We start from the raw sequence: 57,671 nt of genomic DNA, 5'->3' as shown, positions 1-57,671 counted from the left end.
TATGCCGCGTCGTACATGAGGATGTCGGCCGCCATGAGCATCGGGTACGCGAACAGGCCGACGTTCGCGTTCTGACCCTTGGCGGTCTTGTCCTTGAACTGGGTCATCCGGCTCGCCTCGCCGAAGCCGGTGAGGCAGTTCATGACCCACCCCAGCTCGGCGTGCTCGGTGATGTGGCTCTGGCAGAACACGGCCGAGCGCTTGGGGTCGACCCCACCAGCAATGAACTGCGCGGCGGTGACCCGGGTGCGACGCCGTAGCACCTCGGGGTCGGTGGGGACCGTGAGCGCGTGGAGGTCGGCGACGAAGTAGTAGGCGTCGAAGTCCTGCTGCAGCCCCACCCAGTTGACCAGCGCGCCGATGTAGTTGCCGAGGTGGAGCGAGTCGCTGGTGGGCTGCATCCCGGACAGGATCCGGGGCAGCGCAGCGGGAGCAGGGGGCGTCGACATGGGCGCCATTGTGTCAGGTGGGGTCGACGAGCGAGCCTGGGTGTCGGCCGTTCGATCCTGTCTCAAAATGTAGGTTCGTGTTGACTAATGTCAGGACTGGTCCGAGACTGCACCGCATGCTTGCCACCCAGCGCCGCGCGCGGATCGTCGAGGTCGTGACCCGCGCGGGAGCCGCGCGGGTGGCCGACCTGGTCGGCGAGCTGGGCGTGTCCGACATGACCATCCGTCGCGACATCGACCAGCTGGCTGCGCGCGGGGTGCTCGAACGGGTCCACGGGGGCGCCGTCGCGGTCGGCGCGCCAAGCGGCGTCGAGCCAAGCAGCGACGAGCCCGGGTTCAGGGTCAAGTCCGCGCTCATGACCCGCCAGAAGCAGGCCATCGCCGCGGCTGCGGCCGCCTTCGTGGAACCAGGCATGTCCATCGGCATCTCGGCCGGCACGACCACCTACGAGCTCGCGCGGGCGATCCGGGCCGTGCGGGACCTCACCGTGGTCACCAACTCCGTACCCGTCGCCCAGCTCCTGCACGAGGCCGCGACGCCCGGCCAGGTGGTCGTCCTCACCGGCGGGGTGCGCACACCCTCTGACGCCCTCGTCGGCCCCGTGGCCGACGCCGCACTTCGGACGCTGCACGTGGACCTGCTGCTCCTCGGCGCGCACGGGGTCGACCCCCGAGCCGGCCTGACCACGCCCAACCTCGTGGAGTCGCAGACCAACCGGGCCCTCGTCGGGTGCGGCCGACGCACCTGCGTCCTGGCCGACCACACGAAGTTCGGAGTGGTCGGCCTGAGCAGCTTCCTCGACCTCGCCGGGGTCGACGTGCTCGTCACCGATGACGAGCTCCCGGCTGCGGTGCGCGCCCCGGTGGCGGACGTGGTCGGCGAGCTCCTCCTCGCGGACACCCGACGCCCGGAGGCAACGCGATGAGCGTCCGTCGCACCAGCCGGCTCCTCGCCGACGGCCGCGAGATCATCTACTTCGACGACACCCCTGGCGCTCCCCCGCGCCAGGCCGTCGACACCAGGCCCCTGGGCGAACGCGCCGTCGCCGGCCAGGTTCGCTACGACGCGCTGGTCGGCGACTGGGTCGCGATCGCGGGACACCGCCTCAACCGCACCTTCCTGCCCCCCAAGGACGAGTGCCCGCTGTGTCCCACCGGGACTGGGAGCGTCCCCCTCCGAGGTGCCCGAGACCGCATACGACGTCGTGGTGTTCGAGAACCGCTTCCCGTCGTACGCGCCGGTGACCGACGGTGTGGTCCCACCCGCGGGGACGCCCGAGCTCTTCCGGACCGCCCCGGCCCGAGGGCGCTGCGAGGTCGTGTGCTTCACGAGCAACCACGACGCCGCCTTCGCCGACCTGACCGCAGAACGTGCACGCACCGTCATCGACGCCTGGGCCGATCGCGCCGCCGAGCTCGGAGCACTCCCCGAGGTGGAGCACGTGTTCTGCTTCGAGAACCGCGGTCAGGAGATCGGCGTGACCCTGAACCACCCGCACGGCCAGATCTACGCCTACCCCACCGTGCCCCAGCGCACCCACGACCTGCTGGTCCGCGCCCAGAAGCACCACGACCGCACCGGGCGCCTGCTCGGCGCCGACCTCCTCGCCGCCGAGCGTGAGAGCGGCGAGCGGATCGTCCTCGCGTCCGAGCACTGGACTGCCTACGTCCCCTTCGCGGCCCGTTGGCCGGTCGAGGTGCACCTGGCGCCGAACCGCGATGTCGCCGACCTGCCCGAGCTGTCCGACGCCGAGCGCGACGACCTCGCCCACGTCTACCTCGACCTGATGCGCCGGCTGGACCGGTACTACGTCGGCGCGGACGGTACGCCGATCCGGTTGCCCTACATCGCCGGGTGGCACCAGGCCCCCGCCCGCCGGGGTCGTGACGTCTCGCGCCTGCACCTGCAGGTGATGTCGGTCCTGCGCGCTCCGGGCAAGCTCAAGTACCTCGCCGGCTCCGAGTCGGGCGTCGGTGGCTGGGTCAACGACGTGCCCCCCGAGACCATCGCCGCGAGGCTGCGCGAGGTCGCACCGTGAGCGCGGACTCGGCTGCCGCCCTGTTCGAGGCCACCTTCGGCCGCGCCCCCGATGGCGTGTGGTCCGCGCCCGGTCGGGTCAACCTGATCGGCGAGCACACGGACTACAACGCCGGCCTGTGCCTGCCGATCGCGCTGCCCCACCGCACGTATGCCGCGGCGTCACCGCGCGACGACCGCCTCCTTCGGCTCGTGTCGGCGCAGGGCGACCACGTGGTCGAGCTGTCCCTCGACGACGTGGCGCCCGGGCGCCCGGGCGGGTGGGCGGCATACGTCGCAGGTGTTCCGTGGGCGCTGGAACGCGCCGGTCACCGGGTGCGCGGACTCGAGGTCGCCATCGACGGACGCGTGCCGCTCGGGGCCGGACTGTCGAGCTCGGCCGCGCTCGAGTGCGCCGTGGGCGCGGCAGCCTCAGACCTCTTCGGGCTGGGCCTGCTCGACGCACCGAGCACACGACGCGCGTTGGCAGCAGCGTGTATCGACGCCGAGAACACCATCGCCCGGGCCCCCACTGGCGGCATGGACCAGTCGGCGGCCCTGCTGGGGACCTCACTGCACGCCCTGCTCCTGGACTGCCGCGACCAGCACACCGAGCAGGTGCCGTTCGACCTCGCCGCCCACGACCTGGCGCTCCTGGTCATCGACACCCGGGCCGAGCACGCCCTCGTCGACGGCCAGTACGCCGAACGTCGACGATCCTGCGAACAGGCCGCCCAGGAGCTCGGCGTGCCCACCCTGCGCGAGGTGCCGCCAGCGCGCCTCGAGGAGAGACTGGCGACCCTCTCGTCAGACCTGTTGCGGCGGCGGGCGAGGCACATCGTCACCGAGATCCGGCGCGTCGAGCAGGCGGTCGAGGCCCTGCGGCACGACGACTTCGGCCGCCTCGGGACCTTGTTCCTCGAGTCGCACGCGTCGATGCGCGACGACTTCGAGATCTCGGTGGCCGAGCTCGACACCGCCGTCGAGGCGTCGGTCGCGGCAGGAGCCCTCGGAGCGCGCATGACCGGTGGTGGGTTCGGCGGCTCAGCCATCGCGCTGGTCCCCGCCGCACGGGCAGACCGCGCGCAGCGGCGCGTCGCACAAGCCTTCAGCGACAGGGGCTTTCGAGCACCCGACTCATTCGTGGTCGCAGCATCCGGAGCGGCCCAGCGCGAGCGCTGAGACGCGCTGTCGAGACGCACTATGGTTGCGCCCATGCCCGACGAACTGACGAGCGCGCCGCCCGACACCGCCCGCGCCACTTCATCGGGCACGGGCCCGACCACGACCACCACATCGGACGCCGTGACCGTGACGACCACTCCGGCCCCGCCCAAGGACGACGTCGTCAGCACCCGCCACAGCCTCAAGGTCGGGCGCCGCACCCTGCGCTACACCGCGACGACCGGTCGCGTCGTCCTGCGCGAGGAAGTCCTCGAGGACGGCGTTTTCAAAGGGCACCAGGCCAAGGCCGAGATGAACCTGACGTCCTACGTCCTCGATGCCCCCGCCGGCACGAACCGTCCGGTGACGTTCGCGTTCAACGGCGGCCCCGGCTCGAGCTCGGTGTGGTTGCACCTGGGCCTGCTCGGCCCCCGTCGCGTGGACTCCGGCGACGTGGGCGCACTCACGCCCCCGCCGTATGGCCTGCTCGACAACGCCGAGACGCTCCTGGCCGTCTCCGACCTCGTCTTCATCGACCCCGTGTCGACCGGGTACTCCCGGGCGGTCGAGGGCGGCAAGCCGAAGGACTACCACGGTTTCAAGGCCGACCTCGAGAGCGTCGGTGAGCTGATCCGGCTCTGGACCAAGCGCAACAACCGTTGGCTGTCACCGAAGTTCGTCGCCGGCGAGTCCTACGGCACGACACGCGCGGCCGCCCTGGCCGACCATCTGCAGAGCCAGCACGGCCTCTACCTCAACGGGCTCATGCTGATCAGCTCGGTGCTCGACTTCGCGACGGTCGACTTCGAGTTCAGCAACGACCGTGCCCATGTCGACTACCTGCCGACGTATGCCGCGGTCGCGCACTACCACGGCAAGCACGGCCGCAAGGCGCTCAAGACGGTGCTCGCCGAGGCCGAGGAGTATGCCGCGCGCGACTACCCCTGGGCCCTGTCCAGGGGCTCGCGGCTCACCCCGGCCGAACGCGCCGAGCACGTGCGACGGCTCGCGGCGCTGACCGGGCTGTCGCAGGAGTACGTCGACCGTGCCAACCTGCGGATCGAGCACGTCCGCTTCTTCACCGAGCTGCGACGCGAGGAGCGCCTTGCGGTGGGGCGGCTCGATGCCCGGTTCACCGGACCGTTGGCTCACGGCAACGCCGAGATGTGGGACGCCGACCCGTCCTACGACGCGATCAGCGGCCCCTACGCGGCGGCCTGGAACCACTACGTCCGCCACGAGCTCGAGTACGCGAACGACCTGCCGTACACGCAGATCTCGTCCGTGGCCCATCAGGAGTGGTCCTACAAGGAGTTCGAGGCGAAGCCGGTCGACGTCAGCGGCCAGCTCGCCCGCGCGATGCGGGCCAACCCCCACCTCAAGGTGCACATCGCGTACGGCTACCACGATGGAGCGACGCCGTACTACGGCGCCCAGGACGTCGTGGCGCACCTCGACATCCCGGCAGCACTGCACGACAACATCGAGCACGCGTACTACGAGGCCGGGCACATGATGTACGTCCACGAACCCAGCCGACTCCAGCAGAGCAGGGACCTCGCCGACTTCGTCACCCGCGCCGCGGCTCGGTAGTCACCGCCCGGGCCGCGGCTCCTCAGCCGGCGGCCCGTGCCGCGGTTCGCGAGTCCTCCCCCTCGAAGGTCACGACGCGGCGACGCGGGGCCGGATGGGCCGCCGGCGCGGGAGTGTCGTGCACTGCGTAGTACCCGCCGCCGTAGTACCCGCTGTCCGCGCTCTTCGGGGACACCCGGTTGAGCACGACGCCGAGGGTGTGTCCTTGGACCGCGTTCAGGGTGCCCAGGGCTGCAGCCAGCTGGGTGTCGAGCGTGCGGCCCGCGCTCACGGCCACGAGCGCGCCGTCCGCCGAGGCGGTCAGCACCGCCGCATCGGTCACCGGGAGCAGGGGCGGGGCGTCGATGATCACGGTGTAGCCGCGGTCCGCGAGCGAGTCGAGCAGCCGGCGCATCGCCTTGGAGCCGAGCATCTCGCTCGGGTTGGGCGGGGTACCGCCGGCGGCCAGGACGAGCAGGTTGGGCAGCGCCGCCACCGACTGCGCCACATCGGCGAAGTCCACCCGACCGATGAGGACGTCGGTGAGCCCGGCGCCTTCCACGAGTCCGAACGACTCCGCAACGACCGGCCGCCGGAGGTCGCCGTCGATGAGGACGACGCGGCGGTCCGACATCGACAGTGCTGCAGCGAGGTTCGCGGCGATGGTCGACTTGCCGTCGCCGGGCAGGGGGCTGGTCACGACGATGACGCGGGGCGGGTTGTCGATGTCCATGAACTGCAGGTTCGTGCGCAGCTTGAGGAAGGCCTCTGACGCGTGCACCGGGTCGTGGATCTTGCCCTTTCCCTGGAGCACCACGAGCGGCACCCGGCCGCCCTTGCGGCGAACCATCGCGGGGCTGGCGGGGATCGTCGCGGCAACGGTGACCCCGAACTGGCGCTCCACGTCCTCGGCCCGGCGGACCTTGCGATCCAGCTGGCTGCGCACCACGGCATACCCGAAGCCGAGCAGCAGGCCGACCACGAAGCCCAGGGCGACGTTCCGCTTGGTGTTGGGCGAGACCGGCGCGCCCGGCAGCATCGCCGACTCGATCGGCACGATGTGCAGCGCCTGGGACGACACCCCGGTGGGGTTCTCGACCTGGTCCACTTGGGCCTTGAGAGCCTGGACCCAGGCATCAGCGAGCTGCTGGGCGGCCAGCGGGGTCGAGGCCCGGGCGCTGATCTTGATGAGCACCGTGTCGAGCGGTTGGCTGACCGTCACGCTGCCGATCAGGGCGGCCGGGTTCGCCTGAAGACCGAGGCGGTCGATGACCGTCTGCGCGGTCGCCCGCGACGTGGCCAGGTCGACGTACGACGCCGCCCGTGACTTGGCCAGCGAGTCGCTGACCGAGGCCTCACCCGGCGACGTGCTCGTTCCCGAGCTGACGAAACCGCTGGCATCGGCCTGGTAGATCTTCGGCTGGACCATGCTGAGCCCAGCGGCGACGGCAACCCCGAAGAGCACGAACACGGTGACCCCGCGCCAGTACGTGCGGGCCACGGCCAGGTAGTCCTTCAGCTCCATGACAACTCCCCCTGTGCTCTACTCTGCGGGCTGTGACCGGCACTCAGGCAGTCCCTGCGCCGAACCGTGTGGTGGTGAGTGCCTTCGACGTACCCGTCGAGGTCCACATCGACGGCGACCGAGCCGGCGAGGTGGCTGCGTCGCTGCGTCCCTTGTGGGAGTTCTGCCGGCCTGCGGACGAGGCAACGGCCGAGGCCACGGTCGAGGCCACGGTCCACGTCGTCTTCGACAGCGACCCTGCGCTGCGTGCCGAGGCACGGTCCCGTGGCCACCTGTCGGGCGACCGGCTGGACGACCTGCTGCAGGTCCTCACCCAGCGCATCACCCTGGCGGCGATCGACGCGCGGGCCGGGCACCACCTCATGCTGCACGCCGCCTGCCTCGCCGATCCCGAGACGGGGGCGGCGGCGGCCTTCGTCGCACCGGGCGGCACCGGGAAGACGACGTTCGTCAGCGTGCTCGGGCCCGGCCGCTGGTACGTGACGGACGAGACCACCGTCGTGCGCGACGACGACACCGTCGTGCCCTACCCCAAGCCGCTGTCCGTACGCCGCGCCCCGGCGAGCCTGCTCAAGGACGAGACCGCACCGAGCGCTCTGGGTCTGCAGCCACCCCGTGGCCCCGTTCGCCTGGTGGCGCTCTGCCTGCTCGAGCGCGATGAGCAGCATCGGGGTTCGCCGCAGGTCGAGACCCTGGGCACCCTCGACGCGCTTGTCGCGCTGGTGCCCCAGACCTCGCACCTGTCCGAGATGGCGCGCCCGCTCCAGCGCCTGACGACGCTGTGCGAGGCTGTCGGTGGTGTGCATCGAGTGACCTATCGGGAGGCGGCCGACGTGGCCGACGTGGTGGACGAGTTGTTGGGGCGCTCCGGGTGAGGGCGCGCTGTCGTACCGTGCTCGATCGCGTCGACCGGGAGGGCGAGGCGGTGGTGCTGGTGGATCGTCAGGTGGTGCACCTGTCTGCCCTGGCCGTGGTCCTGCTCGATGCCTGCGCCGACTGGACCGAGGTGTCCCAGCTGGTGGAGGTTGCGGTGGCCAGGTGCGGCCCGACCCCCGAAGGCGTCGATCCGCGCGAAGCCACTGCGGCGGCCTTGTCGGAGCTGCATGACCAGGGCCTGGTGGACCTTGCCTGAGCCCCGTGTCGACGAGCCGGTGTGGCACCGTTCCCCCGATGTCGCGGTGGTCGACCACGGCGAGCGGGTCGTCGTGCTCGACCTCCAGGACCCGCAGACTGCCCGTCCGCTGGTCATGGAGGGCTCGGCCGCCGCGATCTGGCACGCTTTGGCCGAGCCCCGCACGACCGACCAGGTGGTCGCTGCGGTGGCCCTCGACTTCGGTCTCCCGGCCACCGAAGTCGCCGCCGATGTCCGCAGCTTCCTCACCACCTTGAGCGAGCGAGGTCTCGCAGCCACCGTGACCACCGCCGCCCCCATGCGAGGCCCTACATCACGACCGGGACAGTCGCCGTCTGGGCCGCCCCGCCGTTGACGATGTACGTCACCGTCGCCGTCAACGCCGAGTTGTTGCCCTGTCGCTCGAACGCGTAGGTCGCCGAGTTCACGCCGACCGGCACGTTCACGGTTTGCGGGACGACCGTGAACTCGACCGGCCCGGGCACCGTGGTGGTGCTGACGTTGGTGACGGTGATCGGCACCGTCGCCCCGACCGGGCCCGTGACCGTGAAGAACAGGGTCAGCAGGTAGGTCTGGTTCTTCGTGTGCTTGAGCGAGCCCTGCCCGGCGTCCTCCACCGCGGCGACGAGCGAAGCGGCTGCCGCCGGCGTCGCGGTGACGGCCAAGATGACCGGCACGGACCACGCCGCGCCGATGGCGACCGTGCGTCGGCTGACCAGCGGTTTGGCCGGGGTTTCGCTGTCGAGACTTCCCTGCGTGTCCATCGGATCCCCATCCTGATGAGGTCTCGGCGGACCTCCTTGGTATGTAGGTGAAACGTAAAGGGCAGGGATGACTTTCGTCAGGAAATGGTAAAGATTCGTCGGCCAAATGCCCGATTTCCGCAGATTTGGGCTCCGTCAACTGCCGTATCCGACGATCCGTGCCTCATCCATTCGGCTGAGGCGGCGCGGCTTCGTACCGCCTGGTGAGCGGGCATCGCCCGCGGCCGCGTCGACCGCGTTCGATAGCCTGAGCACCGCCTTCGCACCGTCGCGTTCCGCACCAACTCCAGGGAGAGCCGCTTCATGGCCAAGATCATCTACACCCTCACCGACGAAGCGCCCATGCTGGCGACGTACTCGTTCCTGCCGGTGATCGAGGCGTTTGCCGGGGCGGCCGGCGTCGACGTCGAGACCCGCGACATCTCCCTGGCCGGCCGCATCATCGCGGCGTTCGACGACCTGCTCCCCGAGGACCAGCGGATCGGTGACGCCCTCGCCGAGCTCGGCGCCCTGGCGACCACGCCCGAGGCCAACATCATCAAGCTCCCCAACGTCTCGGCCTCGGTCCCCCAGCTCAAGGCCGCTGTCGCCGAGCTCCAGAGCAAGGGCTACGCGCTGCCCGACTACCCCGACGAGGTCCTCACCGACGAGCAGCGCGACATCCGCGCCCGCTACGACAGCGTGAAGGGCAGCGCGGTGAACCCGGTGCTGCGCGAGGGCAACTCAGACCGGCGGGCACCCGCCGCGGTCAAGAACTACGCGCGCCGGCACCCGCACTCGATGGGCGCCTGGTCAGCCGACTCCAAGACCACCGTCGCCACCATGGGCCAGGACGACTTCCGGTCCAACGAGCAGTCCGTGGTGATGCCGGCCGCCGACACGCTCACCATCCAGCTCGTGGGCCCCGACGGCACCACGGTCCTCAAGGACGGCCTCGCGGTCCTCGAGGGCGAGGTCGTCGACGCCACGGTGATGCGCGCCGCAGCGCTCGACACCTTCCTGACCGAGCAGATCGCCCGGGCCAAGGCCGACGGCGTGCTGTTCTCGGTCCACCTCAAGGCCACCATGATGAAGGTCTCCGACCCGATCATCTTCGGCCACGTCGTGCGCGCGTTCCTCCCCGAGGTCTTCGCGGCATACGGCACGCAGCTCGCCGCGGCGGGGCTGTCGCCCACCAACGGACTCGGGTCGATCCTCGACGGCCTCGGCGCCCTCGACAACGGCGCCGAGATCAGGGCGGCCATCGAGGCCGGGCTCGCGGCCGGGCCGCGCCTGGCCATGGTCAACTCCGACAAGGGGATCACCAACCTGCACGTGCCGAGCGACGTGATCGTCGACGCCTCGATGCCCGCGATGATCCGCACCTCGGGTCACATGTGGGGTCCAGACGGTGCCGAGCACGACACCCTCGCGGTGATCCCCGACAGCTCGTATGCCGGGGTCTACCAGGCCGTCATCGAGGACTGCCGCGCGCACGGCGCGTACGACCCCACCACCATGGGCTCCGTGCCCAACGTGGGCCTGATGGCGCAGAAGGCCGAGGAGTACGGCAGCCACGACAAGACGTTCGAGATCGCCGAGTCCGGCACCGTCCAGGTGGTCAGCAGCGCTGGTGAGGTCCTGATGGCCCACGACGTCGAGCCGGGCGACATCTGGCGTGCCTGCCAGACCAAGGACGCCCCGATCCGCGACTGGGTCAAGCTTGCCGTGACCCGGGCGCGGGCGTCCCACACCCCGGCCGTGTTCTGGCTCGACCGCGAGCGCGCCCACGACGCCAACCTCATCGCCAAGGTCGAGGCCTATCTCCCCGAGCACGACACCGATGGCCTCGACCTGCAGATCCTCTCGCCGGTGGACGCGGCGACCTTCTCGGTGGAGCGCATCCGCAAGGGCGAGGACACCATCTCGGTGACGGGCAACGTCCTGCGCGACTACAACACCGACCTCTTCCCGATCCTCGAGCTCGGGACCAGCGCGAAGATGCTCTCCGTGGTGCCGCTGATGAACGGCGGCGGCCTGTTCGAGACCGGGGCGGGCGGCTCGGCGCCCAAGCACGTGCAGCAGCTGGTCCAGGAGAACTACCTGCGCTGGGACAGCCTCGGCGAGTTCCTCGCCCTCGCCGAGAGCCTGCGCCACATGTCGACGACGACCGACAACCCGCGCGCCGAGATCCTCGCCGACACCCTCGACCGCGCCACCGAGCGGCTCCTCAACGAGAACAAGTCACCGGCACGCAAGGTGGGCCAGATCGACAACCGGGGCAGCCACTTCTACCTCGCGATGTTCTGGGCCGACGAGCTGGCCACCCAGACCCAGGATGCCGAGCTGGCCGCGGCCTTCGCATCCGTCGCGCAGACGCTGACCGCCGAGGAGCAGACGATCACCGCCGAGCTGCTCGGGGTGCAGGGCCACCCCGCCGACATCGGCGGGTACTACCGGCCCGACGAGGCCAAGGCGATCGCCGTCATGCGTCCGTCGGCGACCTTCAACCGGGCACTCGCGTCGCTCCGCTAGACGGTGCACCGGACATGAGCGACTGGAACAAGCGGGGTCATCGAGGAGTTCCGCACCAACGAGGGCCGGGTCGGCGGCTACTTCGCCGGGGCCCCGATGATCCTCATCCACCACATCGGCGCCAAGACCGGCACCGTCCGGGTCAACCCGCTGGTCTACTTCCCCCAGCCGGACTCCTCGATGCTCATCGTGGCATCGAAGGGGGGCGCGCCGACCAATCCGGACTGGTACCACAATGTGCTGGCCCACCCGCGGTTCGACGTCGAGGTCGGCACCGAGACGTTCACCGTCGAGGCGCAGGTGCTCACCGAGGAGGAGCGAGCCGAGGCCTGGCCGACCATCGTCGCGCAGCGCCCCGGCTTCGGCGAGTACGAGAAGAAGACGTCGCGCGTCATCCCGGTCGTGCGTCTGCGCCGGGTCACCTGACGAACCACGCGGCGCCGTCGTAGGCGAGGGCGCGCTCCAGCCGCACCCGCGAGCGTTCGACGAGGTCGGGCGGGAGCGCGTAGCGCAAACCAGCCCACCTCCGTGGACTCGTCGTCGTTCACCCTGGCCTCGCCCGCGACGTAGCGCGCCAGGAAGCACAGGTCGAGGTACTGGGCACGGTCGCCGTTGGGGTACGTCACCTCCGGCAGGGTCCACACCGCCGTCAACGCCTCGACCTGCGCGATGACGCCGGTCTCCTCCTCGATCTCGCGGAGCAGGCCGACCGCGGGCTGCTCGCCCGGCTCGAGGATGCCGCTGACCAACCCCCAGTGGCCGAAGTCCGCGCGACGGACGAGCAGCACCTCACCCCGGTCGTTGCGGACGACGGCGGTGACGCCGGGCATCCACAAGGGGTCGTGACCCACCCGCTCGCGCAGGGCCAGGACGAAGTCGGGGGTGGGCATGTCCCCGACCCTAGCCACCCGCCAACCACCTCGGACCTGGACCTCGCACCCCTGCTAACGTCGCCAAGTAGTCCAGCCAGCACTGCCAGACCCCGAGTGAAGGGCCCATCGTGAGCACTACCCCCGTCAAGGTCGCCGTCACCGGCGCGGCCGGTCAGATCGGTTACAGCCTCCTCTTCCGGATCGCGAGCGGCTCGCTCTTCGGGCCGGACACCCCGGTCGAGCTGCGGCTCCTGGAGATCACCCCCGCGCTCAAGGCGCTCGAGGGTGTCGTCATGGAGCTCGACGACTGCGCGTTCCCGACCCTGGCCGGCGTCGAGATCGGCGACGACGCCAACACCATCTTCGACGGCGTCAACCACGCCCTGCTCGTCGGCGCCCGACCCCGGGGCCCGGGCATGGAGCGCGGCGACCTGCTCGAGGCCAACGGCGGCATCTTCGCCCCCCAGGGCAAGGCGCTCAACGCCGTCGCGGCCGACGACGTCCACGTCACCGTGACCGGCAACCCGGCCAACACCAACGCGCTCATCGCGATGAGCAACGCCCCCGACATCCCCCGCGAGCGCTTCGCCGCGTTGACCCGCTTGGACCACAACCGCGCCATCAGCCAGCTCGCGGCCAAGCTCGGCGTCCCGGTGACCGAGATCCGCAAGATGACGATCTGGGGCAACCACTCCGCCACCCAGTACCCCGACCTGTTCCACGCCGAGGTGTCGGGCAAGAACGCCGCCGAGGCAGTGAACGACCAGGCCTGGCTCGAAGGCACCTTCATCCCGACTGTGGCCAAGCGCGGCGCGGCGATCATCGAGGCGCGCGGCGCCTCGTCGGCCGCATCCGCGGCGAGCGCCACCGTCGACCACGCCCGTGACTGGGCCATCGGCACGGCCGAGGGTGACTGGGTGTCGATGTCGGTGTGCTCCGACGGCTCCTACGGCGTGCCCGAGGGCCTCATCTCGTCCTTCCCCGTCACGGTGAAGGACGGCGCCTGGTCGATCGTCCAGGGCCTCGAGATCGACGACTTCTCCCGCGCCCGGATCGATGCCTCCGTCGCCGAGCTCGCCGAGGAGCGCGACGCCGTGCGCGGTCTGGGCCTGATTTCCTGACCGTCTGACGACCTGACCGGCCCGGCCGACCGCCTCGCGGTCGGGCCGGGCCGGATCCGTCAGGGCCGGACCCGTCAGGGCCGGACCCGTCAGGGCCGGACCCGTCAGGGCCGGACCCGTCAGGGCCGGACCGTCAGGTCCAGCGAGGACGTGATCACGACCAACGCCAGGCCGAGCACGGCCATGGTGACGGCGTCCACGCCGCGCGAGCGCACCGCGAGCCCACCGCTGCGCGAGGTCGGCAGCACCAGCCGTAGCAGGGCCGCGAACCACACGCCGGCGGCCACGAGGTAGCCGCCGAGTCGCACGTCGCCCTGGGCGAAGGCCAACAGCCCCGACACGAGGACGGGTGCGATGGCCCACCACCACCCCAGGCGCGGCGTGGTCACGAAGTCAGGCCGAGGTCTCGGCGAGCTGTCGCTCCGCTGCGGCCACGATGTTCGACAGCAGCATGGCGCGGGTCATCGGGCCCACACCCCCGGGGTTGGGGCTGACCCAGCCCGCGACCTCGGCCACGTCGGCAGCGACGTCGCCGGCCACCTTGGACCGACCGTCCTCGGCGAGGATGCGGCTCACGCCCACATCGAGCACGGCTGCGCCGGGCTTGACCATGTCGGCGGTGATCAGGCCCGGCACACCGGCGGCCGCCACGACGATGTCGGCCTGGCGCACCTCCGCCGCCAGGTCACGGGTTCCGGTGTGGCACAACGTGACCGTGGCGTTCTCGCTGCGCCGGGTCAGCATGAGGCCCAGCGGGCGGCCCACAGTGATGCCACGGCCGACCAAGACCACCCGAGCCCCCGCCAACGGCACGTCGAACCGCCGGAGCAGCTCGATGCAGCCGGCCGGCGTGCAGGGCAGCGGCGCTTCCTTGCCCAGTACGAGCCAGCCCAGGTTCGTCGGGTGCAGCCCGTCGACGTCCTTGACCGGGTCGACCCGCGACAGCAGCGCGAACTCGTCGAGCCCCGTCGGTTGCTGCACGAGGAAGCCGGTGCACCCAGGATCGGCGTTGAGCTCGTCGATGACGGCCTCGACCTCTGCCTGCGTCGCGCTGGCAGCCAGGTCTCGGCGAATGCTCGTGATGCCGACCTCGGCACAGTCCTTGTGTTTGGCGGCGACGTACCACTGGCTGCCCGGGTCGTCTCCCACCAGCACGGTGCCCAGGCCGGGCACCACGCCCTGCTCGCGCAGCGCGTCCACCCGCCCACGCAGCTCGTCCTTGATGGCCGCGAGGACCGCCTTGCCGTCGAGGATGCGTGCCGTCACGGTCCCGTATCCTGCCACGCCGCCCTCGGCGGTTCCTGAGCGCCCACGCGGTCAGGGGGTGGCAGTCGCCGCGAGCGCCTCGAGGGCCTGCGTGAAGCACTCCACCGGTGGGTTCACCAGACCGGCGCCCACCTGCCCGGTCCCGGCGACCCGTCCGGCCATGCCGGTGTTGATCTGGGGCAGGATCCCGGTGCGCGCGACCGCGACCACGTCGATGCCGGTGGGCGTACCGCGGAACTCCAGGATGGGCACCTGGTATGCCGTGTGCTCGCCCACGGTGATCTCGTACATCGTGCGCGTCGCCCGCAGCGCGAACGGCACGTCCCCGCCGACGAAGCGCACGATCGCGGGAGCCGCTGCCATCGCGAAGCCACCGATGCCGGCCGTCTCGGTGATGGCGGAGTCACCGATGTCGGGGTTGGCGTCGTCAGGCCCGTAGGACCCGAGGAACAGTCCCTGCGGCGTGTTGGCCGGGCCGGTGAACCACTGGTCGCCGGTACCGGCGGTGCGGATGCCGAAGTCGGTGCCGTTGCGGGCCATCGTCGTCACGACGGACGAGCCGGGGATGCCCTCGGCGGCGAGCGTCGAGAGCTTGCACGCCGGCATACCGAGGTTGAGGAAGAAGTGCTCGTTGGCGCCGGAGAAGCGGACGGCCTCGGCGATGTCACTGGACGAGCCATCGGCCGTGATGAGGGACGGCAGCAGCTCACGGAGGAGCATCAGCGAGCCGGCCCGGTTGCGGTTGTGGCCCTCGTCGCCCATCTGCAGCATCTGGGCGATGATCGACTTGACGTCGATCGGACCGGCGGCGCGAATCGCCTGTTGCAGCAAGGGGCCGAGCACCGAGTTCATCCAGTGCAGCCGGTCGATGACCTCGGGCCCGTAGGCGCCGTAGCGGAGCACCTTGCCGAGGCCCTCGTTCAGCGAGCACCAGGAGGTGTGGTCGTGGACCTCGTCGCGCAGCTCGTAGACCCACATCGACGGCGAGACCACGCCCGCCATCGGCCCGACGGCAGCGCGGTGGTGGCAGGGCTCCAGGGTGACCTGCCCGGCCGCCAGCGCCGCCTCCGCCTCCTCGGGGGTCTGTGCCATCCCCTCGAACAGCATGGCTCCGATGAGGGCGCCTCGCATGGGACCGGAGGCACGCTCCCACTCCAGCGGCGGCCCGGCGTGCAGGAAGGTTCCACGCTCGAGGCCCAATGCCTCGCTGGCCGGCCGGACGTCGACGAAGTCCGCGCCCGCGGCGGTCATCCGCTGCAAGGCCAGGGCGTTGGCCTCGGTGCGTCGCGGGTCGGCCATCACCGCCGCGAGCGCGGGCCCGGCGCCCTCGAGAGGCGGCTGCCAGTCCGTCTCGGTGACCGGAACCGCCTGGGCGCGCAGCGCTTCCGCGAAGAGGCTGACCCCGGACGTCGCGACCACGGGGTCCTCGGACAGCAGGCCGTGCAGGGGCAGGGTCATCGGGAGGGCTCCTGGTGGTCGGTGCCGGTCACCAGGGACACGGCGTGGCGGGTGGCCTGGGCGTTCGACAGGTACACGGTGGCGCCCGCCTGGTGCAGGATCGCGGCGCTGCGCTCCAGGCCCTGGGGGTCGCCGGTGGTGCCGGTCAGCGACACCACCACCGGCAGGGGACGTCCGGCCGACTCCCGGGCCGCCTCGATGGCGGCGGCCAGCTCGGGGGCGGGGTCGGCGTGGGCGCCGTGTCCGAGCACGAGGTCGAGGAGCAGGACGCCGCACGTGGGGTCGGCGGCCTCCGCCCGGAGCCGTTCGAGGCGCAGCGTGGGGTCGATCATCGGGTGGGCGCGGCCGCGGGTGAGCGTGTCGTCGCCGAAGTCGATGACGGCGTGCCCGTCGGTGCGAAGGTCGGCGCCCAGCGCCAGCTCGGGCGACAACGGGATGTTGGAGCGTATGCCGCCGAGCTCGGCACTGGCGATGAGCATCGCCTCGTCGGCGAGGGTGCCACCGCAGAACAGCCCGCGCAGGTGCCCGCCGACAGCACCTGTGGCGGCGCCCTCCCAGCTGGGCCACTGCGGCACGTCCACGCCCGTCGCGGCCAGCGCGGCCTCGGTGGCAGCGGTCAGGTCGGGTCGTCCGGCCCCGAGGATGGCCCAGTGCACGGGGACACCCAGCCCCGCGGCATACGCCTCGAGGTCGGCGAGCACCTCGGGGGCGGGGGGCTTGGACACGACGACGACGGCTTCGGTGCCCTCGTCCAAGGCCAGGGCCGCGAGCGCCTGGCGCGTCGACCGCCCGGCGACAGCCGCAGACAGGTCGCGTCCGCCCACGCCCAGGCAGTGGCTCACGCCGACCCCGGCCGCATCCAGGAGCGCCATGACCTGCTGGGCTCCCGTGCCGGAGGCGGCGACGATCCCGACCGGGCCCCGGCGCACGACGTTGGCGAAGCCGAGGGCGACGCCACCGACCACCGCGGTCCCGCAGTCCGGCCCCATGACGAGCAGGTCCGCACGCGCCGCCGCCTCCTTGAGCCGGACCTCGTCCGCGACCGGCACGTTGTCGGAGAAGAGCATCACCGAGACGCCTCGACCCAGCGCGTCCAGGGCCTCGAGGGTGGCGTACTCGCCGGGAACCGAGACGAGCGCGAGGGTGGCCCCGGCCCGGGAGACGGCCGCGCCCAGCGTGCGGGGAGGCGGCGCGTCACCGAAACCGCCGGACTGGATGCCAGCCGACTTCAGGGCGCCGAGGGCCTGCTCCAGGGCGGCCAGGCCTGCGGCCACGCCGTCCTCGTCCTCGGCGCGGATCGCCACCACCAGCTCGTTGGGCTGCACCGCCTCGGGGACGCTGAAGCCCATCCCGCCGATGACCTCGAGGTTGAGCTCGGTGGCCATCGCCACCTGGGCAGCGCTCACGCCGGCAGCGCCCGCGACCTGCCGCGAGACCTGCATCAGGCTGACGGAGTCGTAGTACGCGCCCTTGCGGACCTCGAGGTGGTCGGTCACGGCAGGCTCCCTGGGGTGGCGGCACGGGGTGTGCGATCGGTCGTGGGGTGGATGCTGGAGGTCGGGCACGTCAGGGCTTCGAGCGAGCCCACCAGGCCGCCCAACAGGTCGGAGCCGGAGCTGTGGCCGATGGCGTGCACGGCCGCTGCGGCAGCGGCCACCCCGGCCTCGTCCCCGTCCACGATGGCCTCGGCGAGGCGTGCCACTGGGGGCACGCCATAGCCCTCGGCCGCTTCGGTGAGCAGCGCGGCCGAGAGGCTCGTCGTCGCGGTGAGCCGCGGCAGCACGTGCGCCCACAGAGCGGGGACGAGAGCTGCCGACGCCGAGCCGTGCACACGCAGCCCCAGCAGCACCCCGCACAGCACGTCGTCGCCACTGGGTGTCAGGCCGGGCCCTGCGCCGACCAGCGCCGCCACGGCCGATGCGACAGATCTCCCGGAGCGCAGCCGCTGGGTGAGCAGGCGTGCCGGCTCGCTCCACGCCAGCGGCGCGACCGCTGCGCTGGACCAGGCCAGGCGGCCCCCGACCGCGGTCGGGACGCGGGCCGGGCGCCAGGTCCGGACCGCGCGCACGCAGACTCCGGGCAGGTGGACCGCGCCGCCCCCGACGAGGACCTCGTCCCCCGGCTGGACGCCCCAGCCAACCGCCTCGGTGGCGACGGTCAGCGCAGTCGGCAGGCGCAGCCCCGACGGCGCGACGAGCGGCAGGACGTCAGCGTGGCCGCCCAGCCCGAGGTACAGCGCGCGGGGAAAGGCGCCCAGGACCACGGCGGGTCGAGGTGGCTGCGCGAGCCGGACCGCCGACCGCTCGGAGACGGCGGCCGGCCAGAGCGTCACGGCTGGTGCCACAGGGGCCTCCGGGGGACTGGTGGGGAGCGACTCGTGATCGGACAGCATCGGAAACGTCAGGACCGACGCAGCGACGCTATCGAGTGCGGTTACAGTCACCTCATGGTGAATGTTGCCAAGGATCAGGCTCCCGTTGGCGCGGATTTGCCATCGGCGGCGCCCTCAGCCAGCCCAGCCCGCGAGCCCGTCGGCGGAGTCACCCTGGCGGACCTGCTCAGCCTGCCCTCGCTCGCGGATGCCGAGCCCGCCCAGGCCGGCGACCTGCATCGCGCCGTGGTGCGCGCTTCGCTGCTCGGCGCGACGGCCGAGCCCCGCCACCACCTCGTCTGCGCCGAGGCCGGGACCGTCCAGGCGTGGGAGGACGCGGGGCGCGAGCCGGTGACGCAGGTCGCGCTCGGCGGCGCGACCGCCCTGGTCGTCGTCGGCGGCCACCCAGACCAGCTGGACCGCTGGCGTGGGGCGGCGGCCAGCCAGGCGCTGCCGCTGGTGGTCGCGGCGACCCGGGTGCGCGCCGAGCAGGTCGTCACCGAGGTCCTCGACGCCGTGCTCGACCAGCAGTCCGGGATCCTCGAGCGCGTCGAGGAGACCCACCGGATCCTCGTCGAGGTGGTGCTCGCCGGTGGCGGGCTGGAGGACCTCTGCCGCCGGCTCGCGGAGTTCCTCGGGGGCGCCGCGATGGTGACCAGCAGCGACGGACGGGTGCTCGCCCAGGCCGGGTCCGACCACGAGGTCGCGGCGGCGCTCGCCCTCGACTGCTTCGATCGGACCGGTCGGCTCGTCACCGAGCGCGAGCCGGTCGGCATCCGGCCCCCTGACGCGCCCAACGCCCGTCGCGCGATGGTGCGCATCGCCGCGGGCCAGACCAACCACGGCCTGCTGGCCCTCTTTGTCGAGGACCGCCCGCTCACCGCCGACGACGTCCACCTGCTCGAACGCGCGGCGACCGTGGCGGCGCTGGCCATCACCAAGGAGCAGGCCGTCTCCGCCGTCGAGAGCAAGTACCGCGCCGAGTTCCTGCGCGACGCCCTCTCCGGCCGAGCCGGACCAGCCACGGAGGCAGTCGCCCACGCCGCCGCGCTCGGGTGGGACATCGACCGGCGGCTCGTCGTCGTGGTCGCCGAGACCGACGAGGACGACACCCACACGAGCCGGCCGCCCGAGGAGGTCAGCTCGCTGCAGCACCGCTTCGCCAGGGCCTGGAGCCAGACCATGGCGGTCCGCGACGTCAAGGCACCCGTCGTCGGGTTCAGCCAGGAGGTCGTCGCGCTCTTCGCCGTGCCCGACCAGGCCGACACCGACGCGATCATGCGCACCGTCGCCGAGGTGGTCCGCGTGGTCCGGGGCATCGGCGGGGGCGGGCGACGGACGTTCTCGACCGGCGTCTCGCGCCCGATCGAGTCGGTGGCGGACCTGCCCCAGGCCTACGACGAGGCGCTCAGCGCGGTCAGCGTGGGCCGCCAGCTCCATGGCGACTCGGCCGTGACCCACTTCGACCAGCTGGGTATCTTCCGCCTGTTGGCGCTGATCCCCGACAGCGCCGACCTGCGCCGTTTCGTCGACGAGGCGCTGGGCGACCTGGCCAGGGACGACAGCCCCGAGAACGCCGACCTGCGCCGGACCCTGTCGATCCTCATCGACACCAACATGAACGTCGCCGAGACCGCCCGGCTCATGTTCTTCCACTACAACACCCTCCGGTACCGCATCGCGAAGCTCGAGAAGCTGCTCGGCCCGTTCACCTCCGACCCGCAGCTGCGCCTCAAGCTGGCGCTGGCCCTGAAGGTGCACCAGATGCGGGGTATCTGAGCCGCACCACAGACTCTGCCGAAACCCCACCCGGGGCGGATAGCAACAATTGCCCAACGCAGAGGACTTCCGGCCCGCTAGTTTTCGCCTATCCCGCAAGGGAACGTGGGCCACGTCATACCGGTTGACGCGGCGGTGAACAAGGAGTCCGCATGGCTGTGGGATTGGGATGGAAACTGCACGGCGACGGCCGCACGATGGGGCCGAATGACGTCGTTGCACCCGATGAGCGCCTCTCCTGGGGCAAGACCATCGGCCTAGGGGCCCAGCACGTCGTCGCGATGTTCGGAGCGACCTTCGTCTTCCCCCTGATCATGGGCCTGAACGCCCAGCTCGCGATCATGATGAGCGGGATCGCGACGATCTGCTTCCTGCTGATCGTCCAGGGCAGGGTTCCGAGCTACCTCGGCACCTCCGCGTCGTTCGTCGGCGGGGTGGCCGCCATCCGCGCCCAGCCGGGCGCCGACTCGGCCCGGGTCACCGGCGCGATCCTGGTCGCCGGGCTCGTGCTGGCCGCGGTCGGCATACTGATCCACTTCCTCGGCTCGGGTGTGCTCCACAAGGTGCTGCCCCCGGTGGTGACCGGCGCCGTGGTCATGCTCATCGGGTTCAACCTCGCCCCGGTCGTCGCCAACATCTACTGGCCCCAGGACCAGTGGGTCGCGCTGCTCGTCATGGTCTTCGTCATCATCTGCGCCGTGGCGTTCAAGGGCTTCATCGGCCGCATCGCCGTCTTCCTCGCGCTGGTGTTCGGCTACGTCCTGTCGTGGATCTTCGACAAGGCCTTCGGCCAGATCACCTCGTTCAACCCCGGGGCGGGCAAGATCACGACCCACTTCCGCACGAGCTTCGACAGCATCAAGGCGGCCGACTGGATCGGCTTCCCGCCGCACACCCAGATGGTGGCTGGCAAGGAGGTCGTCGGCTGGCACGCACCGAGCTTCTCCGTCGCCGCGATCCTGCTGGTGCTTCCCGCAGTGATCGCCCTGATTGCGGAGAACACCGGTCACGTCAAAGCCGTCGCCGAGATGACCAAGCACGACCTCGACCCGGTCATGGGCCGGGCCATCGCTGCGGACGGTATCGGCACCGTGCTCGCCACGGCGGTCGGCGGCTCCCCCACCACCACGTATGCCGAGAACATCGGCGTCATGGCGGCGACTCGTGTCTACTCCACGGCCGCCTACTACGTCGCGGCCATCGTCGCCATCGTGTTCGGCCTCTCGCCCAAGTTCGGCGCGCTCGTGGCGTCGACGCCCGGCGGGGTGCTCGGTGGGATCACCGTGGTCCTCTACGGCATGATCGGCCTGCTCGGCGCCAAGATCTGGAAGGAGAACGGCGTCGACTTCGGCAACCCGATCAACCTGGTTCCCGTGGCCGCGGGCATCGTCATCGGCATCGGCAACGTCTCGCTGAAGTTCAATGACAGCTTCTCGCTCACGGGTATCGCGCTCGGCACCATCGTGGCGGTCGCGGCATACCACCTCGCGAAGGCGCTCGCGCCGGCCGACCTTCGGGCTCGCGCCGACGGCACCGTCATCACCGTCGGTGGGCATGAGACCTACGGAGACAGCGACGGGGTGGACGACCTCTACCAGGACGACACCAGGCGCTGACCCCCCCGTGTGGGCCCCCGATGAGCAGTCGGGGGCCCACACCCGTTTCCCCCGTCCCTTCGAGAAGGCAGGATCAGTCTGTGAAGCCCGCACCGTTCGTGCACCACGCACCGCGCTCCGTCGAGGAGGCCGCCGCGACGCTCGCGCAGGTCGGACACGACGGCAAGGTGCTCGCGGGCGGCCAGAGCCTGATCCCCATCCTCAACATGCGCCTGGCCTCCCCCGCCCACCTCGTCGACATCAACCAGGTGGCCGGTCTGGCGGAGGTGACCCTCACCCCTGAGGCGGTGCGCGTCGGGGCCTTGGTTCGCCACGCAAGGCTCGAGCACCACCCCGAGGCGTATGCCGCCCTGCCGCTGCTGCGCCAGGCGCTCACCCACGTGGCCCATCCGGTCATCCGGAACCGCGGCACCACGGTGGGGTCGATCGCGCACGCCGACGCCGCCGGCGAGATGCCCGCGGTGCTGGCCCTCACCGGCGGTGTCGTCGAGGCGGTCTCGACGGCCGGCACCCGCGACATCGACGCCACCGACTTCTTCCTCGGCGCGCTCGAGACCTCACTCGCGGAGGACGAGCTCGTCGTCGCCGTCCGTTTCCCGCGCTTTGCCACGGGGACCGGCACCGCCTTCCTCGAGCGGGCCCGCCGGCACGGTGACTACGCGATGGCCGGCGTCGCCGCGGCGGTCCAGGTGGTCGACGGGGCAGTCCGCGACGCACGGCTGTCGTTCGTCTCGGTGACCGACGTCCCCCGCGTGGTCGACGTGACCGACCAGGTCCGCGGCCACGAGGCCGACGGGCTCGACTGGAGGGCCGTCGCGCCGACCGTGCGTGACCAGATCGAACCCGAGGGCGACATCCACGCCACGGCGGAGTACCGCGCGATGCTCGCGATCGAGCTGGCCCGTCTTGCCCTTGACGAGGCCACCGCGAAATCCGTTGCCGCACAATACGACTCAGCCGCAGAGAGGGGCATCGCCCGATGAGCGAGCCGACCACGGAGGAACTGCTGGACATCACCCTCACCGTCAACGGGGTGCGGCGCCAGGCCCAGGCCCCGGCCCGGCGGCTGCTGTCCGACTTCCTCCGGCACGACCTGCAGCTCACCGGCACCCACGTCGGGTGCGAGCACGGCGTCTGCGGTGCCTGCACGGTGCTCGTCGACGGCGCGCCCATGCGCTCCTGCCTGATGTTCGCCGTGACCGCGCAGGCGCACGCCATCACCACGGTCGAGGGGCTGGGCACCATCGAGGCCATGGGACCGGTCCAGCAGGCGTTCACCGAGTGCCACGGGCTGCAGTGCGGCTTCTGCACGCCCGGCTTCCTCACGACCATCACGGCATACCTCGAGGAGAACCCCGAGCCGACCGAGCACGAGGCCCGCGAGGCCATCTCGGGCAACCTGTGCCGCTGCACGGGCTACCAGAACATCGTCAAGTCCGTGCTGCGGGCGGCCGAGATCCGCCGCGAGCGGGCAGCGGGGACCCGACCGTGACGACGAAGATGTTCGGCGCGCCGATCCGCCGCAAGGAGGACCCGCGCCTGGTCACCGGCGGGGGACGCTACCTCGACGATCTCGGTCACGGCGCCCTGGCCGCTGCCTTCGTGCGCAGCCCGCACGCCCACGCGCGCATCGTCGACATCGACGTGAGCGGAGCGCTCGAGGTCGACGGCCTCGTGGCGATCTACACCCACGAGGACCTCCCGGGCCGGGTGGGCGAGCCGCTGCCGCTGCTCATCCCGCACCCGGCGCTCACCCACGGGCGCACCCCCTACGCGCTGGCCAAGGACGAGGTCAACCACGTCGGCGAGCCGGTCGTGATGGTGGTCGCCCGCGACCGCTACCTGGCCGAGGACGTGTGCCAGCGGATCAGGGTCGACTACGAGCCGCTGGCCCCGGTCGTGGGCATCGAGCGGGCACGGGACGGAGCCGAGCTCGTGCACCCGGACGTGCCGGGCAACGTGGCGGCGCACCTCGTCCAGCAGAACGGTGACGTCGAGGAGGCCCTCGCCGGCGCACCACACGTGCTCGACCTCGACCTGTCCATCGAACGCAGTGCCTGCATGCCGATGGAGGGCAAGGGTGTCCTCGCCCGCTGGGACCCCGAGAAGGCCGAGCTGCGCATCTTCTCCTCCACCCAGACCTCGACCGGCGTGCGCGCGGCCGTCGCGGCCAAGCTCGACCTGCCTCTGGCCAAGGTCGAGTGCATCGCGCCCGACGTGGGGGGCGGCTTCGGAGTGAAGATCATGCACCCGTGGCCCGAGGAGATCCTCGTTCCGTGGGCCGCGAAAACCCTTGGGCAGCAGGTGAAGTGGACCGAGGACCGGCGCGAGCACTTCATCTCCTCGGCGCACGAGCGCGGCCAGCTCCACCAGGTGCGGGTGGGCTTCGACGACGACGGGCGGCTGCTCGGTCTCGACGTGAAGTTCTGGCACGACAACGGCGCCTACACCCCCTACGGAATCATCGTCCCGATCATCACCTCGACCCAGCTGCTCGGCCCCTACAAGCCGGGTGCCTACCGCTGCGAGTTCTGGTCGCTCTACACGAACACCGTCCTCGTCACGCCGTACCGCGGCGCCGGGCGACCGCAGGGCTGTTTCGCGATGGAGCGCACGATGGACGCCATCGCGGACTACCTGGGCCTGGACCGCGCCGAGGTCCGGTCGCGCAACTTCATCCTGCCCGAGGAGATGCCGTGGGACCACGGCCTGCTCTTCCAGGACGGGCGGCCGCTGCGCTACGACTCGGGCGACTTCCCGGCATCCCTGGCCAAGCTCAAGGCGCTGGTGGGCTGGGACGACTTCGCGGCATACCGCGCGGAGGCGCAGGCGCAAGGCCGCAAGGTCGGCCTGGGCATCGGGTGCTACGTCGAGGGCACCGGCGTGGGCCCCTACGAGGGCGGCCACATCCAGATCGAGACCAGCGGTCGGGTCAACGTCTCGACCGGTCTCACCTCCCAGGGCCAGGGCCACGAGACGTCCTTCGCCCAGATCGTGGCGGAGGAGCTCGGCGTGCCGATCGAGGACGTGTTCGTCACCACCGGCGACACCCGCCGGATGCCGTATGCCGTGGGCACGTTCGCCTCCCGCGCGGCGGTGATGAGTGGCAACGCGATCGCGCTCGCCACCCGCAACGTCAAGGCCAAGGCCCTGCGCATCGCCGCCGACGCCCTCGAGGTGGCGGTGGAGGACCTCGAGATCGTCGACGGCGTGGTCCAGGTGAAGGGCGCTCCCGGCACCCAGATGTCCCTCGGCACCGTCTCGGTGCTCTCCAACCCGCTGCGCTACGCGTTCGACGAGGCGGCCAAGGCAGCCACCCAGTTCGCGGGCACGACCGACCTGTCCAAGCCGCCGGTCGCCGACGACGACGAGCCCGGCCTCGAGGGCAAGGACTTCTACTCACCGACCCAGGCGACCTTCGCCAACGGGATGCACGCCGCCATCGTCGAGACGGACCCGGTGACCGCCGAGATCCGGATCCTGCGCTACTGCGTGGTCCACGACTGCGGGACGATGATCAACCCGATGATCGTCGAGGGCCAGGTGCACGGCGGCGTGGCCCAGGGTGTGGGCGGCGCCCTCTACGAGCGGATGGTCTACGACGAGTCGGGGCAGCTGCTCAACGCGTCGTTCATGGACTTCCTCATGCCCTACGCCTCCGAGGTCCCGTTCATCGAGACCGACCACCTCGAGACGCCGTCGCCACTGAACCCCTTGGGCATCAAGGGCGCTGGCGAGGCGGGGTGCATCCCGGTGACGGCCGTCATCGCCTCGGCCATCGAGGACGCCGAGGGCTTCCCGATCACGTCGATGCCGATATCCCCTGTCGAGCTCTGGGAGCTCCGCGCGCGCCACGCGCGCGGCGAGCTGCCCTCGCTCGCCCACCACGCGGCATACCGCACCAGCGAGGAGAACCAATGAAGATCTCTGGCTCCGCCACCCTGACGTCGAACCCCCAGCAGGTGTGGGACGCGTTCCACGACCCCGCCGTCCTGGGCCGCTGCCTGCCGGGCTGCGAGTCGCTCACCGAGCTCGGGCCGGACCGCTACGCGATGACCGTCACGGCCGGTGTCGCCGCGATCAAGGGCACCTACGACGGCACGGTGGCGCTGCTCAACCCCGAGCACCCGACCCAGTTCACGATGAAGGCCACCGGCGCCGGCGGCCCCGGCACCGTCGACGCCGACGTGGTCGTGCGGTTGAGCCCCTCAGCGGCCGGTGGCACCGACCTCACGTACGACGCCGACGCAGCCGTGGGCGGCATGATCGGCGGCGTCGGGCAGCGCATGCTGGCCGGTGTCACCAAGAAGATGGCCGGCCAGTTCTTCGAGGCCGTGGACAACGACATCGCAGGGGTTCGCAAGGAGAAGAAGCCCAAGACGCCAGTCACCGGGGAAGTCCCCACCGGCTCCAAGCCGATCGAAGGTGTGGGGACGTCGGTCGCGGCCTTCACCGGCCGTCAGTTCGGCTGGGGTGTGCTGACGGGCGGGGCGATCGCCCTGGCCGGGGTTATCGTGGGTTGGGCGATCGGAGGACGTTGATGCGCGCTTTCACCGCTGCCGCCGTGCAGCTCGCTCCAGCACCCGGGCCGTTGTCTGCCGAGACGGTGCGCAAGAACCTCGACAAGTGCGTCGACTTCACCCGGCGCTGCGTGGACGCCACGGGCGCCGAGCTGGTGGTTCTCCCGGAGTCGGCGACGACCGGCTTCACCCCCGACTGCTCCACCGACGAGCTGTGGGACCTGGTGTCCGAGATCCCCGGCCCCGTGACCGAGCCGGTCCAGGCCGTCGCCCGCGACCTGGGGGTGTACGTCGTCCTCGGCACCTACGAGCGCGGACCTGAGCGGGGCACCGTCTACAACTCCTCGGTGCTCATCGACCGGTCCGGCGACGTGATGGGCGTCTACCGCAAGACCCACCCGTTCTGCACCGAGCACGTCGACGGCGGCGGCTGGGTGACCCCGGGCGCCACGGTCACGGTCTGCGACACCGACCTGGGCCGGATCGGCATGATCATCTGCTTCGACGGCGACTACCCCGAGCTCTCCCGGATCCAGGCCGTGCAAGGCGCCGAGGTGATCTGCCGCCCGTCGGCCCTGCTGCGGTCCGCCGACATCTGGGAGCTCACCTCGCGGGCCCGGGCCTACGACAACCACGTGTTCGTCATCGGCGCGAACGCCACCGGGGTCGATGCGGCCGGCGTGCTCTACTTCGGCAACTCGCACATCGTCACGCCCACGGCGCACATCGTCGCCAAGGCCGCGTCGCACGAGGGCTGGGTCTCGGCGCGACTCGACCCCGACACCGCGCTCGCCTCGCTGACGCCGGGCTCGAATGTCAGCCAGGGATTCGACCACCTGCGCGACCGCAACCTCGACCTCATCCGCGGCTACCGCGACGACCTCGAGCGCCCCGCGCAGACCTCCTTCCCCCACTGACCGACGCCTCCCGACCGTCCGGGAGCCATCGCTCGGGAAGCTGTCCAGGAGCGACGTCATTACCGGAGCGTGCGCGGCGGGGCTCATCGAGCTCCCACTCACGGCACGACACGGTGCCGCCATCGCCCACTTCGACACCCTCGTTCGGCACGATCCGTTCGACCGGATCCTCTTGACCACCGAGCCCGACCTCACCCTCGACGCACGCTGCTAGGGCCGGAGCCCGCAGGCGAGCGCAGGCGAGGTATGCCGGGTGGGCAGCAGGCGGCATACCTGAGCGGGATGGTTGGCACATTGTGCCAACGCCGCAGGACCGCCCCGTCGGTTTGAATCGCACCCATGGAGCAGCGACGGATCAGGATCGGGATCGACACCGGGGGAACCTTCACCGACGTGGTGGCCCTGGACGAGGGCACCGGCGAGCTGGTCACCACCAAGACGCCGTCGACGCCGAGCAACCCGGCGGACGGGTTCATCAACGGGGTCACCAAGGTGCTCGACCTCATGGGCGCCCCCGGTGCGGACATCAGTGCGGTCAGCCACGGCACCACCGTCGCCACCAACAAGCTGCTCGAGGGCAAGGTGGAGCGGCTCGGGTTCATCACGACCGAGGGTTATGAGTTCATGCTCGAGATCGCCCGGCAGGCGGTCCCCGACGGCTACGGCAACTCCTACTTCTGGGTCAAGCCGCCCCGCATCGTGCCTGCAGACGCCGTCCGCACCGTCGGTGGCCGGATGGACTTCCAGGGCAACGAGATCCGGCCCTTCGACGAGGAGACCGCCGTGGCAGCGGCCCGGTGGTTCAAGAACCGCGGCATCACCACCCTCGGCGTCTGCTTCCTGCACTCGTACGCCAACGACGCCCACGAGCGGGCGATGCGCGAGGTTCTTCGCCGCGAGCACCCCGAGGCCATCGTGTCGATCTCCAGCGAGGTGCTGCGCGAGTACCGCGAGTACGAGCGGTCGATGACGACCCTGGTCGACGCTGCGGTGAAGCCCAACGTCAGCCGCTACGTCGCGAACATCCACACGCGCCTCGAGGACTTCGCGCCCGGCATCCCGTTCTACATCATGAAGTCCAACGGCGGCGTTCTGTCGGCCGACGAGGTCGTCCACCAGCCCATCACGACGGTCCTGTCGGGCCCGGCCGCCGGAGCCCTGGGCGCGGGCCTGATCGCGAAGCGCGCCGGCTTCTCCAAGGTGCTGACGTGTGATGGTGGTGGCACCTCGACAGACGTGTCGGTCGTGCTCGACGGCGAGCCCACGCTGACCACCGAGGGCACGGTCGGGGCGTACCCCAGCAAGATCCCCATGATCGACGTCGTCACCGTGGGCGCGGGCGGTGGTTCGATCGCGTGGATCTCGCCCGAGGGCATGCTCAAGGTCGGTCCTCAGTCCGCCGGCGCCGACCCGGGACCGCTCTGCTACGCCAAGGGGGGCACGGAGCCGACGATCACGGACGCCCACGTGGTCCTGGGCCGGATCCCCCCACACCTGCTCGGCGGCGAGATCCCCCTCGACGTCGACGCCGCGCGCGCCGGCATCGATGCCCTCGCCGACCGACTCGGCATCGACCCCGTCCACTGCGCGACCGGCATCCTCGAGATCTCGGCGTGGAACCAGGCCAACGCCTTGCGGCAGGTCTCGGTCAAGCGGGGCCTCGACGTGCGCGACTTCATGCTCACGACCTTCGGTGGGTCCGGGTCGCTGCTCGCTTGTCGCCTCGTCGACATCCTGGACCTCGCCGGCGTGGTCGTCCCGCAGAACCCCGGCAACGTGTCGGCGTTCGGGCTGCTCACCGTCGACGTCAAGAACGACTACGTCCAGACCATGGTCGCCAAGCACCAGTCACTCGACTACGCAGCCGTGCAGAAGACGTTCGACGAGCTGGCCGACAAGGCGGCGAACGCCCTTGATGGTGAAGGCTTCCCGCGTGACGAGCACCGCTACTCACGCACCGTCGACCTGCGCTACTTCGGCCAGGCCTTCGAGGTGCGCGTCGCCGCCCCCGACGGCCAGACGATCGACGCGGCGTATGCCGACCAGGTCGCCGAAGCGTTCCACGCGGAGCACCGCGCGTTGTACGGCTACGACTTCCGTGACGACCCGACGCAACAGGTCGAGTGGGTGAACCTCCGGGTGACCGGCGTCGGGCCGATCACCCGCCCCGAGCTGCGCGAGGTCGCCCGGGCCGAGGGGGGCGCACTGCTCGCCGACCGGGCCCTGAAGCTCACCCGCCCGGTGTGCTTCGACGCCGAGCTGGCCTACGCCGACACGCCCGTCTACTGGCGCCCAGATCTGCGGTCCGGCGACACCCTCCAGGGCCCGGCCGTCATCGAGGAGTTCGGCTCCACCGTCCCCGTCCACCCCGGCTTCACCGTCCGCGTCGACGCGCTGGGCAACCTCGTCATCACCAAGGAGGCCTGACGTGACCACCCACGCAGACGCGCCCGTGAACCCCGCCGGCCTGCCCACGGCATACGAGCACGGCGGCCGGCTCACCGCCGAGGGGACGACGGTCGACCCGATCCTCGTGGAGATCGTCCAGGGCACCCTCGCGAGTGTGGAGATGGAGGTGGAGACCGCCATCGCGCGCACGAGCCGCTCCCCCATGATCCGCGACGCGCACGACTTCCGCGCCGGCATCCACGACCGCCAGCTGCGCAAGCTCACGGGACGGTCGTACTCGGCGCTGGTCCACCCCATCGTGCGCGACTTCCCGCTCGACGAGATGGCCGAGGGTGATGTCTTCTTCCACAACGACGTCTACGAGTCCGAGGGCGGGATCGGCCACCTGCCCGACCTGTGCGTGACCGTTCCGGTGTTCTGCGACGGCGAGGTGGTGGCGTTCGTCCAGGCGTTCGGACACCACGACGACATCGGCGGGGCGTGCCCGGGATCGATGCCGAGCGGCGCCACGAGCGTCTTCGAGGAGGGTCTGTCCGTCCCCCCGATCAAGCTGTGGGACAAGGGCGTTCCCAACAAGGCGGCCTTGCGCATCATGACCCGCAACTCGCGCATGCCCGACTCGCTGGCGGCCGATCTCGACGCCGAGTGCTCGGCCTGCCTGATGGGCGCGCGCCGCCTCTCGGAGCTGTTCGCCCGCTACGGCCGCGACACGATCGAGGCGGCCTTCGACACCATCCTCGACCAGACCACCCAGACCTACCGCCGCGAGATCCTCTCGAAGATCCCCGACGGCACCTACGTCTGGGAGGACTACGCCGAGCACGACGGCGTCGACGACCCCCGGCTGCACACCCAGCGCATCACGCTGACCAAGACCAGCGACGACGGTGGCCGGCTCATCATCGACTTCACCGGGACGGCGCCGCAGGCCAAGGGCCCGATCAACCACTGCGGCGACTACGTCGGCGGCAACTTCCTCAAGAAGTGGCTCGCGCCCATCCTGCGCAACCTCGCCGACACCCCGGAGCGGATGGCCGAGCTCGACGTCAACGAGGGCATCGTCCCCCTCATCGAGATGCGCTTCCCCGAGAAGGGGACGCTGCTCACGCCGATCTTCCCGGCGCCGACGAACGCCCGGACCTTCGTCATCCTGAGGCTGCTCGGGGTGCTGGCCGGCGTCGTCGCCAAGGCCGTCGACGGCAAGATGCCCGCCGACCAGGAGACCATCCGGTACACCGGCGTCTACGGCAAGGACCGCGACGGCCAGGACTACCTGATGCGCGAGGTGCTCGGCGGCGGCTCGGGTGGGCGGTACTACGCCGACGGCGAGGACACCATCCACGTCGTGCCGGACTCGCGCAACCTGCCGACCGAGTTCACCGAGAGCCGCTTCCCGTTCGTCGTCGAGCGCCTCGGGCTCGCCGTCGACTCCGGCGGCGCGGGGCGCTACCGCGGCGGGCTGGGCTACGAGAAGCAGATCCGCATGCTCAAGGACGCCCACTTCATGTCGATCGCCGACCGCTCGATCCTCGCCTGCTGGGGAGTCAAGGGCGGCAAGGCCGGTATGCCGTTCAGCGTCACCATCGACGTGGGGGGCCCGAACGAGCGCGAGGTCGACGCCCTGGCCGACGCCGAGCCGGTGCTGGCTGGACAGGTCATCCGGATCCGCACGACTGGTGGCGGCGGCTGGGGCGATCCGCTCGAGCGTCCCTACGCCGAGGTCGAGCGCGACCTGCGCTGGGGCAAGGTCTCCTTCGAGGGTGCGCGCACGGCATACGGCGTGGTGGCCTCGGGCACCAAGGACGAGCCGGTGATCGACGAGGCCGCGTCCGACGCGCTGCGGGCGCAGCTGCGCGACGCCCGCCCGAGCGAGGAGCCGTTCTTCGACCGCGGGCCAGGCTACGCACGGCTCGCCGAGGGCAGGACGGCCGCCGAGGTGGACTGGCTGTGAGCGTCGCGCCGAGGCTGGCTACGCCTAGGCTGCGACCGTGAACGCACCGCTCGAGGACATCGTCGTCATCGACCTCTCGCGCGCCCTGGCCGGCCCGCATGCCGGAATGATGTTGGGAGACATGGGCGCTCGGGTCATCAAGGTCGAGACACCGGGCACCGGTGACGACACCCGGGGCTGGGGACCGCCCTTCGTCGGACCCGAGGACGACCCGATCTCGACGTACTTCCTCGCGGCCAACCGCAACAAGGAGTCGATCACCCTCGACCTCAAGTCCGACGACGGCCGTGAGGTCCTCACTCGGCTCGTGCGCCACGGCGACGTGCTCATCGAGAACTTCCGGCCCGGTGTCCTCGCCCGGCTCGGCTTCACGACCGAGCACCTGCACGAGCTCAACCCGCGGCTCGTCGTCCTGTCGATCAGCGGCTTCGGCCACGACGGGCCGCAGGGCGGGCGCGCGGGGTACGACCAGATCGCGCAGGGCGAGGCCGGCCTGATGTCGATCACCGGTCCCGATGCCGATACCCCCCAGCGGGTCGGCGTGCCGATCGGCGACCTGCTGGCCGGCATGTACGGCGCCTACGGTGTCGTCGCGGCGCTGCACGAGCGCGCCCGCACCGGACGCGGCCGGGTCGTGCGCACCTCGCTGCTCGCCGCCATCGTCGGGGCGCACGCGTTCCAGGGCACCCGCTACACCGTCGCCGGCGAGGTCGGCCGCGCCCAGGGCAACCACCACCCGTCGCTGTCGCCTTATGGGCTGTTCCACTGCGCTGACGGCGACATCCAGGTGGCCTGCGGCAGCGAGTCGCTATGGCGCAAGCTCGCCGAGGCGTTCGACATCGACCCCGCCACCCCTGGGATGGCCACCAACCGTGAACGCAGCGTCAACCGCGACCAGGTGACCGCGGCCCTCAATGCCGCGTTCGCGGCATACCCCCTCGAGGAGCTGTTGCCCCGGCTGGCCGAGCTCGGCATCCCGGCCGGTGAGGTGCGCACCCTCGACCGCGTCTACGACTGGGAGCAGACCCGCTCGCAGGGGCTCGTGCTCGACATCGACCACCCGGTGCTCGGTCCCATCGAGATCCCCGGGCCGCCGATCCGCCTCGACGACAACCCGTATGCCGGTGGGCGGGCCGAGCACCTCGCCCCGCCGCTGCTGGGCCAGCACAACGAGAGCATCCGCGCGTGGCTGGACGCACAGGACGCCAGCGCGGGCTGACCAGCCCGGCTGACGTGTGGAGTTGTCCTGCGCAGGTGCGGGCTAACCACCGCGCTTCACCGACCGCTTTCGAACAGTCGACACGAGCACATTCATCGCGAAAGCGAACATGGCCCAGAGGACGAAGAGCTTGCGTTCATCCATCGTGCCCTGCGCCAGACAAGCGACGACCGCAAGGATGAATGCGCAGAAGAGAACTGCCACGGCTCGCAGAATTGGCTTCATCAGAGAAACCACCTCAGCCCGTCGAATGGCGCGATATCGCGTTTGTGTCAGCCCGTGGCGCCACCGTCGCACCGCCCTGGCATGCGACACAAGGACGTATTCCAACCCTGAACATGTCCTTGCGGCCCGCGGGGCCAACGGTGTATCCGCCGTCGTACGACCGGGTTCAGACGACATCGAGCCCCGCGCCGGGGGCGCGGGGCTCGATGTCTGTGCGGCTTCGGCTCCCCCGTGGGGAAGTTCCTCCGCGGAGGGAGTGCGCTCAGGCGGTGCGCACCGGGCGCCGGTTGCGCAGCTTGCGCCGCAGCTGCTTGCCGATCGTCGCCGCGGCGATGCCCACGCGGGTGCGGCCGGGCTCGGGGTTCGGGAGCGACAGTGAGATGACCTGGCCCCAGGCCGACGCGACCTGCTTGTAGAGCGGGCCGGTGGTGTACGTCAGGCCGTACCGCTCGCAGATCTCCTGCACCCGCGGGGCGATCTCGCCGTAGCGGTTGCTCGGCAGGTCGGGGAACAGGTGGTGCTCGATCTGGTGGCTGAGGTTGCCGGACATGATGTGCATGGCCTTGCTGCCCGAGATGTTCGCCGAGCCGAGCATCTGGCGCAGGTACCACTCACCGCGGCTCTCACCCTCGATCGAGGCGCGGGCGAAGGTCTCGACCCCAGCCGGGAAGTGGCCGCACATGATGATCGAGTGCGTCCAGACGTTGCGGACGAAGTTGGCCGTCGCGTTCGCCGCCATGGTGTGCAGGAACGACGGGCCGGACAGCAGCGGGTGGATCAGGTAGTCCTTGCGCGCCTGGCGCCCGACCTTCCGCAGGACCAGCTTGCCGTTGCGGCGGAAGGTGTCCTTGTCGCCGCGACCGGCCAGCTGCTTGCCGATCTCGAGGTCGTAGGCCGCGATGCCGTACTGGAAGAAGCACATGTTGAGGAAGTTGTAGAGCGGCTGGCCGAGGTAGGCCGGAACCCAGCGCTGGTCCTCGTCGACGCGCATGATGCCGTAGCCGAGGTCGTTGTCCTTGCCGAGGACGTTCGTGTACGTGTGGTGCAGCTCGTTGTGGCTGTGCTTCCACAGCTCGGCCGGGGTGGCGCTGTCCCACTCCCAGGTCGTCGAGTGGATCTTGGGGTCGCGCATCCAGTCCCACTGGCCGTGGAGGATGTTGTGACCGACCTCCATGTTGTCGAGGATCTTGGCGACGGACAGGCCGGCCGTGCCGACGATCCAGGCCGGCGGGAAGATCGAGAACAGCAGCACCGCACGCGAGGCGAGCTCGATCTTGCGCTGCACGTCGATGACCTTGCGGATGTATGCCGCGTCGCTGGCCCCGCGGGACGCGAGGACCTGCTGGCGCAGCTCGTCGAGCTCCATGGCCAGGGCCTCGACGTCCTCGGCGGTGAGGTGCCCGGTCGGGTCGGACTTGCCGGAGCGCTTGGGGACGTGGCGACGCTCGGCGATGGCCGTGGAGAGGCGGTTGTTGGTGGCGCGCGGGTTCGCGGTGCGCACCGACGGGGTGCCGGGCGCCTGGGGGGTGGAGGCAGCCGAGCCATCGATGGTGAGGTCAAACTTCTCTGCGGTGGCAGTCATGAGGTCTCCTTAGAGATCGATCTCGCAGTGGCCGGCAGCAGCCGACACACAGGTCTGGATGCGGATGCCGTCGCCCTTGGCGGCAATGGTGAGGTCGCCGTTGCGCAGGTCGCGCACGGCGCCTTCCTTGAGGGGTACAACGCAGCCGAAGCAGATGCCCATGCGGCACCCGGACGGCATGAGGACCCCGGCGGCTTCGCCGGCGTCGAGAATGGGGGTCGCGCCGTCGGCGTCGACGGTGATGGCCTGACCGGCGAAGGTCACCGTGCCGCCCTCGCCCTCGGCGATGACGACGGGGCGGAAGCGCTCGGTGTGCAGGCGGTCAGCCAACCCGGCGTCTGCCCACGCTGCCTCGAACGCGTCGAGCATGCCGGTCGGTCCACAGGCCCAGGTCTCGCGGAAGCGCCAGTCCGGGACGAGCTCGTCGAGGTCGGCCGCCCCGACCATGCCGTCGAGGTCGGTGTGGCGCTCGACGAGGCGGGAGCCGGCCGTCCTGGGCCCACGCGCGCAGCTCGGCGGCGAAGATGACATCGGTCTGCGTCGGCGCGGAGTGCACGACGACGACGTCCTGCAGCTCGTCGAGGTGGTTGCGCAGCATGCCCATGACCGGGGTGACACCCGAGCCGGCGGTGACGAACAGCGCCCGGGCGGGTCGGGGCGACGGGAGGGTGAAGTCACCGGTCGGGTGGTCGAGGTGGATGAGGGTGCCCGGTTTCAGGGCACGCACGACGTGGTTGCTGACCTTGCCGTCGGGGGATCGCCTTGACGGTGATCGAGATGACCCCGTCCGGGGCGGTCACCGGCGAGGTGAGGGAGTAGGCGCGCCAGTTGCGCACGCCGTCGACGTCGACGCCGATGCGGATGTACTGGCCGGGGACGTGCCCGCGCCAGCCGCGGCCGGGCTTGATGTGCACGGTGGCGGCATCACGGGTCTCGGGGGTCACCGAGACGACGCGGCCACGCAGGTCCGCGCCCGCACGCAGCGGTGCGACGAGATCGAGGTAGTCGTCGGGGAGCAGCGGGGTCACCGTTGCTTCGGCGACCCGCCGGAGGGCGGAACGCAGTGACGACCGGGTGGGGCCGGTCACGCGAGATGGGAGTACTGCGGTCATGGTTCCACTATGGATGCTCAGGTAGGCTAATTTCCTGACCGCGAGGGGTGAGCCTTCCCGGATCTCTTGTTCGTAAGGAACAACATGAGCACAGAACCTCTCTCCCCCGCCACCGAGCGCGCAGCCGGCCTGCGGCTCTCTCCCGAGGTGCTCGCCCAGCTCAAGGGAGCCCTGCCCGGCGTCGCCACGCACGCCGTCGAGGCGATCATCGACGAGGTCCCCAGCTACGCCAGCGCCCGGGACTACCTCGTGGGCAACATCGAGACGGCGGTCCGGGTGGCCTTGGGGACCTTCCTCAACATCGCCGCACGCTCGGACGACGCCAGCACCCCGCTCGGCCCGGCGCGCGAGGCGTCCTACAGCCTCGGGCGCGGCGAGGCCCGCAGCGGCCGCAGCCTGGATGCCCTGCTGTCGGCCTACCGCATCGGCGCCCGGGTGTCCTGGCGCGGCCTGAGCGAGGAGGCGGTCAAGGCGGGCATGAGCGCCGCCCTGCTCGCGCAGTTCGCCGAGCTGGTGTTCGCCTACATCGACGAGCTCTCCGCTGCCAGCGTCGCCGGGCACGCCGACGAGCTGGCCAGCGCCGAGCGCACCCAGCAGCGCCAGCTCGAACGGCTCGCGCTCGACCTGCTCCGGGGGCCTCCGAGGAGCTGGTCGTCCGCCGCGCCGAGCGGGCCGGCTGGGAGCTGCCCAAGACGGTCGCGGTGCTGCTCGTCCCGGACAGGGAGCTCCATCACGCGCGCAGCCTGGTCGACGCCCGGTCACTCGTCCTGACCGAGGACGTGCCCGGGGTCGACAGCGCCGATGACGTGGCCGCCATCGTCATCCCGCGCCTGACGGCCACCGGCCGGACCCGCTTGGTCCGCCTGCTCGACGGCCACGACGCGGTTCTCGGGCCGAGCCGGCCCTGGCAGGTGGCGGCCGGCTCGCACACCCGGGCCCTGCGCGGGCGGGCTGCGCGCGGTGAGCACCACACGGCATACGACACCGACGCCCACCTGGCCGAGATCGTCCTGGCCGCCGACCCCGAGGCCCGGGCAGACCTGCGTGCGCGCGTGCTGGCCCCAATGGCCGACCTCACCCCGGCCACCCAGGAGCGGCTGGAGGAGACCCTCCGGCTCTGGCTGCTGTACCGAGGACGTCGAGAGCCGGTGGCCGAGGCGTTGTTCGTCCACCCGCAGACCGTGCGCTACCGCGTCGGCCAGCTGCGCGAGCTGTTCGGCGACGCCCTGGACGACCCACAGGTGGTTGCCGACCTCGTCATCGCGCTGGGGGTCAACCCGGCTGCCGCCGCAGCCACACCCCCGGCCTGATCTGGCCGACGCGATGCCAACAGCGCGGGGCCACGTGGGCAGGACATGACGACGTCCCGGAGTCGCGGCTTGCCTAGGCTGCTCACTTCCGGAGCAGAAGGAGCGCGACATGGACACGGCCACGCAGGGGACGACCGGACGCCGGGAACGCCTCGGGGCCCTCGAGCTGGTCACCGGCGTCCTGGACCCTGGCAGCTGGGCGCGGTGGGACGGGCCGGTGCCCGAGGTGGCCCCCGCGGGCTCGGCGTATGCCGCGGAGCTGGCGGCGGCCCGCGACCGCTCCGGCGTCGACGAGGCCATCGTCACCGGCGAGGGACTGATCCGCGGCCGCCGGGTGGCCGTGATCGCGGGAGAGTTCCGCTTCCTCGCGGGGTCCATCGGGGGCACCGCCGCGGAACGCATCGTCGAGGCCTTCGAGCGCGCCCGGCGCGAGGAGCTGCCGTTGTTCGCCGCCCCGGCCTCGGGTGGCACCCGCATGCAGGAGGGCACCCCTGCCTTCGTCGGCATGGTCAAGATCAGCGCGGCGTGCGCGACCTTCAAGGACGCCGGGCTCCCCTACCTCGTCTACCTGCGGCACCCCACGACCGGTGGGGTGTTCGCCTCGTGGGGGTCGCTCGGCCACGTGACGGTGGCCGAGCCCGGGGCGACGATCGGGTTCCTCGGCGCCCGCGTCTACGAGTCGTTGTACGGCCACCCGTTCCCCGAAGGCGTGCAGACCGCCGAGAACCTCTTCGAGCACGGCCTGATCGACGCGATCCTGCCCGTCGAGGAGCTGGCCGAGGTGGCCGACCGCGCGCTCGCGGTCCTCGGAGCACCGCGCGAGGACCCGCCCGAGGTTCCCGACGTGCCCAAGGAGCCGCTGCCTGACCTGCCCGCGTGGGAGTCGGTCAGCCGCTCGCGCCGCGTCGACCGGCCCGGGGTCCGCGCCCTGCTGCGGCTGGGCGCGACCGACGTCCTTCCGTTGCACGGGACCGGCCAGGGCGAGTACGACCCCGGCATGCTCATGGCGCTGGCCCGGTTCGGGGGCGCTGCCTGCATCGTCCTCGGCCAGGATCGCGACCGGCAGACGCGCGACGAGCCGTTGTCCCCCAAGGGACTTCGCGTCGCACGCCGCGGCATGAAGCTCGCCCACGAGCTCGGCCTGCCGCTGGTCTCCGTCATCGACACCGCGGGGGCCGCCCTGTCCAAGGAAGCCGAGGAAGGCGGCTTGGCCGGGGAGATCGCCCGCTGTCTCGCCGAGCTCGTCATGCTCGACGCCCCGACCGTCTGCGTCCTGCTCGGGCAGGGCACCGGGGGTGGCGCCCTTGCGGTCATGCCCGCGGACCGGGTCATCAGTGCCCAGCACTCCTGGCTGTCCCCGCTGCCTCCCGAAGGGGCCTCGGCGATCCTGCACCGCGACACGAGCCACGCCGCCGAGCTCGCCGCCAGCCAGCGGGTCCGCTCCCTCGACCTGCTCGCGGACGGGATCGTCGACCGCATCGTCGCTGAGCGCCCGGACGCCGCGGACGAGCCCGAGGACTTCTGCCGGCGCATGTCCCAGGCGATCCAGCACGAGCTCGCCGTCCTCGCCCGACAGGACCCACGCGAGCGGCTGGCGGCCCGGCTCGAGCGGTATCGGCGCCTCGGCTGACGGACGCTGGGGACAGATCTGCCAACCGCGCCGTCGCCCTTGGGCAGGTCCTGCCAACGTCAGGCCGGACCGCGGCTGCCTAGGCTCGGCGGGACAGGACCTGCCCACGGGACCTGGCCACGACTGACGGGCACGACTGACGGGCACGACTGACGGACCCGACGAGCGGAGGTGACATGCGCGTTCTGATCGCGCTCGGTGGCAACGCCATGACCGGGCCTGGCGGCGACGCCACACCCCAGGCCCAGCGCGAGGCCATCACGCTGGCGATGCGTCACGTCGCCACCGTCGTGGCCAGCGGTCATGAGGTCGTACTCACGCACGGCAACGGCCCCCAGGTGGGCAACCTGCTCGTCAAGAACGAGCTCGCCGCCCAGGTGGTCCCGCCGGTGCCCCTCGACTGGTGTGGCGCCCAGACCCAGGGGACCATCGGTTTCACCATGCTCGATGCCCTGGAGCAGGCGCTCGCCGCTGTGGGCGCTCCCCGGCCGGTCGCCGCACTCGTGTCTCGCACGCTCGTGGCGGCCGACGACCCCGCCTTCGCCAACGCCACCAAGCCGATCGGGCGGTTCCTGCCACAGGACCAGGCGCGCTCGATGATCGAGCACGGCGAGACGTGGGAGGACCGCGGGGAGAAGGGCTGGCGCCGCGTGGTCGCCTCCCCCGAACCGTTGGAGGTGCTCGAGACCGGCACCCTGCTCACCTTGGTGGACGCCGGCTACGTCGTCGTCGCAGCCGGCGGCGGCGGCATACCGGTGGTCCGCGCGGCGGACGGAAGCGTTCACGGCGTCGAGGCCGTGATCGACAAGGACCTCACCGCGGCCGTACTCGCCCGGGCGATCGGCGCCGATGCGCTGGTCATCGCCACCGACGTGGAGAACGCTGTGCTGGGCTATGGCACGCCCGACGCCCGACCGGTCGGCCGGGTCTCGGTCGCCGAGATGGAGGCGTATGCCGCGGCCGGCCACTTCACGTCCGGCTCCATGGGTCCCAAGGTGGAGGCGGCGTTGCGGTTCGTCCGCGACGGGGGACGGCGCAGTGTCATCACGGCCCTGGACCGCATCGCCGACGCGCTCGGTGGCGAGGTCGGCACCATCATCGAAAACCCTTCAGCATCAACCGAACCCGCAACAGAGAGGCTGCTCCCGTGACTGTCACCCCCGAGCCCATCGAGGTCCGCAAGGTCCCGATCCACAGCGTTGCCGACGCCAGCGAGCTGGCCAAGCTCATCGACGACGGTGTGATGGAGGCCAGCCGCGTCGTCGCGATCATCGGCAAGACCGAGGGCAACGGCGGGGTCAACGACTACACGCGCATCATCGCTGACCGGGCCTTCCGGGAGGTGCTGGTCGCCAAGGGCGCCCCCGCCGAGCAGGTCAAGCAGGTGCCGATCGTGTGGTCCGGCGGCACCGACGGAGTCATCAGCCCCCACGCCACGATCTTCGCCACCGTGCCCGCCGACCGGGCCGAGCCCTCGGACGAGCCGCGGCTCACGGTCGGGTTCGCCATGAGCGACCCGATCCTGCCAGAGGAGATCGGCTACACCGGAATGATCGAGAAGGTCGCCGCCGCTGTGAAGGTCGCGATGGAGCGCGCCGGGATCACCGACCCCGCCGACGTCCACTACGTGCAGACCAAGACGCCACTGCTGACGATCCACACCATCCGCGATGCGAAGTCCCGTGGCCACCAGGTTTGGACCGAGCACACCCACGAGTCGATGGACCTCTCCAACGGCACGACCGGACTCGGCATCGCGGTCGCCCTCGGCGAGATCGACATGCCGACCGATGCCGACGTGATGCACAACCGCGAGCTCTTCTCGTCGGTGGCCTCGTGCTCCTCGGGTGTCGAGCTCGACCAGGCGCAGGTCGTCGTCGTCGGGAACACCACGGGCATCGGTGGTCGCTACCGCATCGGGCACTCGGTGATGCGCGACGCGCTCGATGCCGACGGCGTGTGGGGAGCCATCAAGGACGCCGGGCTCGACCTGCCCGAACGGCCGCACTCGAGCGACCTGCAGGGCCGGCTGGTCAACGTCTTCCTCAAGTGCGAGGTCAGTCAGGACGGCGCCGTCCGCGGGCGCCGCAACGCCATGCTCGACGACTCGGACGTGCACTGGCATCGCCAGATCAAGTCGTGCGTCGGTGGTGTCACGGCTGCCGTGACGGGCGACCCGGCCGTCTTCGTGTCGGTCTCGGCGGCCCACCAGGGTCCCGATGGTGGCGGCCCCGTGGCAGCGATCGTCGACCTCGGCGCGGGCGAGCCGACCGGGTACCGGGCGCCCGCCCTCTCTGCGGTGGCAGCAACCTCTGCTAGCAGAGGTTGCTGCCACCGGCACAGGTTGCACCGTGCGCTGGATGCACGAAGCTCTGCAAGCAGAGGTTCGTGCACCCAGCCGGGCGGCTACTCGGGTCGACCGGGCCGGGTCGCTCAGTGGGCGAAGTGACGGGTCCCGGTGAAGTACATCGTCACGCCGGCCGCCCGGGCCGCCTCGATGACCTCGGGGTCGCGCATCGACCCGCCCGGCGCCACCAAGGCCCGCACGCCGGCGTCGAGCAGCACCTGAAGGCCGTCGGCGAACGGGAAGAACGCGTCCGACGCCGCCACCGCTCCGCGTGCCCGCTCGGACCCGGCCCGCGACACCGCCAGGTGGCACGAGTCGACCCGGTTGACCTGGCCCATGCCGATCCCGACCGCGGCGCCGTCGCGGGCCAGCAGGATCGCGTTCGACTTCACCGCCCGGATCGCCCGCCACGCGAACTGCAGGTCGGCCAAGGTGGCCTCGTCCGCCGCCGAACCCGTGACCAGCGTCCAGCGCGAAGCGTCGTCACCGCCCGGCTTGTCACCCTCCACGACCGCGTCCACCCGGTCGACGGTCTGCATGAGCAGGCCGCCGCTGATGGGTCGGGTCTCCACCGCGTCCGCAGTGCGGGCGAGGTCCGCGGGCAGCCGCAGGATCCGGAGGTTCTTCTTCTGCTGCAACAGCTCCAGCGCGTCGGCGTCGAAGTCCGGGGCGACGATGACCTCGGTGAACACGTCCTGACCCGTTCCGCCATCGCCAGGGTCACCGGGCGGTTCGCGGCGATGATGCCCCCGAACGCGGACACGGGATCGGTCTCGTGCGCCGCGGCATACGCGTCCTCGATCGTGTCGGCCACGGCGATGCCACACGGGTTGGCGTGCTTGACGATCGCGACGGTCGGCTGGTCACCGTGGTCGTGCGCGGCACGTACGGCGGCGTCGGTGTCGACGTAGTTGTTGTAGGACATCTCCTTGCCGTGCAGTTGTTCGGCGGAGGCAACCCCGGCGCGCCAGTGGCGGTACAGCGCGGCCCGCTGGTGCGGGTTCTCGCCGTAGCGCAGCACCGCGGCGCGGGTGAAGGTCGCGCCCGCCCAGGCCGGGAACCCGGTGCCCTCGGAGGTGTCGGTGTAGACGTTGCCCATCCAGCTGGCCACCGCGGTGTCGTAGTCGGCCGTGTGCACGAAGGCCTGGGCGGCGAGCCGCTTGCGCTCCGCCAGGGTGAATCCGCCAGCCGCGACCGCGTCCACCACCGCGCCATATGCCGCGGGGTCGGTGACGACCGCGACGCTCGGGTGGTTCTTGGCCGCCGCGCGCACCATCGACGGGCCGCCGATGTCGATCTGCTCGATGACCTCGTCAGGGCCGGCACCCGAGGCCACGGTCTCGCGGAACGGGTACAGGTTGACGACGACGAGCTCGAAGGGCTCGACGCCGAGATCGGCCAGCTGGCGCAGGTGGTCGGCTTTGCGGGTGTCGGCAAGGATCCCGGCGTGAACCCGCGGGTGCAGGGTCTTGACCCGGCCCTCGAGGCACTCGGGGAAGCCGGTGAGGTCTTCCACGGCCGTCACCGGGATGCCGAGCCCCTCGATCAGCGCGGCCGACCCGCCGGTGGAGACCAGCGAGACGCCTGCGGCATGCAGGCCGCGGGCGAGCTCCTCCAGCCCGGTCTTGTCGTAGACGGAGACGAGCGCACGCCGGATCGGGCGGCGCCCGGACCCGGCGGGGTCATCGGTGTCAGCGGGGTCAGCGGGGTGGTCGGTCGACTGCGGGGTCACGGAATGCTGGCCTTCCCATCGATGACGGTGATTCCTTCGCGGGCCGCGCGGCCCACGACCTGGACGAGCAGCGGGTGCTCGACAGCCTTGATGCGCTCGTGGAGCGTGTCCTCGGTGTCGCCCGGGAGGATCGGGACGGACACCTGCGCGAGCACCGGCCCGGTGTCGACCCCCGCGTCGACGACGTGGACCGTGCACCCGGTGACCTCCGCGCCTGCCGCGAGCGCGTCACGGACGGCATGGGCGCCGGGGAACGCGGGCAACAGCGCGGGATGGGTGTTGAGCACGGTGTACCGGCCGAGCACCTCGGGGCCGAGCAGCTTCATGAACCCTGCCGAGACGACGAACGCCGGGTCGTGGTCACCGATGCGCTCGGCCAGCGCGGCATCCCACTGCGCGCGGGTCGGGTAGTCCTCGACTCGGCAGACGAACGTGGGGATGCCTGCGGCCCCAGCGCGGTGCAGGCCGGTGATCCCGGCACGGTCGGCGCCGACACCGAGGATGCGCACGCCGTATGCCGGGTCGGCGGTGGCGTCGATGAGCGCCTGGAGGTTGGTGCCGGAGCCAGAGACGAGGACGACGATGCCGGTCACGCCGCAGACGATACCGACCACGTCAGGGGACGGCGCGAGCGCGTCCGCCCCAGGGTGGTCAGCGGGTGGTCAGCGGGTGGTCAGCGCCGCAGCTTCCAGCGGTCCCAGGCCAGCACGAGTCCGGCACCCGCGGCGAACTCCACGAGCAGGGCCAGGGTCATCGCACCGGCCGGAGCCCCGATGGCCGACAGCCGCGCCGCCCCGAGCGACGACCCCGCGATGGCATCGAGCAGCCCGAGGCAGCTCGCACCCACGACGACCGCGGTGGCCGTCACCGTCAGCTTGGTCCGCATCGTCGACAACCGTGCGACCGCGCGCAGCGACCGCCAGCCGATGAGTGCGCCCACGGCCAACGGCACCAGCACGACGAGCGGAAGGGAAGCCCGGGAACGCCCCAGGATCCGGCAGCGCACCGAACACGGGCACCATGGGCAGCAGGGAGGTCCGGCTGCCGGTCCAGGACGCAGAGGCACCTTGCACCGCGCTGAACCCCGTTCCCGCGGCGAACGACACCGCCCAGAGTGCGAGGTTCGGCAGCGCCAGGACCTGGGCCAAGGTCAGTACGGCTCCGCCGATGATCCCCGGGGCGAGCTCGGACTGGAGGTGGCTGACCCGGTCGAACCTGAACACCACCATGACGACACAGGCCACGACGCCCGCCGCCAGCAGGGCGGTCGCGCCCTCCAGCCCGGGGCGGAGTGCTCGACGGGCAGCATCGGGCAGCCAGCCCGGACGGCGCACGCGGGACCCGAGGAGCTCGGGGCGCCCCCCGGCCAGCCAGCCCAGCGCCGCGCCTGCGGAGACGGCCGGCACGACGAGGACGGGCACGACGAGGCTGGGCACGGCGGGCGAGGGTCCTGCCGCGAGGGCGACCACGGACCAGATCGCGGCACATGCGGCATACCCGCCGGTCCAGCTCGCCAGCACGAGCGCCAGCGGGCGGTGGACGAGGTCGGCCAGGTGGACAGGTGTGCGGTCCTGCGCCGCGGCCCGAGCGGCACGCACTGCGGCCCAGGTGGCGCCGACGACCGCCGCGGCGAGGAAGGCCAGCGGCACCATGGTGACGTGGGCCGCGCCGATCGTGAGGTGCGCCCCCGTGCCGAGCAGCCACAGGCTCGCCCCCACTCCCAGCGCGGTGGTCCAGTCGACGGTGCTCTGCGAGGCCGCCACCCAGACGAGCAGGGCAGGCAGGACGCAGGCGCAGGCCGAGGCGGCAGCGGCCCCAGCCCCTGCGAGCACCGCCCGCTGCAGGGCCTGACGGTCGCCCCCGGCCCCGGTGGTCGTGGACGAGGTTCCCCCGCGCAGCATTTCCATGACACTCATGACCGCCCCATCGTCGCTGACCGGCCGCGACGATCGGTCGAGCAACGCCGGTGCAGTGGCAGAAATGTGCAAACATGCCGCAACCGGTGGTCCCGCCCAGGCGTCTGCTGCGGTGTGATGTCCCTGAGGAACCGAGGCGTGGCGCCCGCTCTCGCCGTCGAGGAGGTCGTCGAGGAGGTCATCGAGGAGGTCATCGAGGAGGTCATCGAGGAGGTCATCGAGGAGGTCACGGTGTCAGGGACGGGCGGGCGCTCCGCGACGACGGAGCCCTCCGCGGAGGCGGAGTTCGACGCGTTCTACCGCGACACCGCCCGCCGGGTCATCCACCTCGTGTACGGCTTCACCGGCGACCTGACGGTGGCACAGGACAGCACTCAGGGAGGCCTACGCCCGGGCGTGGCAACAGTGGTCCACGGTCCGCACCCACGACGACCCCCTCGCCTGGGTACGCACCGTGGCCCGCCGGATCGCGATCTCGGGCTGGCGCAAGCGGACCACCCAGGAGCGCGCGCACGAGCGGCACGGGGCCCACGCCCCCACCACGGCCCCGAACGAGGACCGGGTGGCCATCGTCGCTGCGCTGCGGACGCTGCCGGCCCCGGTGCGCGAGGCCGTGACCCTGCACTACATCGGCGATCTCAGCATCGACCAGATCGCCCACGAGACGAACACCCCGGCGGGCACCATCAAGGCCCGCCTGCACCGGGGCCGCGCCCAGCTCGCGCAGGCGCTGCGGCACGAGGAGAGCACCCATGGCTGAGCTCGAGGACTGGACCGCGCAGGATGAGGTCCTGCTGCGCGGCGCGATGACCACCCTGCGCCGCGAGGTCGAGGAGGTGCCGCTGCCCGAGGCGCGGTTCGTGCGGGCCCGTGGCGCTCGGCCGCCGCCGGCGGCGGGCGGTCTGGAGCGCGTCCGCGGCGGCGGCAGCGGTTGTCATCGCGACGGTGGCCTCCGCCCAGCTCGGGCAGCACCCGGGACTACCGGTGACCCCGGCGACCACCAGCGGGGCCCCGGCCGGGGCGACCACCACGACCAGCACTGCCACAGCCACCTCGGCGAACCTCCTGGACGTGCCGGGCGCCCTGCCCTTGCCACAGGAGTGGGTCCAGAGCCTGGGCCTGCAGGGCACGGTTCGCGACACCCCGGTCACGGCGACCGACCACGAGTGCCTCACCACCGTCCCTCTGGGACAGACGCGACGTGAGGAGCTCACCGTCCCGGGATCGACCGTCAGCGGGGGCCAGACACGCTTCGCGATCTCGGCCGCGCTCGACCCGACGACCGTCGCCGAGGGCATGGCGTCCGACATCGCCGGGTGCGCCCAGCCCCATTTCGTGGTCACCGCAGTCCACCCGCGTCCACCTCGGCGTGGCCCCGGCTCTACTCCTACACCGCAGGCGAGGCGGGCTCCGGGTGGTTCGTGATCGCGGTGGGCCACCGTGACGTCACGCTGGTCCAGGTCGTCGACTCACGCCCCGGCCCGACGGCCTTCACCCCGGCCCAGGTCGGCGCCCTGGCGTCGATCGCGACCACGCGCCTCGCGAGGTACGGCTCCGGTACCCCCACCCCGGCAGCGACGACCACCGGGTCTGGCCCCAGGGCCGTGGACGAGCAGATGCCGGTCGCCGGCGTCGCGCCCCTGATCTCGTCCCGCCTGTTCGTCGCCGCGTCGCAGTGGAGCTCGCCGGGCCTGACCGCCGGCCAGCCGACGACTGCCGGGCCGGCCCAGCCCGAGGGTGGTCTCGGCGGGGTCGTGCAGTGCGAGACCGATGCCTACCTGTCCGGAGTAGCCGGTCGCTACGGCATCGTCAGGATCCGCGCCGGTCACAGCGTCGCCGCCTACCTCGGCGTTCAGCGGGTGCGGTTGTTCGAGGACGTCGACGCGGCCTCACTCGTCGCGGCGGACCTTGCCCGCTCGACCTCGCTGCTCGCCCACGGCTGCACCTTCGGCAACGGGACGGTCCGCGCCACGCCCGGGCCGAGCCAGGGCACCTACCGCCTCGACACCGTCTTCGCGGACGGCTCCCCGACGGTCAGTGCGTGGGTGGGGGTCACGGCGCAGCACACCCCTGGTGCCGTGAGCACGGTCGTCATCACGAAGGCGGCCCACCCCGGTCAGGCCTTCACCGAGCTCGACCGGCCGCTGGCGCTCGCCCGCCAGAAGTAGCCGGCCGCACGGCATACCCTGTCACCGTGAAGGGATCGTCCGGGTCATGACCCGGACGATCCTTCACGCAGGCGCGGTGGCCGGAGGGACTACCTCCGGAGGGCTACTTCTGCAGACCCCGCATGATCTCGCGCATCAGGTCCGCGGTCGCGGACGGCGTCTTGCCGACCTTGACCCCGGCGGCCTCGAGCGCCTCCTGCTTGGCCGCAGCGGTACCGGCCGAGCCGGACACGATGGCGCCGGCGTGACCCATCGTCTTGCCCTCGGGGGCGGTGAAGCCCGCGACGTAGCCGACGACCGGCTTGCTCACGTGCTCCTTGATGTATGCCGCGGCCCGCTCCTCGGCGTCGCCGCCGATCTCGCCGATCATGACGATCGCGTCGGTCTCGGGGTCCTTCTCGAACGCCTCGAGGCAGTCGATGTGGGTGGTGCCGATGATCGGGTCGCCGCCGATGCCGACCGCGGAGGAGAAGCCGAACTCCCGCAGCTCATACATCATCTGGTAGGTCAGGGTCCCCGACTTGGAGACCAGCCCGATGCGGCCCGGGCCGGCGATGTCGGCCGGGATGATGCCGGCGTTGGACTTGCCGGGGCTGATCAGGCCGGGGCAGTTCGGGCCGACGATGCGGGTCGTGCCCTTGCTCCGGGAGTACGCGTAGAACTCTGCGGTGTCCTTGACCGCGATGCCCTCGGTGATGACGACGGCCAGTGGGATCTCGGCATCGATCGCCTCGACCACGGCCGACTTGGCGAAGGCCGGGGGGACGAAGATCACCGACACCGTCGCGCCGGTCTCCTTGATGGCCTCGGCTACGGTGCCGTACACGGGGATGGTCACGCCACCCTCGAAGCCCACCGACTCGCCGGCCTTGCGGGGGTTGACGCCGCCCACGATCTGGGTGCCGGACCGCAGCATGCGCTGGGTGTGCTTCATGCCCTCGGAGCCGGTCATGCCCTGGACGATGACCTTGGAGTTCTCGTCGAGAAAAATTGCCATTGGTATGCCGTTCCTTAGGTCAGTTGGTGGAGCTCAGGGCCGCGAGCTCGGCAGCCTTGCGGGCCGCGCCGTCCATGGTCGCTTCGATGGTCACCAACGGGTGGTTCGCATCAGCGAGGATCCGCCGGCCCTCCTCCACGTTGTTGCCGTCCAGGCGGACGACGAGCGGCTTGGTGGCCTCGTCGCCGAGGTTGTTCAGCGCGCCCACGATGCCGTTGGCGACCGCGTCACAGGCGGTGATGCCGCCGAAGACGTTGACGAACACCGACTTCACCTGCTCGTCACCGAGGATGATGTGCAGGCCGTTCGACATGACCTCTGCCGAGGCGCCGCCACCGATGTCGAGGAAGTTGGCCGGCTTGGGGTGGTTGCCACTTGCGTCGGTGAACTCCTCACCGGCGTAGGCGACGACGTCGAGCGTGGACATGACCAGGCCGGCGCCGTTGCCGATGATGCCGACGGAGCCGTCGAGCTTGACGTAGTTGAGCCCCTTCTCCTTGGCCGCGGCCTCGAGCGGGTCGGCGGCTGCCTTGTCCTCGAGGGCCTCGTGGTCGGCGTGGCGGAAGCCGGCGTTCTCGTCGAGGGTCACCTTGCCGTCGAGGGCGACGATGTCGCCGTCCTCGGTCTTGACCAACGGGTTGACCTCGACCAGCGTGGCGTCCTCGTCGCGGTAGACCTCCCAGAGGCGCTGCAGGACGGGGACGATCTTGGCGCCGGTCTCGGCGTCGAAGCCCGCGGTCTCGACGATCTCGCGGGCCTTCGCCTCGTCGATCCCGGTGTTCGGGTCGACCGCGACCCGGGCCAGCGCCTCGGGCCGCTCGACGGCGAGCTGCTCGATCTCCATGCCGCCCTCCTTGCTGCACATCGCGAGGTAGGACCGGTTGGTGCGGTCGAGCAGGACCGAGAAGTAGTACTCCTCCGCGATCCGGGCGCCCTGGGCGACCATGACCGTGCCGACGGTGTGGCCCTTGATGTCCATGCCGAGGATCGCCGTGGCAGCCGCCTCGGCCTCCTCGGGGGACTTCGCCACCTTGACGCCGCCAGCCTTGCCGCGACCGCCGGTCTTGACCTGGGCCTTGACGACGGTCACCCCGCCACTCTTGGGGCCGATCTCCTCGGCGGCCGCGCGGGCCTGCTCCGGGGTCGTGGCGATCGCGCCGGCCAGCACGGGCACGCCGTGGGCCTCGAACATGTCTCGCGCCTGGTACTCGAACAGATCCACGTCTGACGTCCTCGTCTACGGAAGGGGGTGTGGTTCGTGCCCGAGACTAGCCCTGTCAGGACCCGCGGGCCGCCCCGGGTAGGGGCCGTGGAGCCCAATGGGACCAATCTCACCCGAGCACGTGGACGACCCCTGCACGGGCCCGATCAGCGCACGGTGACGGGCTGGCCCACGGCCACGAGCAGCACCCACACCGTGCCGGTCGGCGCAAAGGTGACGCGCTTGCCGGCGGACGTGAAGACCGTGGGCGCCGTGGCGGAGGGCCGGGACCAGGTGCCCCGCCAGACGCGGCCATCGCGCAGGACCGTCGCCGCGCCGTGGCCGATCACCTCGGCGAGCGGTGTCTGAACGCCGTTGACGTCGCGGTTGGCAGTCAGGTGCGTCCGGACATACTGGACGACGACGGTCGAGGCTGTGTACTGCTGGCCGGTGGGACTGACGTCCGCCTGCCTGTTGGTGGTGACCAGGTACACCTTGCGCGCGGGATTCCAGACCAGGGCCTCGGTCGAGGACGGCCAGGACGCGACCACCGAGGTGGCGGGAGTGCCCGCCGTGGTCGGCGCCCCGTACCGGAAGCCGATGTCGCCCGGGCGCACGCCACCGCCAGCCCGAGCGAGCAGTTGGGTGGTGTTGCCGATGACGTTGTACGGCGCCGGACGGGAATGGTCGCGGTAGAAGCCGCGGCTGCCATAGTCGAAGACGAGGTTGACCTGGTGCCCCGTCGCGAGCACCCCCACCGTGTAGCTCGAGGCGCCCGAGTAGGCCAGCGCCACAGGTCCGTAGTTGGCCAGCAGGTCCTTGTCGGTCTCGCGGCCCGAGCGCACCGGGCCTACGAGTGAGGGCAGGTGACGGCTGAAGACCGCCATCAGGCGCGTCAGGCCACCCTCGACCGGCTCGACGTAGACGACGTCGGCCTGGGCCAACCCGATGCGCGGGCGGCCGGCCGGGGTGTTGTCGATCTTCACGGCCAGCACCGGGCCCCCGCTCAAGGGGACGCCAGGCAGGCTCGGGGTGGGCGTGGCCGACGGCGTCGTGGTCGTGCTGGGGTGGCGTGGGGCGGCCGCGGGCTTCCCGGAGCATCCGGCGGCAACGGCAAGGGCGGTCAGGCAGACCGCGAGGCCGCCCAGGGTCTGGCGGGCGCGCGACGACATGCGCTGAGGATAGGTCCGCCACCCGTCCGGCGCGGGCAGGCAGTCAGGGCCGGGGTGTCGAGCCCGCCAGGACCTCCGTGAGGATCGAGGCGTCGCAGTTCCCACCGCTGTGGATCACCGCCACCCGACGCCCGGCCACGTGGTCGCGCTCCGACATCAGTCCAGCCAGGGCCAGGGCACCGGCGGGTTCGGGCAGCTGGTGGGTCGTGCGAAGCATCAGGCGCATCGCCTCGGCGGCGGCATCCTCGCTCACCGTCAGGACCCGGGCCGCCCCGCGCCCGATCTCGGCCACCGCCTCGGGGACCGGGGCACGGCAGGCCACCCCGTCGACGAAGGTGTCCGCGTCAGGCGTCGTCACGACCGTGCCCGCCGCGAACGACAGCGCCGTCGCGGGCGCCCGTTCGCTCACCACGCCGACCACCTCGGTCGACAGCCCGAGCAGGTCGCGCACGCCGATCAGGCCGCAGATCCCCGAGGCCATGCCGACCGGGACGTACACCGTGTCGAGCGGGCCCGCCTCGTCGAACAGCTCCTTGGCGTAGGTCGCGACCCCCACGACGAGGTCCGGGTGGAAGGCCGGGACCGACTCCAGTCCCAGCTCCTCGGCCAGGCCTGTCGCATACTCACGGGACTCCTGGTAGTCCCGACCGTGGACGACGAGCTCGGCGCCGAACCCGACCATCGCGGCGTTCTTGTCAGGGTTGTTCCCCCCGGGTACGACGATCACGACGCGCAACCCGGCAGCCCGGCCGGCATACGCGAGGGACTGCCCGTGGTTGCCCCGGGTGGCCGAGACGAAGCCCGTGACCTGCGGTCGTTCGCGGCGGGCCCGGTCGGCGTAGACCAGCCCGCCACGCACCTTGAACGCACCGGTGGGGGTCTGGTTCTCGTGCTTGACCCAGACCTGCGCACCGATCTCGCGACCGAGGAGGGGCCAGGCGAGCTGGGCGGTGGGGGCGAAGTGGCGTCGCACGACGGCCGTGGCCGCATCGAGCTCGGCGGAGGTGAAGGCCATGGCTGAGCGTAACCGCGGGACCGTCGGTGTCGTTGAGCAGGCATGTCGCCCTTGCGCCGGTCACGGCCCGTCGTCTCGTTCGCCACCGCAGTCGCCGCCGCGCTTGCCGCCGCGGGTCTCCTCGCAGCGGGGCAGCCGGCCTCCGCCCAGACCACGGCCCCCACGCTCGACACCGTCGACACCTACACGGGCCTGCACTTCTCGGTACCGGCTGGCACCAACGACCTCGGGCAGCCCCAGACCTGCACCATCGACGCCGACCTCTACAAGCCCCACAGCGCGAGCCCGTCGGCACGGGTGCCCTCGATCCTCACCACGAACGGGTTCGGCGGCAGCAAGACCGACCAGGCGGGCCTGGGCCAGGCGTTCGCCCAGCGCGGCTACACGGTGCTCTCCTACACGGGCCTCGGCTTCCCCAACAGCGGGTGCAAGATCTCGCTTGACGACCCCGGCCGCGACGGCATCGCGGCCAGCTCGCTCGTCACCTTCTCGGGGGCGGCGGCTCCGCGGCATACGACTCCTCCTCCGTGGGGGCGTTGCCGCGGGGTCGGGCACGCTCACGGTCGACTTCACCAAGCTCGACAACCCGGCCACCCACGACCCACGGATCGGCATGATCGGCGGCTCGTACGGCGGCCAGATCCAGTTCGCCACCGCGGCCGTCGACAAGCGGGTCGACACCCTCGTCCCGCTCATCACGTGGAACGACCTGCGCTACTCGCTGGCGCCGAACAACACGAGCTTCACCACGGGAGTCACCTACGCGGACTCCAACCCGGGCACGGAGAAGATGGGCTGGACCGACCTGTTCTTCGGCGTGGGTATCGCCGACGGCATCCAGGGCGCCAGCTATGACCCGAGCCGCAACGTGGGGTGCCCCAACTTCGTCCTCGAGGCCTGCCAGGCCAAGGCGACGCTCGACACCCTCGGCTACCCGACCAGCGACACGTTCACCCTGACGAACCGGGTCTCGGTCGGCCACTACCTCGACCAGGTCACCATCCCGACCTTCCTCATCCAGGGCGAGAACGACACCCTGTTCAACCTCCAGGAGGCCGCGGCGACCTACCGCGGGTTCAAGGCGCGCGGCGTCCCGGTGTCGATGGCCTGGCAGTCGTGGGGCCACTCCGGCGGCGTCAACGGCAACAGCGGCGCGGCTCCCGGCGAGCTCGACCTGTCCGGCCAGCACATCGAGGACACCTACCTCGGCCTGCGCATCAAGAACTGGTTCGACCACTACCTCAAGGACGTCAAGGTCTCGACCGGCCCCGCGTTCGCGTACTTCCGCGACTGGGTGAGCTACACCGGCACTGCTGCACCGGCATACGCCAGCGCACCGTCGTTCCCCGTCGGCTCGCGCCAGAGCTGGTACCTCTCGTCGGCCGACCAGCTCGTCTCCTCGAAGTCCGCGATCCTCCCCGGTTCGACCAGCTGGTCGAACCCCGGTGGTGGCGCCGCGGCGTCCTACTCGGAGATCTCGGGGCTCGAGGGCCGAGTGTCCTTGCCCGCCGGCACCACGGCGCCCTACGACACCCCGGGGACGTTCGGCTCGTGGTCGACCGCCCCGCTGGTCACCGCCGAGACCATCGTCGGGTCGCCGACGCTCGACGTGCGGTTCGACTCCCCCGCAGCGGCCGCCACCCAGGCCGGTGGCCCCAGCGGCCAGCTGCAGGTCTTCGCGAAGCTCTACGACGTCGCCCCTGACGGCACCAAGACGTTGGTCCACAAGCTGATCAGCCCGGTTCGGGTCGCGGACGTGACCCAGCCCGTGCACATCGAGCTGCCGGCGATCGTCCACCAGGTCTTGGCGGGGCACCGGCTCGAGCTGGTGCTCGCGAGCACCGACGCGGCCTACAAGAACGCGTATGCCGTCCAGCCGGTCACCGTGCACGCCTCACCCACGCAGCCGGCGTTGTTCACCGTGCCGGTGGTCGGCTAGGAGCGGTGCTACTGCTGGGTGACGTTGCCCCGAACCCAGGCCACGATCTCGGTGGTGGTCGCGCCGGGCGTGAACACCTTGGCGACGCCGATCTTCTCGAGCTCCGGGATGTCGGCCTCGGGGATGATGCCGCCCCCGAAGACGACGATGTCAGCGGCGTCACGCGCCTTGAGCAGGTCCATGACCTTGGCGAACAGCGTCATGTGGGCGCCGGACAGGACCGACAGACCCACCGCGTCGGCATCCTCCTGGATGGCCGCCTCGACGATCTGCTCGGGTGTCTGGTGGAGGCCGGTGTAGACCACCTCCATGCCCGCGTCGCGCAGGGCGCGGGCGACAACCTTGGCGCCACGGTCATGTCCGTCGAGCCCGGGCTTGGCCACGACGACGCGCAGGGGAGAGTCAGTCATGGCCGCAGACTAGCCACTGCGGACCGGCGCGCGGCCGGTCGGGTGCGCAGCACCACACGGGCGGCTCGCCACCTTCGCACGAGGACACGCCGGATCGTGACCCACAACACGCGAATGTCCCGGTTTCACCCAGTAGGTTCGCAGGGTCATGTCGTTGAGCGTCTCGCGCCCTCGCCGGCCCGCCGCACCGTCGCGGCCCTCGTCGGAGTCCCAGGCGCGCCCGGGAACCCTGCTCGGCCGAGCCACCCGCGCGGTCGTCGGCACCGCCGCGGCGGTCAAGGGCACCGCGGACGCTGCGCAGGACATCGTGGGCGGCGCGGCCAAGGCCCTGTCCACGCCGACCGGACTGGTCGGAGCCGCCGTCGAGGCCGCGTGGGTCACGACCCACCTCGCGCTCTATCCGTGGGGCCTGGTCGGCCGACACGAGCGCGACAGCCAGTTCGGGTACCGCGTCGAGCATCTGCCGCCGATCCAGCGCGGGCTGGTGATCTCCGACGTGGAGGCGGCCGGCACGCCGATCCTCCTGGTGCACGGCATGGTCGACAACCGGTCGATCTTCACGCTCCTGCGCCTCGGGCTGCGTCGCCGCGGATTCGGCCGGGTCACCTCGATGAACTACTCCCCCTTCACGGCCGACGTCCGCGTTGCGGCAGCCCAGCTCGCCGAGGAGGTCGAGGCGCTGGTCGCCGAGACGGGCTACGAGCGGATCCACGTCGTCGGGCACCCATGGGCGGTCTCATCGCCCGCTACTACGTCACCCGGCTCGGCGGCGACGAGCGCGTGCACACCCTGGTGACGCTGGGGACACCCCATCAGGGCACCTACACGGCATACGGGTGGCACAACCAGCTCACCCGGCAGCTGCGGCCCGGCAGCGGTCTGATGCGCGAGCTGGACCAGCCGGTGCCGAACTGCCGCACCCGGTTCGTCGTGTACTGGTCCGACCTCGACCAGATGGTCTTCCCCCAGCGCAACGCCGCCCTGAAGCACCCCGACCTCAGCGCCCAGAACATCGACCCGCACGGGGTCGGCCACATGTCGCTGCCCATCATCGGCAGCGTCGTCCACGGGATCTCCTCGACGCTGGCCCATCTCGACTCCGACGGGCACACCGTCACGCCGGGCGTCACCGAGCTCCGCCGAGAGTCGCCGGACTCTTCCTGAGCACGACGGACCCACCAGTTCGTCGGAAAGATTTTGGATAACGAACGGGTCACGCTACCCTCGGTGCTTCCGTGTTCCCCGCGCGCGAGGTCGTCACCCAAGTGAGCTCACCTTCCTACTCGGGGCGCCATCGCGCCCCCGGCCGTCACCGCGGCCCGAAGAGGGGACCCCAACTCCCGGCTGGCTTCCGTAGTGGCTTCATCCTCCCCAGCGCGGCAGCCGCAGCCCTGGTGGTCACCGCGACCGGCGCCACCGTCGCCGAGTCGGCACCGGCCTACTTCGACGTCACCGGCTCGGCCAGCCGGGCCCGCGCGATGGATGCCGCGGCGACGCAGTTCGACCGCATGGAGACCGAGCAGCAGCGCGAGCTGCAGAACAGCACCGCCCTGGGTCGAGTGAGCGAGGCGCAGCGCGTCGCACGCAGCGCCCAGCGGTCCTCCGTCGCGAGCAAGGGCCTCGCCGTCGCCGCGCTGAAGAAGGCCGAGGCGGCGCGCCAGGCCACCGAGGCGTGGGTGCTGCCGATCAAGGGCGCGACGTTCACCTCCGGCTTCGGCTGGCGCTGGGGGCGCATGCACGAGGGCAACGACTTCGCCACACCGGTCGGCACCCCGATCGCGGCGATGTCGACCGGCACGGTCATCTCGACCGGCTGGGAGAACGGCTACGGCAACAAGGTCTCGATCCAGTACTGGGATGGCACCGTCTCGGTCTACGCCCACATGAGCGAGATCGACACGACCGTCGGCGCCAAGGTCGCCCCCGGCAAGATCGTCGGGCTGTCGGGCAACACCGGCCACCTGACGGGTCCGCACCTCCACCTCGAGATCCACCCGTACGGTGGCGCAGCGATCAACCCCGCCCCCGGCTGCACGCCCACCACCTGCAGTAGCCGGACCCGGCACCCCACCGGGCGCCGGTCGCGACCTCAGAGCTGGCCTCAGAGCTTGCTTCGGAGCTGGCCTCAGAGCTTCTCGAGCGGGGCGTAGCGCAGCAGGAACCGCTTGACCCCCGTCTCGCCGCCGAAGTCGACGTGCGCCTGGGTCTTGTCGCCCTCGCCCTCGGTCTTGACCACGGTGCCGAGGCCGTAGGCGTCGTGCGTCACCCGGTCGCCAGGGTGCAGGGCGATGAGCGGGCGGTTGCCCGGCGAACGAACGCCGGGGCGTGCCGCGAGGGTCGCCACCGCCGGGGTGCCGGGCCGGCGCGACGTGGTCGCGGCCTCAGCACGCTGCCAGTCGACGAGGTGGCCGGGGATCTCATCAAGGAACCGGCTCGCCGGGTTGTACTGGGGAGCACCCCACGCGGACCGGACGGCGGCCCGGGACAGGTGCAGCCGCTCGCGGGCCCGCGTGATGCCGACATAGGCGAGGCGGCGCTCCTCCTCGAGCTCCTTGGGGTCACCCAACGCCCGCAGGTGGGGGAAGGTGCCGTCCTCCATGCCGGTGAGGAACACGACCGGGAACTCCAGGCCCTTGGCGGTGTGCAGCGTCATGAGCGTGACGACGCCGAGGTCCTCCGCCTCTTCGGAGTCGGGGATCTCGTCGGCGTCGGCCACCAGGGAGACCTGCTCGAGGAAGTCCTCGAGGCTGGCCACCTCACCGGTGACGGCCCGGGTCTCGTCGAACTCCTGGGCCACGGCGACGAGCTCGGCGAGGTTCTCGATGCGGGTCTCGTCCTGCGGGTCGTGCGAGGCGCGCAGCTCGGCGAGGTAGCCGGACTTGTCGATGACTGCCTCGAGGAGGTCGCCGACCCCGCGCTCGTCGTCGGCGTGGATCGCCCCGAGCTCCTCGAGCAGCCCGGTGAAGCCCTTGATCGCGGCCACCGAGCGGGTCGCGATCCCGGGCGCGTCCTCGGGACGACCGAGCGCGGCGATGAACGGATGCGCTCGCGCTCGGCCAGCGCCGCCACGCAGGCCTCGGCGCGGTCGCCGATGCCGCGCTTGGGCACGTTGAGGATGCGGCGCAGGTTGACCGTGTCGGTCGGGTTGGAGATGACGCGCAGGTAGGCCAGCGCATCCTTGACCTCACGCCGCTCGTAGAAGCGGGTGCCGCCAACCACCTTGTAGGGCAACCCGACCCGGACGAAGACCTCCTCCAGGGCCCGGCTCTGGGCGTTGGTGCGGTAGAAGACCGCGACGTCCTTGGGCTTGACCCCGCGGAGTCGCCGAGCTCGTCGATGGTCTTGGCGACGAAGGCCGCCTCGTCGTGCTCGTTGTCGCCGACATAGCCCACGATCAGCGCGCCGTCGCCGCTGTCGGTCCAGAGGTTCTTCTTGCGGCGCTCGGGGTTCTTGGCGATGACCGAGTTGGCGGCCTGGAGGATGGTCTGGGTGGAGCGGTAGTTCTGCTCCAGCAGGATCGTCCGGGGCGTCGGGGTAGTCCTGCTCGAACTCCACGATGTTGCGGATCGTCGCGCCCCGGAAGGCGGGTAGATCGACTGGTCGGCATCCCCGACCACGACGAGCTCCCGGCCGCCCACGGCCGGTCCGTCGCCGACTGGCATACCTGCGGTGCCGGTTGCGCGCACCCACCAGCCGCGCACGAGCTGGAAATGGGCATGGTTGGTGTCCTGGTACTCGTCGACGAGGATCGCGGCGGAAGCGTCGGCGGTAGTGCCCGCCACGTCGGGAAAGGCCTGGAGGATGTTGACCGTGGTCATGATGAGGTCGTCGAAGTCGAGGCGCTTCGGCCTGCCGCAGCCGGCGCTGGTAGCCGGAGTAGGCCCCGGCGAGCATGCGCTCCTGATGGGTGCCCCTGACGACCTGGGAGGCGAAGGTCTCCCGTCGACGAGCCTGTTCTTTGAGGTTGGACACCTGGTGGCTGAACGACCGCGGCGGGTAGCGCTTGGGATCGGTAATGAGGGTCGCGCATCACCATCGGCTACGTGAGCCGCTGGTCGGCGGCGTCGTAGATCGAGAAGGTGGACTTCAGCTCCCACCTGCCGGCCCCGCGGCGCAGGATGCGGACGCAGGCCGAGTGGAACGTCATGACCCACATGGCCTTGGCCCGGGGCCGACGAGCGCGGCGATCTGCTCGCGCATCCCCGGCGGCGGCCTTGTTGGTGAAGGTGATGGCGAGGACCCGACCCGGCTGCACCCCGCGGGCGGCCAGCAGGTAGGA

General features: G+C 71.2%; 50 protein-coding genes and 8 pseudogenes (1 of these 58 running past the window's edge). 32 read left to right on the top strand and 26 right to left on the bottom strand.

What is annotated here, in order from left to right:
* Window positions 1-458: the 5' portion of a tryptophan--tRNA ligase gene (gene trpS / locus GKE56_RS00250; protein WP_154682855.1), read on the bottom strand. The gene continues 574 nt to the left of window position 1, outside the view; 458 of the gene's 1,032 nt are visible here — the first part of the coding sequence; the start codon lies at window positions 456-458; the stop codon falls past the left edge of the window.
* A gap of 107 nt (window positions 459-565) precedes the next feature.
* Between trpS and GKE56_RS00245 the strand changes: the two genes are divergently transcribed.
* The 4 genes and pseudogenes from GKE56_RS00245 (at window position 566) to GKE56_RS00230 (ending at window position 5,223) form a co-directional block, all read left to right on the top strand.
* Complete coding sequence (locus tag GKE56_RS00245; RefSeq protein ID WP_154682854.1) at window positions 566-1,375, top strand: DeoR/GlpR family DNA-binding transcription regulator; 810 nt, start codon at window positions 566-568, stop codon at window positions 1,373-1,375.
* Window positions 1,372-2,488 (top strand): annotated as a pseudogene (galT, locus tag GKE56_RS00240) (galactose-1-phosphate uridylyltransferase). Before GKE56_RS00245 ends, galT begins: the two are co-directional and overlap by 4 nt.
* Window positions 2,485-3,648 (top strand): galactokinase, encoded by a 1,164-nt coding sequence (gene galK, locus GKE56_RS00235; protein ID WP_154682853.1) that lies wholly within the window; start codon window positions 2,485-2,487, stop codon window positions 3,646-3,648. Before galT ends, galK begins: the two are co-directional and overlap by 4 nt.
* A 33-nt stretch (window positions 3,649-3,681) precedes the next feature.
* On the top strand, window positions 3,682-5,223 hold the full coding sequence (locus tag GKE56_RS00230) for a S10 family peptidase (RefSeq protein ID WP_154682852.1): 1,542 nt from the start codon (window positions 3,682-3,684) through the stop codon (window positions 5,221-5,223).
* Window positions 5,224-5,245: 22 nt separating this feature from the next.
* Here the strand turns inward: GKE56_RS00230 and GKE56_RS00225 are convergent, their stop codons facing one another.
* Window positions 5,246-6,727 (bottom strand): polysaccharide biosynthesis tyrosine autokinase, encoded by a 1,482-nt coding sequence (locus GKE56_RS00225; protein WP_154682851.1) that lies wholly within the window; start codon window positions 6,725-6,727, stop codon window positions 5,246-5,248.
* Between the two features lie 74 nt (window positions 6,728-6,801).
* On the opposite strand from GKE56_RS00225, the gene GKE56_RS00220 reads away from it, so the two are divergent.
* The 3 genes from GKE56_RS00220 to GKE56_RS00215 are packed head-to-tail and all read left to right on the top strand — an operon-like array spanning window position 6,802 to window position 8,214.
* The gene (locus tag GKE56_RS00220) at window positions 6,802-7,602 is read left to right on the top strand and encodes a hypothetical protein (protein WP_154682850.1); all 801 of its coding nucleotides are present in this window, start codon (window positions 6,802-6,804) and stop codon (window positions 7,600-7,602) included.
* A gap of 17 nt (window positions 7,603-7,619) precedes the next feature.
* A complete protein-coding gene (locus tag GKE56_RS16800; RefSeq protein WP_195908194.1) occupies window positions 7,620-7,859 on the top strand; it encodes a hypothetical protein in 240 nt (79 codons plus the stop codon).
* Complete coding sequence (locus tag GKE56_RS00215) at window positions 7,852-8,214, top strand: PqqD family protein (protein ID WP_195908193.1); 363 nt, start codon at window positions 7,852-7,854, stop codon at window positions 8,212-8,214. Before GKE56_RS16800 ends, GKE56_RS00215 begins: the two co-directional genes overlap by 8 nt.
* Here GKE56_RS00215 and GKE56_RS00210 read toward each other — a convergent pair.
* A complete protein-coding gene (locus tag GKE56_RS00210; protein WP_154682848.1) occupies window positions 8,168-8,623 on the bottom strand; it encodes a hypothetical protein in 456 nt (151 codons plus the stop codon). The two genes, GKE56_RS00215 and GKE56_RS00210, sit on opposite strands and share 47 nt — an antisense overlap.
* Before the next feature lie 303 nt (window positions 8,624-8,926).
* On the opposite strand from GKE56_RS00210, the gene GKE56_RS00205 reads away from it, so the two are divergent.
* Both GKE56_RS00205 and GKE56_RS00200 read left to right on the top strand, forming a co-directional pair.
* Window positions 8,927-11,137 carry an NADP-dependent isocitrate dehydrogenase gene (locus GKE56_RS00205; RefSeq protein WP_154682847.1) on the top strand — a complete coding sequence of 737 codons (2,211 nt, stop codon included), beginning with the start codon at window positions 8,927-8,929 and terminating at the stop codon, window positions 11,135-11,137.
* Between the two features lie 96 nt (window positions 11,138-11,233).
* Window positions 11,234-11,563, top strand: coding sequence for a nitroreductase family deazaflavin-dependent oxidoreductase (locus tag GKE56_RS00200; protein WP_230209065.1), 330 nt, complete (start codon window positions 11,234-11,236; stop codon window positions 11,561-11,563).
* 131 nt (window positions 11,564-11,694) lie between these two features.
* On the opposite strand, the pseudogene GKE56_RS17995 reads toward GKE56_RS00200, so the two are convergent.
* A pseudogene (locus tag GKE56_RS17995) lies at window positions 11,695-11,967 on the bottom strand (NUDIX domain-containing protein); the annotation flags it as partial.
* A gap of 170 nt (window positions 11,968-12,137) precedes the next feature.
* On the opposite strand from GKE56_RS17995, the gene GKE56_RS00190 reads away from it, so the two are divergent.
* Window positions 12,138-13,130, top strand: coding sequence for a malate dehydrogenase (locus GKE56_RS00190; RefSeq protein ID WP_154682845.1), 993 nt, complete (start codon window positions 12,138-12,140; stop codon window positions 13,128-13,130).
* A gap of 119 nt (window positions 13,131-13,249) precedes the next feature.
* Here GKE56_RS00190 and GKE56_RS00185 read toward each other — a convergent pair whose 3' ends face one another.
* The 5 genes from GKE56_RS00185 to GKE56_RS00165 are packed head-to-tail and all read right to left on the bottom strand — an operon-like array spanning window position 13,250 to window position 18,186.
* The gene (locus tag GKE56_RS00185; protein WP_154682844.1) at window positions 13,250-13,519 is read right to left on the bottom strand and encodes a DUF3017 domain-containing protein; all 270 of its coding nucleotides are present in this window, start codon (window positions 13,517-13,519) and stop codon (window positions 13,250-13,252) included.
* Window positions 13,520-13,523: 4 nt separating this feature from the next.
* A complete protein-coding gene (locus tag GKE56_RS00180) occupies window positions 13,524-14,396 on the bottom strand; it encodes a bifunctional methylenetetrahydrofolate dehydrogenase/methenyltetrahydrofolate cyclohydrolase (RefSeq protein WP_154682843.1) in 873 nt (290 codons plus the stop codon).
* 51 nt (window positions 14,397-14,447) lie between these two features.
* Complete coding sequence (locus GKE56_RS00175; RefSeq protein ID WP_154682842.1) at window positions 14,448-15,854, bottom strand: DUF1116 domain-containing protein; 1,407 nt, start codon at window positions 15,852-15,854, stop codon at window positions 14,448-14,450.
* A complete protein-coding gene (locus GKE56_RS00170; RefSeq protein ID WP_230209064.1) occupies window positions 15,851-17,350 on the bottom strand; it encodes an FdrA family protein in 1,500 nt (499 codons plus the stop codon). The genes GKE56_RS00175 and GKE56_RS00170 overlap by 4 nt, the downstream gene beginning before the upstream one ends.
* Entirely contained in the window at window positions 17,347-18,186 is an 840-nt protein-coding gene (locus tag GKE56_RS00165; RefSeq protein WP_154682841.1) for a DUF2877 domain-containing protein, read from the bottom strand. Before GKE56_RS00165 ends, GKE56_RS00170 begins: the two co-directional genes overlap by 4 nt.
* Before the next feature lie 114 nt (window positions 18,187-18,300).
* On the opposite strand from GKE56_RS00165, the gene GKE56_RS00160 reads away from it, so the two are divergent.
* The 10 genes from GKE56_RS00160 (at window position 18,301) to GKE56_RS00115 (ending at window position 32,636) form a co-directional block, all read left to right on the top strand.
* Complete coding sequence (locus GKE56_RS00160) at window positions 18,301-20,004, top strand: CdaR family transcriptional regulator (RefSeq protein ID WP_154682840.1); 1,704 nt, start codon at window positions 18,301-18,303, stop codon at window positions 20,002-20,004.
* Window positions 20,005-20,156: 152 nt separating this feature from the next.
* Window positions 20,157-21,620, top strand: coding sequence for a uracil-xanthine permease family protein (locus GKE56_RS00155; RefSeq protein WP_154682839.1), 1,464 nt, complete (start codon window positions 20,157-20,159; stop codon window positions 21,618-21,620).
* A gap of 80 nt (window positions 21,621-21,700) precedes the next feature.
* A complete protein-coding gene (locus tag GKE56_RS00150; RefSeq protein WP_154682838.1) occupies window positions 21,701-22,603 on the top strand; it encodes a xanthine dehydrogenase family protein subunit M in 903 nt (300 codons plus the stop codon).
* Window positions 22,600-23,112, top strand: coding sequence for a (2Fe-2S)-binding protein (locus GKE56_RS00145; RefSeq protein ID WP_154682837.1), 513 nt, complete (start codon window positions 22,600-22,602; stop codon window positions 23,110-23,112). Before GKE56_RS00150 ends, GKE56_RS00145 begins: the two co-directional genes overlap by 4 nt.
* Window positions 23,109-25,541: an aerobic carbon-monoxide dehydrogenase large subunit gene (gene cutA, locus GKE56_RS00140; RefSeq protein ID WP_195908192.1), complete on the top strand. Its 2,433-nt coding sequence runs from the start codon at window positions 23,109-23,111 to the stop codon at window positions 25,539-25,541. Before GKE56_RS00145 ends, cutA begins: the two co-directional genes overlap by 4 nt.
* Window positions 25,538-26,161, top strand: coding sequence for a carbon monoxide dehydrogenase subunit G (locus GKE56_RS00135; protein WP_154682836.1), 624 nt, complete (start codon window positions 25,538-25,540; stop codon window positions 26,159-26,161). Before cutA ends, GKE56_RS00135 begins: the two co-directional genes overlap by 4 nt.
* The gene (locus GKE56_RS00130) at window positions 26,161-27,057 is read left to right on the top strand and encodes a carbon-nitrogen hydrolase family protein (protein ID WP_154682835.1); all 897 of its coding nucleotides are present in this window, start codon (window positions 26,161-26,163) and stop codon (window positions 27,055-27,057) included. The genes GKE56_RS00135 and GKE56_RS00130 overlap by 1 nt, the downstream gene beginning before the upstream one ends.
* A 339-nt stretch (window positions 27,058-27,396) precedes the next feature.
* Entirely contained in the window at window positions 27,397-29,484 is a 2,088-nt protein-coding gene (locus tag GKE56_RS00125) for a hydantoinase/oxoprolinase family protein (RefSeq protein WP_154682834.1), read from the top strand.
* A gap of 1 nt (window position 29,485) precedes the next feature.
* On the top strand, window positions 29,486-31,417 hold the full coding sequence (locus tag GKE56_RS00120; RefSeq protein WP_230209063.1) for a hydantoinase B/oxoprolinase family protein: 1,932 nt from the start codon (window positions 29,486-29,488) through the stop codon (window positions 31,415-31,417).
* Between the two features lie 37 nt (window positions 31,418-31,454).
* Window positions 31,455-32,636, top strand: coding sequence for a CaiB/BaiF CoA-transferase family protein (locus GKE56_RS00115; protein ID WP_154682833.1), 1,182 nt, complete (start codon window positions 31,455-31,457; stop codon window positions 32,634-32,636).
* A gap of 42 nt (window positions 32,637-32,678) precedes the next feature.
* Here the strand turns inward: GKE56_RS00115 and GKE56_RS00110 are convergent, their stop codons facing one another.
* The 5 genes and pseudogenes from GKE56_RS00110 to GKE56_RS17980 form a co-directional block, all read right to left on the bottom strand.
* On the bottom strand, window positions 32,679-32,840 hold the full coding sequence (locus GKE56_RS00110) for a hypothetical protein (RefSeq protein WP_154682832.1): 162 nt from the start codon (window positions 32,838-32,840) through the stop codon (window positions 32,679-32,681).
* Window positions 32,841-33,123: 283 nt separating this feature from the next.
* On the bottom strand, window positions 33,124-34,443 hold the full coding sequence (locus tag GKE56_RS00105) for an acyl-CoA desaturase (RefSeq protein ID WP_154682831.1): 1,320 nt from the start codon (window positions 34,441-34,443) through the stop codon (window positions 33,124-33,126).
* Between the two features lie 9 nt (window positions 34,444-34,452).
* On the bottom strand, window positions 34,453-34,974 hold the full coding sequence (locus GKE56_RS17990; protein WP_370518427.1) for a flavin reductase family protein: 522 nt from the start codon (window positions 34,972-34,974) through the stop codon (window positions 34,453-34,455).
* A 19-nt stretch (window positions 34,975-34,993) separates the two neighbouring features.
* A pseudogene (locus tag GKE56_RS17985) lies at window positions 34,994-35,041 on the bottom strand (hypothetical protein); the annotation flags it as partial.
* A gap of 76 nt (window positions 35,042-35,117) precedes the next feature.
* Window positions 35,118-35,555: a hypothetical protein gene (locus tag GKE56_RS17980; RefSeq protein ID WP_370518426.1), complete on the bottom strand. Its 438-nt coding sequence runs from the start codon at window positions 35,553-35,555 to the stop codon at window positions 35,118-35,120.
* 84 nt (window positions 35,556-35,639) lie between these two features.
* Between GKE56_RS17980 and GKE56_RS17015 the strand changes: the two genes are divergently transcribed.
* From GKE56_RS17015 to GKE56_RS00080, 5 genes are all read left to right on the top strand, one after another.
* The gene (locus GKE56_RS17015; protein WP_230209062.1) at window positions 35,640-36,326 is read left to right on the top strand and encodes a hypothetical protein; all 687 of its coding nucleotides are present in this window, start codon (window positions 35,640-35,642) and stop codon (window positions 36,324-36,326) included.
* Window positions 36,257-36,865, top strand: coding sequence for a helix-turn-helix domain-containing protein (locus GKE56_RS17010; RefSeq protein WP_230209061.1), 609 nt, complete (start codon window positions 36,257-36,259; stop codon window positions 36,863-36,865). Before GKE56_RS17015 ends, GKE56_RS17010 begins: the two co-directional genes overlap by 70 nt.
* Window positions 36,866-36,974: 109 nt before the next feature.
* Window positions 36,975-38,495, top strand: coding sequence for a carboxyl transferase domain-containing protein (locus GKE56_RS00090; RefSeq protein WP_154682830.1), 1,521 nt, complete (start codon window positions 36,975-36,977; stop codon window positions 38,493-38,495).
* 176 nt (window positions 38,496-38,671) lie between these two features.
* Entirely contained in the window at window positions 38,672-39,646 is a 975-nt protein-coding gene (locus tag GKE56_RS00085) for a carbamate kinase (protein ID WP_154682829.1), read from the top strand.
* Window positions 39,643-40,944 carry a ring-opening amidohydrolase gene (locus GKE56_RS00080; RefSeq protein WP_230209060.1) on the top strand — a complete coding sequence of 434 codons (1,302 nt, stop codon included), beginning with the start codon at window positions 39,643-39,645 and terminating at the stop codon, window positions 40,942-40,944. The genes GKE56_RS00085 and GKE56_RS00080 overlap by 4 nt, the downstream gene beginning before the upstream one ends.
* On the opposite strand, the pseudogene purH reads toward GKE56_RS00080, so the two are convergent.
* The 3 genes and pseudogenes from purH to GKE56_RS00065 form a co-directional block, all read right to left on the bottom strand.
* Window positions 40,929-42,499: pseudogene (gene purH, locus GKE56_RS00075) on the bottom strand (bifunctional phosphoribosylaminoimidazolecarboxamide formyltransferase/IMP cyclohydrolase). The gene GKE56_RS00080 and the pseudogene purH overlap by 16 nt on opposite strands.
* A gap of 71 nt (window positions 42,500-42,570) precedes the next feature.
* A complete protein-coding gene (gene purN / locus GKE56_RS00070) occupies window positions 42,571-43,167 on the bottom strand; it encodes a phosphoribosylglycinamide formyltransferase (protein WP_230209059.1) in 597 nt (198 codons plus the stop codon).
* Between the two features lie 80 nt (window positions 43,168-43,247).
* A pseudogene (locus GKE56_RS00065) lies at window positions 43,248-44,475 on the bottom strand (DUF6350 family protein).
* Between the two features lie 454 nt (window positions 44,476-44,929).
* On the opposite strand from GKE56_RS00065, the pseudogene GKE56_RS17005 reads away from it, so the two are divergent.
* From GKE56_RS17005 to GKE56_RS00050, 3 genes and pseudogenes are all read left to right on the top strand, one after another.
* Window positions 44,930-45,250, top strand: a pseudogene (locus GKE56_RS17005) (RNA polymerase sigma factor); the annotation flags it as partial.
* A 185-nt stretch (window positions 45,251-45,435) separates the two neighbouring features.
* Complete coding sequence (locus GKE56_RS00055; protein WP_154682826.1) at window positions 45,436-45,915, top strand: hypothetical protein; 480 nt, start codon at window positions 45,436-45,438, stop codon at window positions 45,913-45,915.
* Window positions 45,912-46,658, top strand: coding sequence for a hypothetical protein (locus tag GKE56_RS00050; protein ID WP_154682825.1), 747 nt, complete (start codon window positions 45,912-45,914; stop codon window positions 46,656-46,658). Before GKE56_RS00055 ends, GKE56_RS00050 begins: the two co-directional genes overlap by 4 nt.
* A 103-nt stretch (window positions 46,659-46,761) precedes the next feature.
* Here GKE56_RS00050 and sucD read toward each other — a convergent pair whose 3' ends face one another.
* The 4 genes from sucD to GKE56_RS00030 form a co-directional block, all read right to left on the bottom strand.
* A complete protein-coding gene (gene sucD / locus GKE56_RS00045; protein WP_154682824.1) occupies window positions 46,762-47,655 on the bottom strand; it encodes a succinate--CoA ligase subunit alpha in 894 nt (297 codons plus the stop codon).
* 19 nt (window positions 47,656-47,674) lie between these two features.
* Window positions 47,675-48,877 carry an ADP-forming succinate--CoA ligase subunit beta gene (sucC, locus tag GKE56_RS00040; protein WP_154682823.1) on the bottom strand — a complete coding sequence of 401 codons (1,203 nt, stop codon included), beginning with the start codon at window positions 48,875-48,877 and terminating at the stop codon, window positions 47,675-47,677.
* 146 nt (window positions 48,878-49,023) lie between these two features.
* Window positions 49,024-50,028 carry a DUF3048 domain-containing protein gene (locus GKE56_RS00035; RefSeq protein ID WP_154682822.1) on the bottom strand — a complete coding sequence of 335 codons (1,005 nt, stop codon included), beginning with the start codon at window positions 50,026-50,028 and terminating at the stop codon, window positions 49,024-49,026.
* A gap of 43 nt (window positions 50,029-50,071) precedes the next feature.
* Complete coding sequence (locus tag GKE56_RS00030; RefSeq protein ID WP_154682821.1) at window positions 50,072-51,043, bottom strand: threonine dehydratase; 972 nt, start codon at window positions 51,041-51,043, stop codon at window positions 50,072-50,074.
* A 439-nt stretch (window positions 51,044-51,482) separates the two neighbouring features.
* Between GKE56_RS00030 and GKE56_RS00025 the strand changes: the two genes are divergently transcribed.
* Complete coding sequence (locus GKE56_RS00025; protein ID WP_230209058.1) at window positions 51,483-52,982, top strand: CocE/NonD family hydrolase C-terminal non-catalytic domain-containing protein; 1,500 nt, start codon at window positions 51,483-51,485, stop codon at window positions 52,980-52,982.
* Window positions 52,983-52,990: 8 nt separating this feature from the next.
* Here the strand turns inward: GKE56_RS00025 and GKE56_RS00020 are convergent, their stop codons facing one another.
* Complete coding sequence (locus tag GKE56_RS00020; protein WP_154682820.1) at window positions 52,991-53,392, bottom strand: cobalamin B12-binding domain-containing protein; 402 nt, start codon at window positions 53,390-53,392, stop codon at window positions 52,991-52,993.
* 154 nt (window positions 53,393-53,546) lie between these two features.
* On the opposite strand from GKE56_RS00020, the gene GKE56_RS17000 reads away from it, so the two are divergent.
* From GKE56_RS17000 to GKE56_RS00010, 3 genes are all read left to right on the top strand, one after another.
* Window positions 53,547-54,188, top strand: a complete 642-nt coding sequence (locus GKE56_RS17000) for a triacylglycerol lipase (protein ID WP_230209057.1) — start codon at window positions 53,547-53,549, stop codon at window positions 54,186-54,188.
* Window positions 54,119-54,556: a triacylglycerol lipase gene (locus GKE56_RS16995; protein ID WP_230209056.1), complete on the top strand. Its 438-nt coding sequence runs from the start codon at window positions 54,119-54,121 to the stop codon at window positions 54,554-54,556. Before GKE56_RS17000 ends, GKE56_RS16995 begins: the two co-directional genes overlap by 70 nt.
* A 230-nt stretch (window positions 54,557-54,786) precedes the next feature.
* Entirely contained in the window at window positions 54,787-55,542 is a 756-nt protein-coding gene (locus GKE56_RS00010) for a M23 family metallopeptidase (protein WP_154682819.1), read from the top strand.
* On the opposite strand, the gene GKE56_RS17975 is transcribed toward GKE56_RS00010, so the two are convergent.
* The 4 genes and pseudogenes from GKE56_RS17975 to GKE56_RS17960 all read right to left on the bottom strand — a co-directional run bounded on the left by GKE56_RS17975 (window position 55,518) and on the right by GKE56_RS17960 (window position 57,662).
* Window positions 55,518-56,375 (bottom strand): 3'-5' exonuclease, encoded by an 858-nt coding sequence (locus tag GKE56_RS17975; RefSeq protein ID WP_370518425.1) that lies wholly within the window; start codon window positions 56,373-56,375, stop codon window positions 55,518-55,520. The two genes, GKE56_RS00010 and GKE56_RS17975, sit on opposite strands and share 25 nt — an antisense overlap.
* Before the next feature lie 155 nt (window positions 56,376-56,530).
* Window positions 56,531-56,650 (bottom strand): annotated as a pseudogene (locus GKE56_RS17970) (3'-5' exonuclease); the annotation flags it as partial.
* 125 nt (window positions 56,651-56,775) lie between these two features.
* Window positions 56,776-57,522: pseudogene (locus GKE56_RS17965) on the bottom strand (UvrD-helicase domain-containing protein); the annotation flags it as partial.
* Window positions 57,432-57,662, bottom strand: coding sequence for a UvrD-helicase domain-containing protein (locus GKE56_RS17960; protein ID WP_255424992.1), 231 nt, complete (start codon window positions 57,660-57,662; stop codon window positions 57,432-57,434). The gene GKE56_RS17960 and the pseudogene GKE56_RS17965, both read right to left, overlap by 91 nt.
* Window positions 57,663-57,671 lie beyond the last annotated feature (9 nt).

It is taken from the genome of Nostocoides sp. HKS02 (assembly GCF_009707485.1).
In the GTDB taxonomy this organism is placed as follows: Bacteria; Actinomycetota; Actinomycetes; order Actinomycetales; family Dermatophilaceae; genus Pedococcus.
The sequence above is the reverse complement of the archived record's forward strand: the minus strand, read 5'-3'. Positions and strand labels throughout refer to the sequence as shown.

Coding starts and splice junctions, on each gene's coding strand:
- GKE56_RS00245 (WP_154682854.1), top strand. CDS start 566: ATGCTTGCCACCCAGCGCCGCGCGCGGATCGTCGAGGTCGTGACCCGC.
- GKE56_RS00230 (WP_154682852.1), top strand. CDS start 3,682: ATGCCCGACGAACTGACGAGCGCGCCGCCCGACACCGCCCGCGCCACT.
- GKE56_RS00225 (WP_154682851.1), bottom strand. CDS start 6,727: ATGGAGCTGAAGGACTACCTGGCCGTGGCCCGCACGTACTGGCGCGGG.
- GKE56_RS00210 (WP_154682848.1), bottom strand. CDS start 8,623: ATGGACACGCAGGGAAGTCTCGACAGCGAAACCCCGGCCAAACCGCTG.
- GKE56_RS00205 (WP_154682847.1), top strand. CDS start 8,927: ATGGCCAAGATCATCTACACCCTCACCGACGAAGCGCCCATGCTGGCG.
- GKE56_RS00200 (WP_230209065.1), top strand. CDS start 11,234: ATGATCCTCATCCACCACATCGGCGCCAAGACCGGCACCGTCCGGGTC.
- GKE56_RS00175 (WP_154682842.1), bottom strand. CDS start 15,854: ATGACCCTGCCCCTGCACGGCCTGCTGTCCGAGGACCCCGTGGTCGCG.
- GKE56_RS00160 (WP_154682840.1), top strand. CDS start 18,301: ATGGTGAATGTTGCCAAGGATCAGGCTCCCGTTGGCGCGGATTTGCCA.
- GKE56_RS00155 (WP_154682839.1), top strand. CDS start 20,157: ATGGCTGTGGGATTGGGATGGAAACTGCACGGCGACGGCCGCACGATG.
- GKE56_RS00145 (WP_154682837.1), top strand. CDS start 22,600: ATGAGCGAGCCGACCACGGAGGAACTGCTGGACATCACCCTCACCGTC.
- GKE56_RS00135 (WP_154682836.1), top strand. CDS start 25,538: ATGAAGATCTCTGGCTCCGCCACCCTGACGTCGAACCCCCAGCAGGTG.
- GKE56_RS00130 (WP_154682835.1), top strand. CDS start 26,161: ATGCGCGCTTTCACCGCTGCCGCCGTGCAGCTCGCTCCAGCACCCGGG.
- GKE56_RS00125 (WP_154682834.1), top strand. CDS start 27,397: ATGGAGCAGCGACGGATCAGGATCGGGATCGACACCGGGGGAACCTTC.
- GKE56_RS00105 (WP_154682831.1), bottom strand. CDS start 34,443: ATGACTGCCACCGCAGAGAAGTTTGACCTCACCATCGATGGCTCGGCT.
- GKE56_RS17990 (WP_370518427.1), bottom strand. CDS start 34,974: ATGTCATCTTCGCCGCCGAGCTGCGCGCGTGGGCCCAGGACGGCCGGC.
- GKE56_RS17980 (WP_370518426.1), bottom strand. CDS start 35,555: ATGACCGCAGTACTCCCATCTCGCGTGACCGGCCCCACCCGGTCGTCA.
- GKE56_RS17015 (WP_230209062.1), top strand. CDS start 35,640: ATGAGCACAGAACCTCTCTCCCCCGCCACCGAGCGCGCAGCCGGCCTG.
- GKE56_RS00090 (WP_154682830.1), top strand. CDS start 36,975: ATGGACACGGCCACGCAGGGGACGACCGGACGCCGGGAACGCCTCGGG.
- GKE56_RS00085 (WP_154682829.1), top strand. CDS start 38,672: ATGCGCGTTCTGATCGCGCTCGGTGGCAACGCCATGACCGGGCCTGGC.
- sucD (WP_154682824.1), bottom strand. CDS start 47,655: ATGGCAATTTTTCTCGACGAGAACTCCAAGGTCATCGTCCAGGGCATG.
- GKE56_RS00035 (WP_154682822.1), bottom strand. CDS start 50,028: ATGTCGTCGCGCGCCCGCCAGACCCTGGGCGGCCTCGCGGTCTGCCTG.
- GKE56_RS00030 (WP_154682821.1), bottom strand. CDS start 51,043: ATGGCCTTCACCTCCGCCGAGCTCGATGCGGCCACGGCCGTCGTGCGA.
- GKE56_RS00020 (WP_154682820.1), bottom strand. CDS start 53,392: ATGACTGACTCTCCCCTGCGCGTCGTCGTGGCCAAGCCCGGGCTCGAC.
- GKE56_RS16995 (WP_230209056.1), top strand. CDS start 54,119: ATGGGCGGTCTCATCGCCCGCTACTACGTCACCCGGCTCGGCGGCGAC.